Genomic DNA, 56835 nt, shown 5'->3' on the forward strand with positions numbered 1-56835 from the left:
TGGAAACGGCCATCGATTATGAACATCTGGCGCAATATACCGGCGGAGACGCCGCGCTGGAGGCCGAGATTTTCTCACTTTTCCAGAATCAAATCGAAAGCTGGCTTCGCGTTCTGGAGCCTGATTCGGCGGATGAGGACTGGGCCGCCGCATCGCATTCCCTGAAGGGATCGGCGAAGGGCGTGGGTGCCAATCACCTCGCCGAGGTCTGCGCGCGCGCCGAAAAACTGGTGGGAGAGGCCGGCGACCCGGCGGGCCGCGAGGTTGCCCGCAACCGCATTCTGGACGCGGTCAATACCGTCAATGACGAGATTGCGCGGCAGGATTACCGGCGCACCGTGTCGGACTTGCGCAGCGCGTCATAAGCCTCGAACTCGTGCGCGATGCACGCTTCCATCATGGCGCGCCAGACAGGCTCGGCGATTTCCGCCGACAGACCGTGTTTTGCGGCTTCGGCCAGAACCTTCTCCAGAACATCCCGGATACGCGCCTCGTCCCGCACCACGCTGCGGTCAGGCTTGATGCGCGCCGCGGCCTCCATATAGGTCTGCCGTTCGGCGATCAGCCGGACCAGCAGGCGGTCCAGACGGTCGACCTCGTGGCGGACCTCCGGCATGGACTGGCATTCATTGGCGGTGTTCTGGCGCGGGTCGGATTTATATTCGGTCACGATATGGCGGAGCTTTGATGGAAGATGCGTTTCAGGGCACCCTTATATGCCCCGCGCATCGAAACAAGACCCGTGGCGCGCAGCCGCGCCGCAGTTTGCGCAATGGCGCGGAATACGCGCTTTTCATAAGCTGATCAGAGTCCATCCCGGGCAGGATTCGCCCGGACCGGGCCTTGATCTTCAGGAGGCGGTTACTTGCCCGATTCCAGAGACCGGAAAGCAAGAAAACGCGATCTAACGCCGGAACAGCGCGAAAAGCGTCAGGCGCGGCGGCGTGAAAAGCGCCACGCCTCGCCAGAAGTGCGCTTCATTCTGGATAATAATACGCGCGTTCCGGTCGATCTGCGGCCCTATTCGCTTAACTGGGATGCCGCGCGCATCGGCGACCCGTCCTATTATGTGATCGGTCTTGCCAAGGGCGGCAGCACGCTGATGCATGAGCTGGTCCGGGCGCTCTGCGAGGCGGCCGGGCGGACCTATATCGACGTGCCGGCCGCGCTGTTCGATCAGGGGGTGGAGCCGGCGCGGGCCGTTCTGGACCCGGACTGGCTGCGCAGCCGGGACGGATCGGTGTTCGGCGGGTTTCGCTGGCTGCATCCCTGGATGGATAATCTCGCCCTGCATGAGCGCCGCAAGATCGTGATGGTCCGCGATCCGCGCGATATCCTCACCTCACTGTATTTTTCCCACGCTTATAGCCACGTTGTGCCGGAGACCGGGCGGCTTGCTGACACATTTGACGAACAGCGGACCCAGGCGCGCGCGCAGTCGATTGACGACTATGTCGCCGGGCCCGTCTCGCTGCGCGTTTTCCGCAATTACTGCCACCTTCTGGCGCTCACCCGGATGCCGGATTTCCGGAGCTATCGCTATGAGGACGTGATTTTCGAAAAGCGGCAATGGATCCGCGATCTTGCCGCCGATCTGGATATCAAGTGTCCGGAGGACCGGCTGGATGCGATTGCCGACGCGCATGACCGGCAGCCGGAGGCGGAAGACGCCTCAAACCATGTCCGGCAGGTGGCGCCGGGGGACCATGTCCGGAAGCTCAAGCCAGAGACGATAGATCTGCTCAATCGCCGCTTCGCGCCCGTCCTGGCCGAGTTTGGTTATGGGACAGCAAGTTGAGCGACGCGCCGGAACACCAGTTCGGGACGCCCCGCGAAGGGTTGCGCTACAAGCCGCGGCAGTGCGCCTATGGCCTTGTTTGTTCTGACGGAAAGATTGCCGTTGCCCGCATAAAAAAGGGACCGCTCGGCCATAACTACGACCTGCCCGGCGGCGCGTTGGACGGCGATGAAAGCGAAGCCGAAGCCATGGTGCGCGAGGTGAGGGAGGAGACGGGCCTTGAAGTGCGCGCCGGAATGAAGCTGGGCGTTGCCGGGCAGTACTGGCGCAAGCGCTCGCTGGGGCCGACGAATAATATCTGCCACTTCTACCGTGCTGAATGGACCGGGGAGGCGGGGCGCCCGGAGGAGCCCGATCATGAACTGGTCTGGATGACGCCCGGGGAAGCGGAAAAGAAAATGCGCCACGGGGCGCACGTCTGGGCGATCCACAACTGGGCCATCGCCCGCAAGGACGTCTAGCGCGTCAGCGTCTTCATGGCGTTGTCGAGACCCGGCAGGGTCAGCGGGAACATGCGGTCTTCACCGATAATTTCCTGCACCATCCCGATGGATGCCGTGTAGTCCCAGTATCGCTCCGGCACGGGATTGAGCCAGACCAGCGAAGGCCAGGTTTCGGCCATCCGCTTGAGCCAGATTGCACCGGCCTCCTCATTATAATGTTCGACCGAACCGCCCGGCATCGCGATCTCGTACGGGCTCATGGAGGCGTCGCCTACCAGCACCAGCTTGTAGTCGGACGGGAAGCGGCGAAGCACGTCCCATGTGTCGACGCTTTCGGTTCGCCGCCTCAGATTATTCTGCCACAGACCCTCATAGGGGCAGTTGTGGAAGTAATAATATTCCAGGTGCTTGAACTCGGCCCGCGCAGCGGAAAACAGCGCCTCGACCTGTGAAATATGCGGATCCATTGATCCGCCGACATCGAACAGGGTCAGAACCTTCACCGCGTTGCGCCGTTCGGGGCGCATTTGCAGATCCAGATAGCCCTGTTTGGCGGTGCCGCGGATCGTGCCGTCCAGATCCAGCTCGTCCCGCGCGCCTTCGCGGGCGAATTTCCGCAGGCGGCGCAGCGCAACCTTCATGTTGCGCGTGCCCAGTTCGCGCTCGCCGTCGAGGTTCTTGTACTGGCGTTTTTCCCAGACCTTCACAGCCTTTTTGTGCCGCGACTGGCCGCCAATCCGGACGCCTTCGGGGTTGTAGCCGGAATTTCCGAACGGGCTGGTGCCGCCCGTGCCGATCATCTTGTTGCCGCCCTCGTGGCGTTTTTCCTGTTCCTTCAGGCGCTCGGCGAGGGTTTCCATCAGCTTGTCCCAGCCGCCGAGAGATTCGATCTCCGCCATCTCTTCGGGCGAAAGATTCTTTTCGGCAAAGGCTTTCAGCCAGTCTTCCGGAATGTCGGTCAGGTCCAGATCGCCAAAAGCGTCTTCGACGCCCTTGAAAACGTGTGAGAAGACGCGATCGAATTTATCGAGATTACGCTCGTCCTTCACCAGCGTGGCGCGGGACAGGTAGTAGAAATCCTCGATATTCCGCTCCGCCGCGCCTTTCTCCAACCCTTCCAGAAGGGTCAGATATTCGCGGATGGAGGCCGGAATGCGGGCCTGTCTCAATTCGGTGAAGAAGCGGTGGAAGATCGGCGCGGTCACGCTTGCGGTTCTGCCTGCTCGTAGCCTCGTATGGGAAAGTCGACCATGACCGTCAGGCCGCCGCCTTCGGCTTCCTTCGCGGTCATTTCCCCATGTATGCGCCGCACGGAGCTTTGCAGCAACCGCATGCCCAGTGAATCGTGGCTGGACATGTTGTCGGCAAATTCCTGATTGCCGACCCCGTCATCCGAAACGCTGATACAGGCGCGCTCGCCGTCCACCGTTCCGCCGAGCGTGATCTTGCCGCTCTCGCCGCCGGGGAAGGCGTGCTTGATCGCGTTGGTCACCAGCTCGTTCACGACAAGGCCGATATTCAGCGCCATGTCCTGCCCCAGCGTGGTGTCGCCTGTGACCGCGCAATCGATCTTGATCGATTGGCCGGGGGAGACGAAAGCCGCCTCCAGCGAACCGCAAAGCGACGACAGGAATTCCCGGAAACTCACCCGGGTAATATCCTCGAACCGGTAGAGCTGCTCATGCGCAAGGCCCAGCGCGCGAATACGCATGGCCAGCGATTCCAGCAGAACTTTCGCTTCCTGCCCGTGCGCGCGCCCGGCCTGCAGCCGGGCGAGGCTGGAGATGAGCTGGAAGTTATTCTTCACCCGATGGTGGATCTCGCGGATCAGAAAATCCTGCTCGCTGAGGCTCTCCATAAGGGCGAGGTTCTGGTTCACCATTTCCTCGTGCGGATCGTCCGCCACGGTCTGGGTGACGGCGTCCATCGCCCGGCTGGCGAGCGTTTCCATGGTCTCGCCGTCTTCCAGCGCCGGCAGGTTCATGCTCAGGCGGATGACCAGTTCATTCGGGTCGCCCTCCATCTCGAAGTCATGCACCAGCCGCCGCGCGGTGGACCGTTCCAGATTGCCGAGGATTTCGTCGCCGTGGATTTCGCCCTGTCCGTCTGTGCGAAGCGTGGCCAGCAGCGAATAGCCGTCGCCGTTTTCCCGTATGTGGAAGTCGGTCAGCGCGCCGCCGCCCGCCTGGACGTAGTTACGGGCCACTTCGCTGACCGCAGTCACCAGACGCGTCTGGTCGGGCGCGCTGAGATTGACGGTTTCCGCGATCACGCGTGCGCTGTGGCGCAGACGCATGATGTCTGCGCCGGACTCCAGCGTCAGGCGGGTAACAGGAAGCCTCATGGAATAATTCTTCTAAACAATGACAACCATAGCGTATTTCTGCGTCCCCTGCGGCGACAACCGTCTTTCGCCGAAAATCCTGGCGAGCTAGCCTTGATGAAACACAAAAGGTCTCTAAGGGTTCTCCATGCACCGGGTTTTAATTGCAGTCGTTCTGGGACTGGCCGCGCCGGCGGTCGCTCAGGAGGGCGATACTTACGACATTGATGCTCCGATTCGCGATCAGGCGCGCGCCGCGGCCGATTCCGCGCTGGACAGTGATCTTGCCTATGAGATCACCCGCTCCCTGACAACGGAAGTCGGGCCGCGGCTTGGCGGATCGCCCGCGGAAGCGCGGGCGCGCGAATGGGCGGTGGAAAAAATGCAGGCTCTGGGCTTCGAGAATGTCCGCATTGAGCCTTTTGAAATCGATTACTGGACCCGCGGCGATATCGAAGTCGATGTGGTCTCGCCCTATCCCCAGCCGTTGATCGCAACGGCGCTGGGCGGTTCTGTCGCCACGGAAGACGAGGGCGTGACCGGCGAGATCGCTTATTTTGAGAGCGTGACTGCGCTTCGCCGCGCCCCCGAAGGCGGCCTGAACGGCAAGATCGTCTTTATCGATCAGGAAATGACGCGGACGCAGGACGGATCAGGCTACGGCGCGGCCGTGCAAATGCGCTATGCCGGCGCGATCGAGGCCGGCAAACGCGGCGCCAGCGCGGTGCTTATCCGTTCGGTCGGGACGGATTCGCACCGTTTCCCGCACGCGGGCGGCATGGCCTATGAGGAAAACATCCCGAAAATCCCTGGCGCGGCCCTGTCTTCGCCCGATGCCGACCAGTTAAGACGGCTGATGGAGGGGGGCGAAGCGATCACGGTGCGGCTGAAAATGACGCCTGAAGATCGCGGAAAATCGGAATCCGGCAATGTGATCGGGGAGATTGTCGGCTCCGAACGCCCTGAAGAGATCGTGCTTCTTGGCGCTCATCTGGACTCCTGGGACCTTGGAACAGGGGCGGTGGATGACGGCGCGGGCGTCGGCATCGTCACTGCGGCGGCCAAACATCTCATGGATCTTTACGGCGCGCCGGAAAGAACGATCCGCGTCGTGCTGTTCGGGTCTGAGGAAGTGGGCCTGTTTGGCGCGAAAGCTTATGCCGAACAGCATCAGGATACGCTGGAAAACCACGTCATTGCCGCCGAATCTGATTTCGGCGCAGGCCGGATCTGGCGCATTTCGCCCGGAATCGCGGAAGAAAAACTGCCCATAACGGACGCAATCGCGAAGGAACTGGTCGTCTTTGGAGTCGGGCCGGGCCCCAATAACGGCAGCGGCGGACCGGATCTCAGCTATATCCGGCGCGATGGCGTGCCGGTGGTGTCTCTGAACCAGGACGGCAGCGACTATTTCGATCTGCATCACACGCCCGACGATACGTTCGACAAGATCGATCCGGACGCCATGGCGCAAAACGTGGCGGTTTATGCGTCGTTTGCGTGGATTGCAGCGAATATCGGTGAGACGTTCCGTGCGGAACCCGCGGAAGAAAGCCCCGCCACGCCATAAGGAAACAGGCCAGGCGCGGTTCGGTTTCAGCTAAACCGGATAAGGATGCGGCGACGAACCGCGCCGCCAGGAACAGGTCCGCCGCCGCTCTTACCGGACGCAATGCCGGCAAGCTGTGGCGCGCCGGGCGGAAACTCGTCTCCGCCAGCGCGTCTGCTCAGCTTGCTAGGAGGAAGCCGCGGGCCTGTCGTTAACATCCATCAATGCCGCGCCGCTCATGCGCAGACCAAAAAAAACGCCGCAGGTCCAATACCCTGCGGCGTTTTTTGCGATTTAATCCGGCTGTGGGTGTCAGGCGGCTTTGCCGTCAGTGAGCGAAAGCGCCTTCATGAAGACCTCGGCGGCGTCGTCGCGCGCCTCGTCGGTTTCCGCCGGATATACTTCGCCATTCACGGCGACGGCTGCGCGCGCATCGCGGATGGCGTCGGGCGTGCGGGAAAAGGCGGCCAGAAAACGCGCCGCATCGGCCCAGGCCAGTACAGGCTTCTTGGCGTCGATGAAGCTGCGGACGGCTTTTTCCACGTTTTCGTTGTCGTCCAGCGTACTCAGATGGCGTTGTCCGCCAGGAATGACCAGGCCGAAATAATTCGCCGGATCAATGTCCGCCAGGCCGCTATCGACCACGAAAGAGAGGGTGTCGCCCTTATCGCCTTCGCCTTCGACCAGGCTTTCGACCGTGCTGGCTATTTTCACGGCAAATCCGTTCTTCTGCACCCGCCCGGTGGCGGAATGCAGGTCGCCGGCCTTAAAGCCCGGCGCAACGATTGCCAGTATGCTGCCGGCGTCTCCGACCTGATTTACGTCAACTCGCGATTGTCTGGGCGTCACGTGGCCTCCTTATAAATTTAAAATGTTCGGGTTCGCCCCTGACCTAGGGGGCGATCAACACTGTTTCAATACGTGTTAACCGCCAAAGGTTCCGGCGTTTCAGGCCACGCGTATGTTTTCGCCGTCGGTATCGCGTGCTTTTGCGCGGGCGATAGCGGCCAGCAAGCTGTCCGGTTCGATGGGCTTGGCGACGAAATCATCCATGCCGGCATCCAGATAGGCCTCCCGGTCGCCGCGCATCGCGTTGGCGGTCAGGGCAATGACGGGAAGGCGGCTGGCGCGGCCCGTCTGACGCCGCAAATGTTTGACCGCCTCGACGCCGTCCATTTCGGGCATCTGGATGTCCATCAGAACCACGTCATAGGGCGTATTCTTGATCATCTGCAGGGCCTCTGCGCCATTCGACGCAAAATCCGGGGCGCAGCCATAATTTTCCAGGATCGCCCCCAGCACGCGCTGATTGATGGGGTTATCCTCCGCGGCCAGAATCCGCAGGCCGCTCAGGTCGGCGGACTGGGGCTCGCGTTCCTCACGGTCGTCCTGACGGCGGTCCCGGCAATACTGGAACGGCGCCTCGAACCAGAAGACCGATCCCTTGCCGGGTTCGGAGCTGCAGCCGACCGAACCGCCCATAAGCTGGGCAAATTCCTGACAGATCGCCAATCCGAGCCCGGTTCCGCTGGCCTGTCTGCTGGAATCGCGAACCTGATGAAACTTGTCGAATACCTGATGGCATTGTGTTTCGGGCATTCCCGCGCCGGTATCGGCGACCTCGAACCGGAGACGCGCGCAGCCGCCGTCCGGGCGCGCCTTTAAGCGGAGCGTGATCGAGCCCTGATCGGTGAACTTCAGAGCGTTGGACAGATAGTTCCACAAAATCTGACGAATCCGCCGTCCGTCGCCGCGCAGGAGAGGGGGCAAATTCTCTCCCAGCTCTATGTTCAGATCGACCGCGCTATCGCTGACCATCGGCCGCCAGTGAACCAGGGCCTCTTCGACAAGGCGCTGCGGCTCGAAAGGTTCGATTTCCAGCTCCAGCCGTCCGGCCTCGACTTTGGCCAGGTCGAGAATGTCGTTGAGAATAGCCAGCAGGCCTTCTCCCGACTTCACGATCAAGCTGGAGAGTTCGCGCTCCTTGTCGCGCTGGGCTGCGCGGTTCAGGGCGTGCGCGGCCCCGATAACGCCGTTCAGCGGCGTGCGCAGCTCATGACTCATTGCGGCCAGAAAATCGGATTTCAGGCGGTTGGCTTCGTCGGCCTCGTGAGCCTTGCGGCGCAGCGAGTCGGCTTCGCGCCGCGCCGTAATGTCCTCTATCGTGCCCTCGAAATAGGCGACCTCGCCTGTTTCATCCCTGATCACGCGCCCGCTTTCGGATATCCACCGCGTGCCCAGCCCATCCTCGCTATTGCAGAAAATTCTGGATTCGAAACCGGTGACCTCGCCCGTATCCAGAAGTTTGCGGACGAAGGCGTCCCGTTGACGCGGATCAACATAGAGCCGGGTTGCGTGGAATGACCGCTTCAGGTCCGCTTCATCCTGATAGCCGAGCAGCTTGAGCAAAGCCGTGTTTGCGCTGACCGGCTCACCGTCAGGGCGGGTCCGGTAAATGCCGATCGTCGCATTTTCGTAGATGTCCCGATAATGCGTTTCGGCCAGGCGCGCTTTTTCCTTGGCCTCGACCAGTTCAGTCACATCGGCCATCGAGCCGACGTAAAGAATTGTCCCGTCAGATTCGCTGATGCGGCGGCAGGTTTCGGAGACCCAGACGGCTTCGCCGTTTCTGCGCCGCAGCATATGGACGAACTGTTTTATTTCGCCGTCCCGCTCCAGAATCTGGCTCAGGCGTTCGCGATCGCCCGGGTCGAAATAGACGTCACGGGCATCGGTCAAACCATCCTGAAGATCCTCTACGCTCTCATAGCCCAGTATGCGGGCCAGAGCCGGATTCGCGCGACGCACTTCGCCCGCGTCGGACGTTTCAAAAAGCCCGACGTCGGATTGTTCAAAAATGCGTTCCAGGGTTTGGCGTTCAGATGACATGGCTCAAGCTTTCTCGCCCACACCCTATTCGCCCTTCGCTTACAAAAGGTTTCGCGGCTACCCGGAACCTCGCAGCCGGGCGTGTATGGACTCGGCCGTCAGATGGGACGGCGCCGCGGGAAGATCGCTGACAGGGGCAATGGCCTCGCCCGAGAGATAGCGATAGCCGGATTGAGCCAGCAGAAAGAAATCGTCCGCCCGCTCAACCCCGGTGGCGAGTGCATGCGCTTTGCCCCGGCGCGCCGCAGTAAGGAGGTGCTCAAAGTCGCGCTTACGGGCCGAGCCGGAGGCGGGCAGAGTTCTGACATCGACGCAAAAACCATCAGCCTCGCATTCGCCATATCGTTCCCACGGAAAACCCGGTCCGCTGGCGCTGAGCGTGATCATTTTCACGTAGGGACGAAAGACGTGGACGGTTTCGTAAAGGTGAGAAACCGGAACGCCCGCCTTCAGCCCCTCAAACATGATCAGAAGATACTGTCGGAGCTCGGAAGGAATTTCGCTGATGCGCGAGACGATCTGGGAGCGATGCCAGGGATCCTCAAGGCTGAGGAATTGCAACGGAAGCGTCAGGGAGAAAGGCCCTGATTTAAACGCGTCGGTGCGAAAGGGCGCGAGGCCGTCTCCGGTGAGATCGTTATTAAGCCGTACGCTTAGCGATTTGCGGCTGTCCTCCGGGAGCAGCAGGACGCCTTCCTGCCGCTCGCCATCATTCCCGGGCGCGGATTGGGCGCAGCACTTGTTACTGACAAGCGCTTCGGACCGTGCATCCCACACCGGGCGATAGACAATACGCTCCCACGGGGCCGGCGACGTATCCCCGGACGGGGCTGCGTGTTCATCGTCTTTGCTCCGCTCCGCAATGGACTGAACGCCGCTGGCCTCGGCCAGCTTGCGCAACTGACTGGCGTCGATCGTGTCGTGGGAAATTGTGATCTGGACTTCGCGCAGCTCTTCGCGTCCCAGAAAGAACGTGTTCATTTCCTTGCTGATGCTGGCGCATTTTTTCTTCGCGGCGCTAGCGGTCAGTTCCGCGAACACGATTATAAATCCGTCCCGGCAACGGATAATCAGGTCCTCAGGATTGGTCCGTTTTTCTATGAAGAACTGACCGGTCTGGAAAATCTTCTCCTGAAAACTCTCCCATCGTTCGCCTGTCCGGCGTTTGACCGCGCCCAGATTGATGAACTGAAGCTGCCCGATATCCAGACCGCCTGTCCGGTTGAACAGCTCCTGAAGCTCCGGGATGGTCTCGCCATTGTCATCAGCCCACATGACGTGTCTTTCCTGCGACGCGGCCATTGTGGCCGTGCCTCTTGCTCCCAATTCCCATGCGCGGCGCTAAGGATCGGTTACCGCCGTATGTGACGCCAATCGTGGCCTGTGCGCCACACACCGCAACAAATACGTCATCAAAACGGGGAAATCGGCCGGGAGTTCTTTGGTTGCAGCGCGGCATGCTGCATTTTGAGCATAGCTGCTATGCGCGAGATTCGACCGTGAAAAGAGTCGACAGGCGCATGGTCCCGGCCTTGGCCGATCTTTGGGAGGAATTAATGACCAATCGCTTCTATCGCGCGAGCCTGCTCGCCGCCGCTTCGACTATTGTTATCTCTTCAGCCGCATACGCGCAGGGACAGGCCGACGACGCCCCGGTCCAGACGCGGCGCGGCGTTGATGAGATTACCGTTACCGCACAAAAGCGCGAACAGAGCCTTCAGGACGTGCCGCTGGCCGTCGCCGCCTATGACGAGGACCTGCTTGAGAAAGCCAGCGTTCGCGACATCAAGGACCTGATCATCCTGTCGCCGAGCCTGAACGTGACCTCCACGTCCAACGAGACCGTTACCACGGCCCGTATCCGCGGCGTCGGCACGGTGGGGGACAATCCGGGTCTGGAATCCTCGGTCGGCATCGTGATCGACGGCGTCATCCGTAACCGCAACGGCGTCGGTTTTGGCGATCTGGGCGAAATCGAGCGGATTGAAGTTCTGCGCGGCCCGCAAGGCACGCTGTTCGGCAAGAATACCTCCGCCGGCCTTATCAATGTCGTGACCAAGAAGCCGGAATTTGAATTCTCCGGCTATGGCGAGGTCGAATACGGCAATTACGACAATATCGGCGTGGCGGGCAGCGTAACCGGCCCGCTGGGTGAAAACGTCGCCGGACGCCTCTATGTGGCGCATCGCGAACGCGACGGCTTCTATGATGTCGATACCGGCGCGGGGCCGCGCACGGCGGGTTCTGACTATGACCGCGACTACACCACGGTTCGCGGACAGCTGCTGTTCGAGCCGAGCGAAACGTTCAGCGTGCGCCTTGTCGGCGATTACACCGACCGGGACGAAAATTGCTGCCTTGGCGTCACTATCAACAGCCAGGGCACGGCGGGAATCGTCAACGCGCTTGGCGCCAGCATCCCGACCAACGGGAACGAGGATCCGTTCTCCTTTGACGCCAACGCCAACCGCAGCACCGACCAGCTGGTCGAAGAGTGGGGCGTTTCTGCGGAAGCGAACTGGGATCTCGGTTTCGGGACCCTGACCTCGATCACGTCATGGCGGGACTGGGACGCGCAAACGGCTCAGGATACCGACTTCACCGGAGCCGATATTTTCTATCGGACCACGGATGCCGGTTACACGTTCGAAACGTTCACGCAGGAATTCAGGCTGGCTGGTCAAGCCGGCGCTGTGGACTGGCTGATCGGCGGTTTCTACGCCAACGAGGATTTGCAGCGCCGCGACCAGCTGATCAATGGCGCCGCGTATGAGACCTATATCAGCCTGCTGCTTTCCGGCGGAACGGATCCGCTGTTCGTCGCCAATCTGACCAACGGGTTCGGAACGGGGGCTTTCGCGCCGTTCGGTTTCCCGGCGCTGCCCGGCTTCACGCCGGTCGCTCCGGGGCAGGCCCTGCCAGCCGGCGGCGCCAATGCCGCGGGCGATGTTTACGAGCAGAACTCGGAAAGCTTCGCGGTTTTCACGCATAATGTGTGGAGCGTGACCGATCGCCTGGATCTTACGGGCGGCCTGCGCTTCACCATGGAAGACAAGTCCGCGGAAGCCGATTTCGTTACGCCGGTTTCGCCGGCCTGTAGCGTGCTGGAGCAACAGTTCGGATCGGCGCTGGCCTATACCGCGCCGCAGAATATCAGCCGCATCGTGCCGCTGGCCGGCGCGCTTGGCGTGACGCCGACAGACGCAATCACCGCGTTCAGCGTGATGTGCCTGGGCGCGCAACGCTCGGTGTTCAACGAGATCGGCTTTGATCAGGATCGTGAGGAAGATGAAGTGACCGGCGTTGTCGCCGCGAACTATCGCTTCAGCGACGACCTGATGGGCTATGCCAGCTACTCTCGCGGTTACAAGGCGGGCGGCTTCAATCTTGACCGCTTTAACCAGGCCGGCGCGAACGCAGTCGATTTCCAGGCGATCCTGGACGGCAACGCTGAATATCCCGCGCAGTTCGAGGAAGAGGTGGTCGACGCCTATGAGGCGGGCGTGAAGTCCGAATGGTTCGACAACGCCCTTCGCCTGAACCTGTCGCTCTTCTATCAGGATTTCAGCGACTTCCAGCTGAACACCTTCAATGGTCTGGCCTTCTTCGTGACCTCGGTCGACGAAGTGACGTCCAAGGGTTTCGAACTTGAAGCCCTGTTCCTGCCGCCGGATATCGAAGGCCTGACGCTGCAAGGCTCCGTTGCCTATAACGACGCCCGCTATGGCGACTTTGCGCCGACCGGAACGGCCGACGTGGACGCGCTGAGCGGCAAGCAGCTTTCGCTGGCGCCGAACTGGTATGTCAACTCGTCCATCGACTACGAGACGCCGGTCAGCGCGAACCTGATGGCGCTGTTCCATCTCGATGGCCGCTGGGTGTCCGAGTACAATACCGGCTCCGACCTCGACCAGCCGAAGCAGCAGGAGGGCTTCTTCCTGTTCAATGCGCGCGTTGGCGTGCAGACGGCGGACGAGCGCTGGTCTCTCGAAGGCTGGGTGCAGAACCTGGCGGACGAGGAATATTACCAGGTCGGCTTTGACGCTCCGCTTCAGCCGGGCTCGCAGAACGCCTTCCTTGGCGCGCCGCGCACCTATGGCGTGACGCTGCGTAGCCGCTTCTAGAAACGCCGGGGGGCGCAGGGGGCGGACAGAGAGGCCGGGCGGCAACGCCCGGCCTCATGTCTTTTGGGGTATCCACCGGCCGATTCCGGCGCCGCTTTATTGTCAAATTTCGCGCTGGAACTTCCCGCAAGGCGCTCCCGTTGGCTCGCGTTGAGCAATCTGGAGGCAAGAGCCATGAAGAAACTGGCCTTTATCACTGCGGCAGGCGTTGCGGCGTTCGCACTCGCCGCCTGTCAGAATGGGCGTTTGAGCCAGGAAGACGTTGAAGACACCGCCGTTGGCGCGGGCGTTGGCGCCGCGGTCGGCGCGGCGGGCGCTGCGGCCGCGGGTGAAGACGCCGCCACAGGCGCGGCTGTCGGCGCCGGCGTTGGCGCGGCGGCTGGCGCGGCCGAAGGCGAATATTACGACGTGGGCGACAATGATGACCGCTACGACCCCGATGACCGGGGCGAGAAGGACGACTGATCCCTGATCACTCAGTCTGAAAGCAAAGGGCCGGAGCGGATGCTCCGGCCCTTTTCATGTCCGGACGGCTCAATCCAGGCGCGGATAGGCGGGCAGGGTGAGGAATTCCTCGAACGTATCGCTGAAGACCAGATCCTTGAAGATCGCGGCCGCTTCCTCAATTCGCGCGGAGGCGTATGTCTCTTCGCCCAGTTCTTCGCGCAGGTCTGAAAGGACGCTGGCGAACCAGTCCTCCAGAAGCGGCGTGTCGATGACCCGGCCATCCTCGAGCCACACCTTGTGAACGCGCCATTGCCATAGCTGCGCGCGGGAAATTTCGGCCGTTGCGGCGTCCTCCATCAAGTTGTGGATTGGCGCGGCGCCCCGGCCAGACAGCCAGGCGCTGAGATAGCGGATCGCGACATCAATATTTCCGCGCGCGCCGTCCTCTGTAACCGCGCCGGGGGCGGGCCGCGTCAGCTCTGCGGCGCTCGTCTCGTATCCGTTGAGCTTGTCCAGCTGGTTGGGGCCGGGCATCCGGGCGTCGAATGCCTCTTCCGCGGCGGCGACCAGCGCCGGGTGTGCGACCCAGGTGCCGTCATGCCCATCCTCGGCCTCGCGCTCCTTGTCCGCTTTCACCTGCTCGAATGCGCGGGCATTGGCGGCTTCGTCATTCTTGACCGGGATGAAGGCGCTCATGCCGCCCATGGCGTGCGCGCCGCGGCGGTGACAGACCTCGATCACGCGCAAGGAGTAGGCGCGCATGAAGGGCGCGGTCATCGTGACCATGGCGCGGTCGGGCAGCACTTTGTCGGCGCGCGCCTTGAACCGCTTGATATAGCTGAAGATGTAGTCCCAGCGGCCGCAGTTCAGGCCGACAATCCAGTCCCGCAGAACATACAGGATTTCGTCCAGTTCAAACGCGGCGGTGATGGTTTCGATCAGGACCGTGACGCGCACCGTGCCGGTTTCAAGGCCCAGCGCCTTCTCCGCGTGCCCGATGACCAGCGCCCAGAGCCGGGCCTCCTCCATGCTCTCCAGCTTGGGCAGATAGTAGTAAGGGCCCGTGCCATTCGCCTTGAGGGCCTGATGGTTGTGGAACAGATAAAGACCGAAATCGAACAGGCCGCCGGACACCGGCGCGCCATCCACTTTCAGGTGCGCTTCAGGAAGGTGCCAGCCGCGCGGCCGCACGATCAGCGTCGCGATCCTGTCGTTGAGCGAATAGGACTTGCCGTTCGTCTCATCCGTAAAATCAATCTGGCGGGCATTGGCGTCGCGCAGATTGATCTGCCCTTCCACCATGTTCGCCCATGTCGGGGAGGAGGCGTCCTCGAAATCGGCCATGAAGCAGCGCGCACCGCTGTTCAGCGCGTTGATGACCATCTTGCGGTCCACGGGCCCGGTAATCTCCACCCGCCGGTCCTGAAGGTCCTGCGGCGCCGGGCGCACCTTCCAGTCAGCCTTGCGGATTTCTGCGGTATCTGCGCGGAAATCCAGGTCCTCCCCGCCGTCCAGGGACGCCTGGCGGGTCTGGCGGGCGGCCAGAAGGCGCTGACGCGCGCCGTCAAAACGGCGATGCAGATCCGCGACAAATTCCAGCGCCTCGCCGGTCAGGATGGTCTCATAGCCGGGCGCGAAGTCACCGTTGATCTCAATTCCCTTTGATTTCAGATCATCAGTTATCGGGGCGTGCTGGTTCATGTCGGGCCTGTTGAATTGCGAAAAAGAAAAATGGGCCGCGCGCGTGTTTCAGCGACGCGGCCCCAGTCGAGCGCGAGGGTGCGCCTATTCAGCCGCGTTCGCGGCAGCCTGGAATTGCGCGGTCTCGGTGGATTCCGACATCGCCGTGGTGGAGGACAGGCCCCCCGTCACGGCCTGGCTGACCATGTCGAAATAGCCCGTGCCGACTTCACGCTGGTGACGCGTGGCGGTGTAGCCGTTCTTCTCGGCGCTAAATTCGGCTTGCTGAAGCTCCGAATAGGCCGCCATGCCACGGTCGCGGTAACCGCGCGCGAGCTCGAACATGCCGTAATTCAGGGCATGGAAACCGGCCAGCGTGACGAACTGGAACTTGTAGCCCATCGCGCCCAGCTCTTTCTGGTATTTCGCGATGGTTTCCTGATCCAGATTGGCCTCCCAGTTGAAGCTGGGCGAGCAGTTATAGGCCATCATCTTGCCCGGATAGGCTTTCTGGATCGCCTCGGCGAAGCGGCGCGCCTCGTCCAGATTCGGCTTGGAGGTCTCCCACCACAGCAGATCGGCGTGCTTGGCATAGGCGAGACCGCGCGCGATGCAGTGATCGACCCCGACGCCGTCTTTCAGGCGATAGAAGCCTTCCGGCGTACGGCCCGCATCATAGTCAATGAATTCATGGTCGCGCGGGTCGGCGTCCGAAGTGATGAGCCTGGCGCTCTCCGCATCCGTGCGCGCCACCAGAACCGTGGAGGTTCCGCAGACATCGGCCGCCAGACGCGCCGAGTTCAGGTTACGCTCATGCGCGGAGGTCGGGATCAGCACCTTGCCGCCCAGATGGCCGCATTTCTTTTCGGAAGCCAGCTGGTCCTCGAAATGCACGCCGGAGGCGCCGGCCTCGATATAGGCCTTCATGATCTCGAAGCAGTTCAGCGGGCCGCCAAAGCCGGCTTCGGCGTCGGCCACGATGGGGGCGAACCAGTCATGCTGGACATTGCCTTCTGCGGCCTCGACCTGATCGGCGCGCTGCAGGGCGCGATTGATCTTCTTGCACAGCTCCGGCCCGGAATTGGCCGGATAGAGCGACTGGTCCGGATACATGGCCCCGGCGATATTGGCGTCCGCCGCCACCTGCCAGCCGGACAGGTAGATGGCTTTCAGGCCGGCGCGCACCTGTTGCATGGCCTGGTTGCCGCTCATCGCGCCGAGCGCATTGATGTAGGGTTTTTCCTTGAGAAGCTTCCAGAGCTTCTTGGCGCCTTCCTCGGCCAGCGTGTGGCGAACTTGAAGCGAACCGCGAAGCCGCTTTACGTCCTCGACGCCATAGGGCCGCTCGATGCCGTCAAAGCGGCCGTTTCCGCCGCCACCCACGAGGCTGTTGATATCCTGAGCCATAAGAATTCCCCTTCAAGGCAATGTGCGCCGATAACCACCGGCTGTTGTTGCAGACAGAGTTGACAGGCTCGGCGTAAAAGTCACGAAACCTAGACATTAAAAAGGGTTTTGACGTATGTGTATGTTGTGAAAATATTTGTCAGTTTGTAATGATTGTAAATCATGAGCGACCGAAAACTGTTTGCCGGCCCCAAGCTGAGACGCCTCCGGAAATCCATGTCGCTGCCGCAGGCGCGCATGGCGGAGGAGCTGGGCATTTCGGCCAGCTATCTGAACCTTATGGAGCGCAACCAGCGGCCGATCACGGCACAGGTTCTCCTCAAGCTTGCCGAAACCTATGACGTTGACCTCAAGGAGCTGGGGCAGGAGCCGGACGGGCGCCTGGTCGTCAATCTGCGGGAGGCGGCGGGCGATCCCCTGCTGGATACGCTGGCGCTGGACCGGCAGGATCTGAACGAGTTGCTGGAGGGCCATCCGCGCGCCGCCGAGGCGTTGATCCGGATGCATGGTGCCTACCGGGATTCGGTCCGGCACGCTGCGGACCTGGCCGAACAGATCACCGAACGGGGCGGCGCAATCGAGACCGCGATTGCTGCATCCCCGATGGAGGAAGTGCGCGAGACGCTCCATAAGCGGAACAATCATTTTCCGGCTCTGGAAGATGCAGCTGATGCGTTAGTGAAATCCCTTAAAGCCGACTCGCGGGAGCTTGAGGGGCCGCTGCGGGAACGGCTGTCCAGACAGCACAAGGTTGCGACCAAGATATTGCCGCTGGAGGTCATGCGCGGCGCGCTGGCGCGGTTCGACCGTCACTCGCGGCGCCTGTTCCTCAACGAGGCGCTGACGCCTTCCACACGTGTTTTCCAGCTTGCCTATCAACTGGCCCTGCTGGAGCTTTCCGGCGTGCTCGACACTGTGGAGGAAGAAGCGCAGCTTTCGTCGAAAGAGGCGCGCAAGCTCTACCGCATCAGTCTGGCAAACTATATCGCCGGCGCGGTGATGATGCCCTACGCGCCTTTCCTGAAAGCGGCGGAGGAAAACCGCTATGACCTGGAAATTCTTGGCCGGCGTTTCGGGGCGGGGTTCGAGCAGGTCTGTCATCGCCTCACCACGCTGAACCGGCCCGGCCATCGCGGCGTGCCGTTTTTCATGATCCGCGTGGACCACGCCGGGAATGTCTCGAAACGCTTTGGCGGGCGGGTCTTCCATTTCGCGCGCAGCGGCGGCGCGTGCCCGCGCTGGCGGCTGTACGAGGCGTTCCGGCAACCGGGACGCGTTCTGGCCCAGCCGGTCGAACTGCCGGACGGCGCGCGTTATTTCACCATGTCCCGAACCGTGGAGCGCCCGGGCGGCGGCTGGCGCAATCCGGGCCAGATGCTGGCGATCGGTCTGGGCTGCGAAGCGTCCCAGGCGCAGCGGCTGGTCTATGGCGACGGGCTGGATCTGGAGCAGGCGGAGGCGTTCACGCCCATCGGGGTCAATTGCCGGCTTTGCGAACGGGCCGATTGTAACCAGCGCGCGTTTCCGCCCGTGCAGCGTCAACTGTTCGTGGATGAACATTACCGCGGCGCATCGCCCTTCAGCTTCCGCGAGGATTGACGGGCGCGCTTCGAGCCCTCACCAAGACGCGTCTTTCAAATTCCGGTGAGACCGTTTCAGGACAGGTGATCAATGGGTGAGTTCGGAGCGTATTTTGGCGGGGTGGTCTTTCTGCTCGCCATCGTGACGGTTCTGGTGGGCTGGTGGCTGTTCGCGCGCCAGGGCGATACGTTCGAATACAAGCCTAATCGCGGCGACTATCCGCTCAAAACCTCGCCGACGCTGGGCGATGCCGTTGAACCGGACGAAGCTGGCGCCGGAAACGAAGAGGTCGCCGAAAATGAAGGCGACCGGCCCATGCTGTACGAGTCTCCAATGGAAGGGCCGCCTGACGACCTCAAGAAGCTTAAAGGCGTGGGGCCGAAGCTGGAGGCTCAACTCCACGCGCTGGGCGTTTATTATTTCGATCAAATCGCCGGCTGGTCTGACAGCGAAGCCGACTGGGCCGACGCGCAAATCAAGGGCCGCGGCCGCATCCGGCGCGATGACTGGGTCGGTCAGGCGCGCGCTCTGGAAAGGGACCCGTCATGAAACTCTATCACGCCCGCTTTGCGCCCAATCCGGAACGCGTGCTGATGTTCCTGAAAGAGAAGGGCAAGGCCGACCAGCTCGACATGGAAGAGCTGAACATCATCGAGAACGAACACAAGACGGACGCTTTCCGTGAAGTCAGCCCGCTCTCGCAACTTCCCGCGTTAAAGCTGGATGACGGCCGTTGCCTCACTGAAAGCCGCGCCATCTGCCGCTATCTTGAAGGCCTGTACCCGGATCCGAACCTGATGGGCGCGGATGACGAAGAGGCGGCCTTTATCGAGATGTGGGACCGCCGGGTGGAGATGATGTGGTTGTTGCCCATGGCCTGGTGGGCGCGGCACGGCCATCCGGCCTTCACCGCCATCGAGAGCCAGATTCCAGACCTCTCCGCGCGGGGCGAGAAGGGTTTTCTCAAGACGGCCAAATGGCTGGATGGCGAACTGGCCGGGCGCGACTGGGTCGCGGGCGAAAGGTTCACCATCGCCGACATCACAGCATTCGCGACACTGGGCTTTGCGCGCGTGATGAAATGGAAACCGGGCGAGGATCTGCCGAATCTGCGCGCCTGGCGGGACCGGGTGATGGAACGGCCCTGCGCGGCCTAGCCGCCGACCCGTTTCAGCACGGCTGAAAAGCTGCCCACCGTCTTGTCGCCGGCGCGGATAATGCCGCGCGTGAAGACCAGCGACTTTCCGGCCCGCGGGGTGTCGCCCGTACAGGTGACCAGGTCGCCCTCGCGGGCGGCGTCCAGAAAATCGATGTTCAATGAGGCGGTGACCGCGCCGGTTTCGACCGTTGGCCCGGCGATGCAGAAAGCCGCGAAATCGGCGAAGCTGGCCAGGCATCCGCCGTGCAGCGCGCCGAACCCGTTCATGTGGCGTTTCTCGGCGCGGAAGGCCGCGATCGGCTCTCCATCATCGCCGCGCTTGTAATAGAAGGGGCCGGCCGCGCCTTCATACGGATCCATGTTCTTCCACGTTTTCCAGCCGGCGAATTCGCCTTCGGTTTCCTTGTCGGGCGTCATAATCGTCCTTGTCTGTGGTCAGTCGTTCTGATTGGGGGCGAGCCTGACGCGAAGCCAGGAAAGAAGCGTATTGCCGGAGAGGCGGTCTTTCTGAAGACTAGTGAAATAGCGGTCCAGCGCCAGAGGGTCGGCGAGCAAATCCACCCGCGTGCGGCGCGGCGCGTCCGGATCCAGTGTCTTCACGACGCGCGCCGGATTGCCGACCGCAACCGCGCCTTCCGGAATATCGTTCACCACCACGGCACGCGCGCCGATCACCGCGTTCTCGCCAATGGTCACGCCCTTGCCGACAAAAGCGCCGTCGCCAATCCAGACATTATCGCCGATGGCGACCGGCGCGGCGCTGGGCGGACCGACGCGGTCATACAGGCCATGCCAGTCGGAATCGGTGATCGTCGTATTGGCGGCCAGCATGACGCCCGCGCCTATCGTGATCCGCTCCGCCGCCATCAGGCGCGTGCCGGCGATCAGAAGCACGGCGTCGCCCAGCGTGATCGCCGCTTCACTGTCCGGCGCTGGCCATGTGGTCAGCCGCACCGGCGCGGCGCGGTCCGCCAGAACATGCAGGGCCCGGCCCGCGCGAATATTGCGGCCCGTGACTTCCACGCGCCACGGATTCTCGATACGCGCGAAATCGCCCAGCGCATCGAAATGCGGGGCCAGGAAGCGGCGGGTCCACCAGCGGTCATAAGCCTTGCGGAGGCGGAACATCCAGTAAGGGCGGGGGTCTTTGCGGATGGCGGCGCTCCTTGACGAAGCGACGAACGCTACCGAGTTTCACCGAACCTGCAAGCGGCGCCCCGCGTTGGCTTGGCGGAGACCGGATTTCTTGGACGAAACGCTTGATCAACTTCTGACCCGGATACGGGCGTGCCGCATTTGCGCGGACAAGCTGGGGCATCAGCCCCGGCCAGTCGTGCGGGCGCGCGAGACCGCGCGCATCGCCATTGTGGGGCAGGCGCCGGGCACGCGGGTTCATGCTTCCGGCGCGCCCTTTACCGATCCCTCGGGAAACCGCCTCAGGGACTGGATGGGCGTATCCTCCGAAGAATTTTATGACGAGTCGCGCATCGCCATCGCGCCGATGGGGTTCTGTTTTCCCGGTCTGGACGCGAAGGGCGGCGACAAGCCGCCGCGAAAGGAATGCGCGCCGGAGTGGCAGGCGCAGTTGTTCGGCAAATTGCCGCACATACGGACCACGCTGCTGGTCGGCGCCCACGCGCAGCGATTTCATCTGGGCGCCCGGGCGGCGCGCAACATGACCGAAACGGTGCGCAACTGGCGGGAATACTGGCCGGAATTCGTGCCGACCCCGCACCCGTCCTGGCGCAATAATGCATGGCTGAAACGCAACCCGTGGTTCGCCGATGAGGTGCTGCCAGCATTGCGTTTACGCGTGCGTGAACTTCTCGGCTGACATTGAGCGGTTGCAGCATGTTTCGCTGCTTGAGATTGGCGCAGCGACAGAGTAGCAGGGGCCACGGAAACGCCCGACGCGGCCATCTATAAGAACAATCCGCCGCAACCGCTAAAACAAAAGAGACGTCATGAGCGCCTTCGAACATCCTTCATTCGATGAGCACGAATATGTGCTTTTCGCCACCGATCCCGAAACCCAGCTGAAAGCCCTCATCGCCGTTCATTCAACGGCCCGCGGCCCGGCGACCGGCGGTTGCCGCCTGTGGAAATATCCCGACTCCACGGCCGCCATGGAAGATGTGCTGCGTCTGTCCAAGGGCATGAGCTACAAGAACGCCATGGCGGACCTGCCGCTGGGCGGCGGCAAGTCGGTAATCATGCGCCCCGAGGGGGACTGGGACCGCGACGCCTTGTTCCAGGCGTTCGGACGCGCGATCGAGGCGCTCAACGGCCTCTACATCACGGCCGAGGATGTGGGCGTCAGCCCGGACGACATGATGAACATCCACAAAGAGACCGATTACGTGGTCGGCTTGCCCGAGGGCGAGGCCGCCAGCGGCGATCCGTCCCCGCTGACCGCCGAGGGCGTCTTCAAGGGCATTGGCGTTTGCGTGAAGCACGCCTATGGCCGTGACGACCTTGAAGGCGTGCGCGTCGCCGTGCAGGGCGTCGGCCATGTCGGAGAATATACTTGCGGCCACCTGCACAAGGCGGGCGCCGAACTGATCATCACGGACGTCAATGAAGAGGCGCTGGAGCGCGTGTCTTCCAAATATGGCGCGAAGGTCGTGAAGCCGGACGCCATCTATGACCAGGATGTCGATGTCTTCGCGCCGTGCGCGCTGGGCGGCGTCGTCAACCCGGATACGATCGACCGCCTGAAGGGCAAGGTTGTCGCGGGCGCGGCCAATAATGTGCTGGCGACCCCGGATATGGGCGAAGCCCTGCGCAAGCGCGGCATCCTCTACGCGCCCGATTACGTCATCAATGCCGGCGGCATCATCAATGTCGCGGGCGAGGTGAAGGGCGCCTATGACCTGAACTGGGTGCGCGGCAAGCTGGAAACGCTGGCTGAAACCGTCGCCGAAGTGATCCGCCGCTCCGAGAGCGAGGATCGCCCGACCAACCAGGTCGCAGACGATATGGCGCGCGAAATTCTCGCCGCCGCGGCTGCGAAGAAAAAAGGCTAGAGGGAGACGACCCGGGCCAGCGCCGGGTCGATCCCGACCTTCACGGTCTCACCTTTGGCGAGGGCGTGGGCCAGCGGTGCCCGCGCCCGCCATTTGCCGCCTTCAGGGTCCTCGACCAGCATCAGCGCCTCCGCGCCTGACGCCCGCCGGCGGATAACGCGGCATGGTCCGTTTTCCGCACGGGAAAGCTGTAGCCCTTCAGGCCGCACCAGCGCCACGGCGTGGCGGCCCTCCAGCGACTCGTGAGCCGCGATTTCACCGATTGGCGTTGCCAGGCGGCCGCCTGAAACCACGCCGGTCCACTCATTCACTTCGCCCAGCAAGCGCGCGGCGGCGGGCGAAACGGGGTTAAGATAGACCTCGTCCGGTGGACCGCTCTGTATGATGCGGCCATTGGTCATCAAGGCCAGATCGTCCGCCATGAACATGGCTTCTTCAGCGTCGTGCGTAACGATCAGCACCGCCGCGCCGGAATCCTTCAGGGCGTTCAGCGTCGTCTCGCGCATGTCGTCGCGAAGGCGCGCGTCCAGACCGGAAAACGCCTCGTCCATCAGCACCAGCTTGGGATTGGGGGCCAGTGCGCGCGCCAGCGCCACGCGCTGTTGCTCGCCGCCCGACAGTGCATGCGGATAGGATTTCGCCTTGTGTCCCAGCCGCGCGGTCTCCAACAGCGCCTGAGCGCGCTCCTGACGGCGCTGGGATTTCATGCCGCGCAGGCCGAACATCACATTCTGCAGGGCGGTCAGGTGCGGAAACAGCGCGTAATCCTGAAACACCAGCCCGATGCCGCGTTCCTCCGGCGGCACATGAACCATGGCGGAGGACAAGGTCTGGTCGCCGGCCTGTATCAGGCCGCGATCAATCTTCTCCAGGCCCGCAATTGCGCGAAGCAAGGTGCTTTTGCCTGCGCCGGACGGCCCCAGAATGGCGGTAACCCGGCCGAGCTTCAGCGACAGGTTCGCCTTGTCCAGAACCCTGTGGTCCTTCCAGGCCTTCTCCACGTCGCGCGCATAAAGAACCGTCTCACTCACCGGGCGGTTCTCCGCTTGCGGTTATGGGTGGCCAGCCAGGACACGGCGATCATGGCGGGCAGGCCCAGCCCGATCAGCATCAGCGAGGGCAGGGCGGCCTGAGCCAGCCTTTCATCGGCGGCATAGTTGTGCGCCATGATGGCCAGTGTCTCGAAATCAAAGGGGCGAAGAATCATGGTGGCGGGCAATTCCTTCATCACCTCCACGAACACGATCAGGCCCGCGGCGCCAAGACCCCCGGATATCAGCGGCAGGTGAATCCGGCGGATTATGCGCCCCGGACCCGCGCCCAGCGTCTGGGCGGCGGCGTCCAGGCTGGCCGAGACATTGGTCAGCGCCGCTTCGGCCGGGCCAATAGCCGCCGCGGCAAAGCGGGACTGATAGGCGAACAACAGGGCGATCAGACTGCCGCCCGTAACCACCGGCGCCGCAGAGCCGAGGCCGCCATCCAGCACCCTTTGCAAAAACCCCAGCAAGGCCAGCACGCCGACGGCGGCCACGGCGCCGGGAATGGCGTATCCGGTCTGCGCTGCGCGCGCGGCGGTTACCGACAGCCAGCCCCCGGTGCGAATGGCGTAGGCCGAGCCAAGGCCGATCAGGACGGCGATCACCGCCGACATGCTGGCGAGCTGGATTGTGTTGAGCAGAGCCGGTACGGGCGAGCGCACGCCCGGTGTGTCGAAAGCCAGCCAGATCAGCCGCCCGGCTGGTACGATCAGGGCCAGCCCCAGAAGCAGGGAACAGAACAGGATTGCGATGCCCGCGCCGCGCAGCGAAAGCGGCACGCGTTCATTCGGGCGATCCCGGCCGCTGCTTTGTGCAAAGCCGCGCCCCTGCCTCACGCCTCGCTCGAACGCAAAGGCAAAACAGGTCGCCAGCAACAGGATCAGGGACAGGCGCGCCGCAGTTTCGGCTTCGCCAAAGGATGTCCAGGCACGGATAATTCCTGCGGTCAGGGTCGGGGCGCCCAGAAACTCGACCGCGCCGTAATCGGCCAGCGTTTCCATGACGGCCAGCGCAACCCCCGCCGCGATGGCCGGCCGGGCAAGAGGCAGGCCGATGCGCCAGAAACTCTCCATGGGGCCCGCGCCCAGCGTCCGCGCCGCGTCAAAGGCGTGCGCAGCCTGCGAGACAAAAGCCTGCCGGGCCAGAAGATAGACATATGGATAGAGGGCGAGGGTGAAAATAAAGGCCGCGCCGCCCATCCCGCGCACGGCGGGCACAAGGCCGTTACTCGCCTCATAGACTGGCCCGCCCGCCGTGGTCAGGGAGGCATATGCGTATGCGGTGACATAGGCCGGTGCGGCCAGTGGAAGGGCCAGCGCCCAGGAAAAGAAAGCCCGGCCGGGAAAACGGTAACGCGCCGTCAGCCATGCGGCGGGAACGGCGGTCAGACAGGTCCCGGCGGTCACAAGAACGCCCAGCGTGACCGAGTTGCGGACATAGGCCAGCAAACGCGTATCGGCGAGATGGCGCAGATAAGCGAAATCGCCGCTGCCGGCCAGAACGACCAAAGCGGCGATGGGCAGAATGATGATGATCGCAGCGGCCAGCGCGACCGGGCGGGGCCCGGCCGCGGTTACGCGTCTGGCGCTGCGGCCAAGTCTGGATGAAACGGCTGCGCTCAAGGCCAGCCGACGCGGTCGAACATGCGCTGCGCTTCCGCCTGGTTTTCACCCAGCGTGTTCACATTGACGGGGTCGGCCTCGAATTCCCCGAACCCGTCGAGAACATCATTCTCGTAAGGCGCGGAGGCCACGACCGGATATTCATTGGTCAGCTCGGCAAACATGCGCTGGGCCTCGTCCGACAGCAGGAACTCCAGGAATTGGTGGGCTGCATCGACATTGTCCGCGTTGGCGGCAACCCCGGCGCCCGAAATATTCACGTGAACGCCCCCATTGTCTTCCGGGAAATTGAGCGCCACGGCGTCGGCGACTTCCTGATCCGCGGCGTCCTCGGAATTGGCGATCCGCGCATAGTAATAATGGTTCACCAGCGCCAGGTCGCATTCGCCTGCGGCGATGGCCCGGATCTGCTCGATGTCGCCGCCAGAAGGGACGCGCGCGAAATTGCGCACCACGCCCTGCGCCCAGTCCTGGGCCACATTATCGCCCCAGCGCTCGATCAGCGCGGCCAGCAGCGAGATATTATAGATATTGCCCGAAGAGCGGACGCAGACCCGATTGTCCCACTTGGGGTCGGCCAGTGTTTCGTAGCCCGTGATTTCATCGGGCGACACGCGCTCTTGGGAATAGGCGATCACACGCGCGCGCTTGGCGAAACCGAACCATTTGCCTTCCGGATGCCGAAGGCTCTCCGGCACGCGTTCTTCGATGATTTCGGAATCATAGGGCTGGAACAGGCCGTCCTGTTCCGCGCGCCAGAGCCGGCCTGCGTCTACCGTAATCACGACATCGGCGCCGCTGCGCTCGCCATCGGCTTTCATGCGTTCGATAAGCAGATCGCCGCCAGCCTCGATCGTTTCGATCTGGATGCCCGTCTGGTCCTCGAACGCCTGATAGACGGCGCGATCGGAATCGTAATGCCGCGCCGAATAGATGGTCAGCGTTTCTGTGGAGTCCTCGTCCACGGACTGCCCGCACGCCGCCGCTGCAAGGCAGGCTCCCGCCGCCGCCAACGATTTAATGGAAATTCTCATCGCACCCTCAATCCTTTTCGATATCTCGAAGGGAAGGGCTACTCTCATTGAGAATGGTTCGCAAGTGCAGCGTTCCGACGCAGGGTGAAGAGATGGTGGGCGATACTGGGATTGAACCAGTGACCTCCTCGGTGTGAACGAGGCGCTCTCCCGCTGAGCTAATCGCCCATCTCCGCGAACGGAAGGCCGCTTCACTATGTCCGCCCGTCCGACCCGTCAAGCGCGCGGGGCCGCCGATTACAGCGGGCGCACGTTGAAGATGGCGCGTCCGAAGCTCTTGGGCGTCTCTTCCACGAAGACAGTGTCATAGTCGCCATTGACCGCGGCCGATTGAAGGCGTTGCGGCGAGGAACGATAGCGCCGCAGGCAATATTTCCCGTCAATGTTGAACAGGTGGAAATCGCCGTCCGCCAGCTGCCCCGGCGTTGCGTCCAGAATTGCGATGGACCCTTCCGGAAATACAGACGATACGGCGGGGTCGTGAACGGTGAGGGCGTAGCAATCCTCGGCGCGCGTCGACACGGCGAAATAGTCCCGCGGTTCCTGGCGGGTCGGCTCGAACCCGTTATCGGCCGCCGGCCAGTCGAAAAGCGGCGCGTGGCGGATGGGCAGCGAGAGGAAAGAGCCGGCGGAATGGCCATTGCGTCCGCCGCCGCCATTCATCAGCCAGAATGGCTCTACGCCCAGGATTTTGGCGACCCGATCCAGCGTTGCGGTGCGCGGCGCGTGGCTGTCCTGTTCCCAGTTCGCGATGGTCGGCTGGCTTACCTTTACGCGGGTGGCCAGTTCGGATTGGGAAAGGCCCTGACGCATGCGCGCGCGCCTTATCCTTTGCCCGATTGTTTCGCTCTGTATCATGGTCCCGTCCCGATTTCTCAGGATCGAATATCAAAATATTTCCTATATCGCAAATATTGGCCACATATTTGCCTTATTCTGATTGCCGGACCCGCCTTCCCGTTTTGGTTGAAGGCTCGATGGCTTGAAACTGCCAAACCCGGTCTGAAATCAGGAAAAGAGAGACTTTCATAAGGGGTAGAGAGTGCGTCCGCTTGTCGCAGTCGGGCTCTGTTACGCTTTCGTTTTATAAGATCATCCTATATAGGAAACTCAATCACGGAACGTCGGGGGCCGAGGGGCGTTGATAGAACACGCTCTAAACGGCCCTTTTTTTACGCAGAAAGATGCAGGAGAAGGTCATGAACGATCATTGCACGGAAGAAGGCGCACGCCGTCTCAAGCAACGTATTGAACAATATTGGGAAGAACGCGGCTACGATGTCTCTATCGACCTCGTGGAAGCGGGCTTCATGCCGGCCATGCGCTCGGCCCGCACCGATGTGCGCTCGAACATGGTGAACGGTCTGCCCCGCAAGGCCGCGAACAATAACGAGGACCCGCGCGGCGTCATCCGCCGGTCCGCGTAAAGCTTACAGAAGCGACTCGATCGCTTCGGGCAGGGCGTCGAAACGGTCCAGCACCCGATCGGCTCCCAGCTTTTCTGGCTCGGTATCGGTATATCCGTAAGACATGACGATAGCGGCGGCCCCCGCATTGCGCGCCGCTTCGACGTCAACGCTACTGTCGCCGACCATGATCATATTTGACGCATCTGGCCCGGCCGCCGCTCTTAGATGAGCGGGGTCGGGCTTTTTGTTTGGAACAGCATCTGCCCCGACGATCCGGTCAAAGCGGTCCGCCAGCGCCAGCCGCTCCAACAGCAACACCGCCAGAGCATTTGGCTTGTTCGTAGCGACGGAAAGCCTCGCGCCGCGCCGCGCCAGCAGGTCCAGGGTCGGCTCCACCCCCTCAAAAGGGCGGCTGAACCGGTCGATATTCTCGCCGTAAATTTCGATGAATTTCGCCGTGAGGGGTTCCAGCGCCTCGTGAGGCAGGGTGAATCCCTGTTCCTCGTGCGCGCGGACAATCAATCGCCGGGCGCCGTGCCCGACCATGTGCCGGACCGTTTCCAGCGGAACCGGCGCCAGTCCTTCCGGCTCGATGGTCCGGTTCAACGCGGCCACCAGGTCCGGCGCAGTGTCGACCAGCGTCCCGTCCAGATCGAAGATCAGGCTCGTCTTGTGCAAAAGGTCTGTCATCTGCGGCGGATTTCTCCTCATTGCCCCGTGCGCGGTTCCACGCTTTTGGCTAAGAACGGCGTTGATTCCTAGCCCTTCGCCGGAGGATTCATGAGCCGATCCCGCGCTGCCGTCATACTCGCTGCTGGTCACGGGACCCGTATGCGGTCCGAAACCTCCAAGGTGCTTCATTCCGTCGGCGGCCGGCCGATGCTGGACTGGGCGATTGATCTGGCCCGTTCCAGCGGATGCGAACGCATCGCGGTGGTCTATGGCGCGCACGCCCCGCAAGTCGGCGAACGCGCCCTGAAACTTGGCTGCGTCACGGCGGTTCAGGACCCGCCGCAGGGCACGGGGCACGCCGTCCTTTGCGCGAAGGATGCGATGGCCGGTTTCGATGGCGATATCGCTGTCCTCTATGCCGATACCCCGCTGATCAACGCCGAAACCGTGGAACGCGCCTATGAGGCGATCACCGGCGAAGCCGATATCGTTGCGCTGGGATTTGAACCGGATGATCCCGGGGCCTATGGCCGGTTGATCCTGAACGAGACCGGAGGGCTGGAGCGGATCGTCGAAGCCAAGGACGCCAGCACGGACGAACTTTCGGTCCGTCTCTGCAATTCCGGCGTGATGGCCGCGGACGCCAGCCTGATGTTCGATCTTCTGGGCGAGGTCGGCAATGACAACGCCAAGGGCGAATATTATCTCACCGATATTGTCGGCATCGCCCGTGAGCGCGGCCTCAAGGCGGCGGCGGTCAGCGGCGCGGCCGATGAATTTCTCGGCGTCAATTCACGTATCGATCTGGCGGCGGCGGAGGCGGCGTTCCAATCCCGCATGCGGCTGGACGCCATGACGCGCGGCGTCACCCTGACCGCCCCGGAAACCGTTTTCTTTTCCCATGACACGCAGATCGAGAACGACGTGACGGTGGAGCCGCATGTCGTTTTCGGCCCTGGCGTTCAAATCGGCCGCGGCGCCGCCATTCGCGCGTTCTCTCATCTGGAGGACGCGCGCGTGGGCGAGGGCGCTCAAATCGGCCCCTATGCGCGTTTGCGGCCGGGGGCCGACATCGGAGCCGGGGCGCGCGTGGGCAATTTTGTCGAGGTGAAGAAGGCCACCCTTGGCGACGGCGCCAAGGTGAACCATCTGACCTATATCGGAGACGCCGATATCGGCGCCGGCGCGAATATCGGGGCTGGAACCATCACCTGCAATTATGACGGTTTCGGCAAATATAGAACGGTGATAGGCGAGAACGCCTTTATCGGCTCGAACAGCGCCCTGGTGGCGCCAATCAATATCGGATCTGGCTCTTATGTCGGATCGGGATCCGTGGTGACGAAGGACGTGCCGGAAGACGCCCTGGCGGTCGGCCGGGCGCGGCAATCGAACAAGGAAGGCTGGGCAAAGCGCTTCCGCGACAAGAAGACGAGGGACAAGGAATGAGCTTGGCGGATCGCATCAAGGACAAGAGCCTGTTTCGGGAAGAGGCGCTGATCGGCGGTGAATGGGTCGGCGGCGAGGGCGGCAAGACCTTCGCGGTAACCAACCCGGCCAATGGCCAGACCATCGCCAATATCGCCGACGTCGGAGAGAAGGGCGCGTTGGAGGCCGTTAGCGCGGCGACAGAGGCGTTTGAACGCTGGAAGAAAACGCGCGCCAATGACCGCGCCGCGATCCTGCGCAAATGGTATGATTTGATCCTCGCCAATCAGGATGATCTGGCGAGCCTCATCACCGCCGAAATGGGCAAGCCGTTCGCGCAGGCGAAAGGCGAGGTGGTCTATGCGGCGGATTTTGTCGAATGGTATGCCGAGGAAGCCAAGCGCAGCCACGGTGAAACCCTGTCTTCCCCGTGGCCGGACGCGCGCGTCATGACGCTGCAGCAGCCGATCGGCGTTGTCGCGGCGATTACGCCGTGGAATTTCCCCGCCGGCATGATCACCCGCAAGGTTGCGCCGGCTCTGGCGGCGGGCTGTTGCGCCGTGGTGAAGCCGGCGCCGGAAACACCGCTGACCGCGCTGGCGCTCGCCAAGCTGGCCGAAGACGCCGGTCTGCCGCCGGGCGTGATGAACGTGGTGACGGGCGAAGCGGCCAATATCGGCCCGGTGCTGACGGGCGATCCGCGGATCCGCATGCTCGGCTTCACCGGTTCGACGGAGATCGGCAAACTGCTGATGCGTCAGTCCGCCGACACGGTGAAAAAGGTGGCGCTGGAGCTGGGTGGAAACGCCCCCTTCATCGTGATGGACGACGCCGATCTGGAATCGGCCGCCGCCGGCGCCATTCTGGCCAAGTATCGCGTATCCGGTCAGGTCTGCGTGGCCGCAAACCGCCTGCTGGTGCAGCGCGGCGTCGCCGACAAGTTTGTCGAGGTCCTGAAAGCGAAGGTCGAGGCCATCAAGGTCGGCGACGGGTTCGAGGACGGCATCGATATGGGCCCGCTGGTGCATGAGGAAGCGGTTGGCCGCGTCGAAGGCCTGGTCCGCGAAGCCTCTGACGCCGGAGCCAGCATCGCGGCGGGCGGCGCGCGGCTGGACCGGGAAGGGGCCTTTTTCGCGCCGACCCTGATCGACAACGCCACGCCTGACATGTCCATCGTGAAGAACGAGATTTTCGGCCCCGTGCTCAGCGTCATGCGCTTCGATGACGAGGAAGAGGCGATTCGCATCGCCAACGACACCCCCTACGGACTGGCGGGCTATATCTATACGCGCGATGTCGGGCGGGTTCACCGTCTGGCCGAGGCGCTGGAATATGGCATGGTCGGCGTGAATGTGCCGCTTGTCGGGTCTTCCTCCACCCCGTTCGGCGGCGTGAAACAATCCGGCATCGGCCGCGAAGGCGGGCGCTGGGGCATGGAAGAGTTTCAGGAAACCAAGCTGATAGTACTGGGCGGGATTGGTTCGTGAGCCGCGATCAACAGAAACATAACGCCGCGCTGGCGGCTCTGGATTTCGTCGACGACAACATGATCATCGGCCTGGGCTCCGGCTCGACCGCCGAGATCCTGATTGATCTGATTGGCGAGCGCGTCGCGGAAGGCCTGCATATCGCCGGCATCCCGACATCCGAGCGGACCCGCCGCTGCGCGGAGCGCGCCGGCATCGACATCATCCCGGTCGAGCATGCCGACCGCGTCGACCTCACCATTGACGGCGCGGACGAGGTCGACCCGAATTTTCGCCTGATGAAGGGCGGCGGCGGCTGCCTGTTGCGCGAGAAGATCGTCGCGCACGCCTCCGACGTGATGGTGGTGATTATCGACGAGTCGAAAATGGTCGAGCAGCTGGGCGCGTTTCCGCTGCCTGTGGAGGTCGACCGGTTCGGGTTCACCATTACGGCGAAGAAAGTGTTCGACGCTCTGCGCGATTCCGGCTGCAAGGGCGCCGATGTGTCTTTGCGCGAGCGGTCCGGTCCGCGCGATCCGTTCGTTTCCGACGGCGGACATTTCATTCTGGACTGTCAGTGCAAATCGATTCCCGATCCGGAATTGACCGCCCGGATGCTCACCTCGATTCCGGGCGTGGTCGAGCACGGCATGTTCCTCGACATCGCGCGCTTCATTGTCGTTGGCGGCGATGAATCGGCGGAGATCATCGAGCGGCAATAGCTAGCCGCAACGCTCCAGCACGGTTTTTGCCCGGAAATCGACCTCCATCCGGTCTTCGCCCAGCGGCGTCAGCGTGAAGCCGTAATCGGGCTGCGCCGCGCCTTCCGCCATGCAGTTTTCCGTCAGCAGATTGATCTGACCCGGGCCGTTGCGGATTTCGGCAATGTCACAGGCCATCTCTCCGGCCGTATAGACATGGTCCACGGCGAACTCCCATGTCATCGGCGTTCCGCAATCGCCCGCCGCCGCCCATTCCCCGGTGTAGTCGGCGGCATAGTCGGTGAATTCCGGCGCGTCAGCCGGCGGCGTTTCAACCGTGTCAGGGGCGTCGCCTCGCAGATCGCCTGAAGCGGGAGCCTCGGCGCTTTCCTGATCTCCCGCCTCCATCTGACAGGCGGCAAGGACAAAAACAGTCAGCAGAGCGAATGACTTGGTCATCATGGCGTGTCTCCAGGGTTGGATAGGTCGGGGCGCGGGGTTATCTCCCGTCTGGCGATTTTTCCGGTCTGGCCGGGACAGACATAGAGCAAGGGCGGACATTTCATGAGTGACTATGATTACGATCTTTTTGTGATCGGGGCCGGTTCCGGCGGCGTCCGCGCCGCGCGCGTCGCCGCCATGGCGGGCGGCCGCGTGGCGATTGCGGAGGAGGACCGGATCGGCGGCACCTGCGTGATCCGCGGCTGCGTGCCCAAGAAATTCATGGTCTATGCCAGCGAATTCAAACAGCATTTCGAAGACGCCAAGGGCTATGGCTGGTCTTTCCCCGAGCCCCCGAAATTCGAGATGACGCCCTTCATGAACGCCCTCCATGCCGAGGTGGACCGTCTATCCGGCATCTATCGCCGCAATCTGGATAATTCGGGCGTGGACGTGATCGAGGACCGGGCGGAGTTGAAGGACCGGCACACAATCCATCTCGTGAACGAAGATCGCACCGTCACCGCGGAGAAGATTCTTGTCGCCGTCGGCGGATGGCCCGTGAGGCCGGATATTGAGGGCGCGGATCTCGGCATCGTCTCCAATGACGTTTTCCATCTGGACAAGGTCCCCGAGCATATCGTGATCGTCGGGGGCGGGTATATCGCCTGTGAATTTGCCGATATCTTCCGCGGCCTGGGTTCCGAGGTTTGTCTGGTCTATCGCCGCGACGTGGTCCTGCGCGGTTTCGATGACGATATTCGCACCCATGTCACCGAAGGCATGAAGCGGAACGGCGTCCGGATCATCACCCACGCCAACGTGGATTCCCTCAAGAAAACCGGCGATGGCCGCATTCGGGTCAATGTGTCGGACGATTCGGAAATCGAGGCCGATCAGGTTCTGTTCGCTATCGGACGCAAGCCGAAAACGGAAACGCTGGGGCTGGAGAGCGCAGGCGTGGATCTGGATGAAACGGGCGCGATCAAGGTCGACGAATATGCAAAATCCAATGTCGATAATATCTGGGCCGTGGGCGACGTGACCAACCGGATGAATTTGACGCCGGTCGCGATTCGCGAAGGCCAGGCCTTCGCGGAAACCGAATTCAATGAAAGCCCGATGACCTTCGATCACGACAAGATCGCGACGGGCGTTTTCACGCAACCGCCCGTGGGCACTGTAGGGCTGAGCGAGGCGGAGGCCCGCAAGCAGTTCAAGGTCGATGTTTACAAGGCGCGCTTCTTCCCGATGAAGGAGATGCTGACTGGCGATTCTCACCGCATGATGATGAAGCTGATCGTGCGGCAAGAGGACCAGGTGGTGGTCGGTTGTCATATCGTGGGGCCGGACGCGCCGGAAGTTATTCAGGCTGTGGGTATTGCCGTGAAAGCGGGCCTTACGAAGAAAGACTTCGACAGGACGTGCGCTGTCCATCCGACTGCTGCTGAAGAGCTGGTTACAATGAAAGAAAAATTCAACCCGGTCGGCATTAATACAAGTTGATATTTAGTTTAATTACACGCGTTTTCCAAAATCAGGAATTTGCTATTCCCGACGACTGCTATTGACCGTCAAGATGCTGCATCCGATGGTGGCGGCTATGGTTGTTAGGGAGTTAGTAAGGCCAACAGCATAAACCTGAATCATACCTCACCTTGCGCATTAAGGCGTGAGCAAATTTGAACGAAAAGTCGCGGACGGCGCGCCGAAAAGAATGTCCACGGGTTGGAATGGGTAAAACAGACCGGAACCTCCGAGTTCTCGTTGTCGAGGATAATCTGATTAACCAGATCGTGATGGAGGGGCTCCTGAAGACCTTCGGTCATGACGCTGTGCTGGTCGATAACGGCCGTGAGGCTGTACAGCTTTCCTCCGATAGCGCTTTCGACCTGATTCTGATGGACCTCCACATGCCCGAAATGGACGGGTATGAGACCACCGAGGAAATCCGTAACCGCGAATCGAACGGTCAGACGCCGATCATCGCCGTCACCGCGGACGCGCTGTCCGGCACCAAGGAACGTTGTTTCGAGGCCGGCATGGACGGTTATGTCACAAAGCCTGTGGACCCGGACCGGCTGGTCGCTGAAATCCTTCGTCTCACATCGGCCTGATCGTGAGGCTTCACAAGCGCGCGGGGAGTTGCTAACTCCCCCGCTCTTCGCAACGAAATGTGCGGTCGTGGCGGAACTGGTAGACGCGCAGCGTTGAGGGCGCTGTGGCCGAGAGGCCGTGGAGGTTCGATTCCTCTCGACCGCACCATTCTTTCTCAGACATAGCCGTGAATCACGCTGAACCGGCGCTCGCCAAGCGGGCGTCGAGGTTTTAAATCTGGTCTCGACCGGACAGACCCTGGAAGAGCGGAGATACGGCGTGAGCGACACCCTGATTGAGCCCGAAGACGAATCCGCCGAGCTCTCCCAGGCGGATGTCGATGCGGACGATGTGGCCCGCATCGCCCAGGCTGTCGATCTCAGTGATCCTGACCTTCTGACGTCCATTCTGCGCGAACGGCACCCCGCCGATATTGCCGACCTGTTCGAGCAGCTGGCGAACGAACAGCTGCGCGCGGTCGTGCGCCTGATCCCGCGCGAAATTACCGGCGACATCCTCACGGAGCTGGAAGACGACAGCCGGGAGCTGGTTCTGGACGAACTTCATCCGGTTGAAGTTGCGCGGGCCATTCTCGACCTCGAGACCGATGACGCCATCGAAGTTGTCGAGGACATGGAGGAGGAGGCCCGGGCCGAGGTTCTGGCGGCTGTCCCCGCGCGGGACCGCAAAATCCTCGAGCAAAGCCTGGCCTTTGACGAAGAGACCGCCGGCCGCCTTATGCAGCGGGAATTCGTGGCGGCGCCGGAATTCTGGACCGTCGGGGACGCAATCGATCACATGCGCGCGGCGGGTGATGATCTGCCGGAGCTGTTCTTCGAGATCTATGTTGTCTCGCCGGATTTCAAGCCGGTGGGGGAAGTCCCGGTCTCGCACCTCATGCGTTCGCCCCGCGACACCAGTCTCAGCGACATCATGCTTGCGCCGCGCGCCCTGATCCGCCCCGAAATGGATCAGGAAGAGGCCGCCTATCTTTTCGAGAAATACCACCTCATTTCCGCGCCGGTGGTCGATGAATCCGGCCGTCTATCCGGGATGATCACGGTCGATGACATGGTCGATGTCATCCAGGAGGAGAACAAGGAAGACATGCTGGCCCTGGCCGGCGTGACCGAAGCCGGCCTTTCCGACACGGTCCTGTCCTCTGTCCGCGCGCGGGCGCCCTGGCTGTTCGTGAACCTCCTGACGGCGGTCGCCGCCTCCGCCGTGATCGCGCTGTTCGAGGCGGCGATTGCGCAGCTGGTCGCGCTGGCCGTGCTGATGCCGATTGTCGCCTCGATGGGCGGCAACGCCGGCACCCAGTCTCTGGCCGTGGCCGTGCGCGCCCTGGCTTCCCGCGACCTGACCTCCGCCAATGCCCGCCGCATCATCGTGCGGGAGATGCTGACCGGCGTCGTCAATGGTCTCATTTTCGCCGTCGTCATGGCCATCGTGGCCGCGGTCTGGTTTGGCCGCGCCGATCTGGGCCTTGTCATCGCCATTGCGATGGTCGTGAATTTGGCCAGCGCCGGCCTGTCGGGCATTGTCATACCGCTGGCCCTGAAACGGTTTGGCGCCGACCCGGCCGTCGCATCGTCGGTTTTCGTGACCACGGTGACCGACATGGTCGGCTTTTTCGTGTTTCTTGGACTCGCAGCCTGGATGCTCCTGTAATGATTTCGACTCTTGTCTCGCTTGGCGCTGTCGTGATGGCGCAATCGCCTGATGCGGCCGCGGCCAGCGACTGGCGCGCCGCCGCTTCGCTGGAATCGCCGCGGGCGGGCGTCGCCGCCACCGTCTCCGACGATCTGATCTATGCCGCGGGCGGCTCGGGCCTTCTCGCGCCGATCGAAGACTTCGATGAATACGACCCCGCCGCCGATTCCTGGCGCGGGCTGCAGCCCCTGCCCATGGCTCTGGAGCGCATGGGTCTGGCGGCGCTGGACGGCCGAATCTATGTGGCTGGCGGCTACACCAAGGATTCTCCGACCGACCCCATCGACGATGTCTGGATCTATGATCCGTCCGAAGAAACATGGACGGATTCCCCGGCCATGCCCGCGGCGCGCGCCAATTTCACGCTGGTGGAAACCGGCGGCAAGCTCTACGCGGTCGGCGGCTCGGGCGCGGGCGCGGGCGTGGTCAGCGTTTACGACCCGGCGAAGAATGGCTGGCGCGAAGCCGGGGAGGAGCCCGTCGCCGATCGCCGCGGCGCGGCCGCCGTGGCCCTCAACGGCGACATCTATGTCATTGGCGGCGTCGGTGAGCCCGGCGGCCTGTCGCGTGTCGACATTTTCGACACGGAAAGCGAGACATGGCGCGAAGGCCCAGCCCTTCCGGGAGCGCGCTATGGACACGCCGCGGCGATTGTCGGCGGCCGTATTCATGTCGCCGGCGGGCGCGCGTCCTCGGACGCCACGCTGAGGGATCATCTCATCCTGGACGCTGCGACGGGACAGTGGGCGGAAGGCGCGCCGCTTCCCACGCCCCGCTCCGCGGCGGCCGGGGCGGCGCATGACGGCGAGTTCTATGTCATTGGTGGCGGCGCTGGCGGCGGATTCTTCGCGCCGTTCACCGCCATCGACTCCGTGGACGTGTTCAAAAGCGGCGACTGATACGCCTCGCGGCGCGTGAGTTGCAGAGACCGGTTCGAACAAGAAACCGAACCGTGCCGTTTTAGGACATGCAATGACGCCGCGTTTGCGCACATCACCTAAGGGCCGCCAGCTTATCATGGCCTTCGAAGGCTTCCGCGAGGTCGCCGCGCCGCTGGATGAAGGCGGCTGGGTGGTCGGCTATGGCCACGTCAAAAGCGCCCGTGAGGGCGCCCGCGTCACCCGGGACGATGCGCAAAAGCTGCTGATCTACGATCTTCAGCCGGTCGAGGACGCCATCACCGAACACGTCTTCGCGCCCCTGACCCAGAATGAGTTCGATGCGCTCGCCTCGCTGGCCTTCAATATCGGCCCGGAGCGGTTCCTGCGCTCCGACGTGCTGCTCAATATCAATGAAGGACGCCCCATCGACGCCGCCGAGGCGTTCGACGACTGGCGCATGACGGAGTTCGACGGCCGGGTCGTCGTGGTGGATGCGCTGGCGCGCCGCCGCGCTGCGGAGAAGGCGCTCTTCCTGACACCTGAAGAGGGTTATGTCGTCGCGCCGACGCCCCAGGTCCGCGTGGCCAGCGCCAATCCCGGCGGCTCGCGCGGCAGCGAAGCGGTCAGCGTCAGCGTCGATCTGCAAAGCGGCTCCAGCGCCCCGGAATTTGCGCCGCTGTCGCCCGCGCTTGAACAGCCGGAGGCCGCGCCTGAACCCGCGCCGGCCATGAAAGAGGGCGGAACCCAGCCGCTTGAGGTGCATGTGGGGACCTTCGCGGACATGCCCGCCCCGGCCGCCGCTTCGCCTGAACCTGTAGAAGCCGAAGCCGCGCCGGACCAGGATGCCGAAGAGCCGGAAATGCTCGAATTCGATATCGCCATGCCTGAGCCGCAGGCGGCGCCCGAAGACGAGGCCGAGGCGCCGGACAGGGTTGAAGACGCCGCTGCGGAGCCAGAGGCGGACAAGCCCGCCGGCCCGCCCTCGCCGGAACCGGTCGAGGACGTGATAGCTCGCATCGCCCGGGGCATGGACGAGGAAGCCGAAGAAGATATCGCCAGCTTCGACGATGACGGCGAAGACGACGAGCACACAGAGAATTTCAGACCTTACGGAACGGCGAAAGCCACGGCCCTATCGGGGGATAACGGGCCTGTGGCTTCAGCCGGGCCGGTGACGGGCGACGCGCCCGAGCCGCCCAGCGAGGAAGAACTCTGGATATCCGAGGAGAAATCGGAGATCGAGAGATGGCGGGACCTCGCTGCGACGACGGAATCGGATGACGAGGGATCCAGCGCGCTCTGGTATGCGCTGTTCCTTGTCATTGGCGTCGGCCTCACCGGCTTCGGGCTTTTCGACTCCTATCTGCGCTGGAGCGGCGGGCGGGAGACTGCGCTCTACGGCCCGCTGATTGCCGCGGTGGGGGCAGTCGTGATGATCGGGTCGATGTGGTTTCTGGTGCGGCAGCTCGTCCGCGAGCGAACGTAGCTGGCGGCTAGGCAGGACTTCAAAGCGCGTGGTAAGACCCGCGCATGATTTCAAATTCCTATCCCGTTCTGAACTTCGACCTCGGCGACACCGCCGAGATGATTCGCGACACCGTGCAGAGCTTCGCCTCTGACAAGATCGCGCCCATCGCCGCAGAGATCGACGAAACCAACAAGTTTCCCAAGCATCTCTGGCCTCAGCTGGGCGAGCTGGGCCTTCTTGGCATCACCGTGGAGGAGGAGCTGGGCGGCACCGGCCTTGGCTATCTCGAACACGTGATCGCGATGGAGGAAATCTCCCGCGCCTCGGCGTCGGTGGGCCTCTCCTACGGCGCGCACTCCAATCTCTGCGTCAACCAGATCCGCCGCTGGGGCAATGACGAGCAGAAGCAGAAATACCTGCCGGGCCTCATCTCGGGCGAGCATGTCGGCTCCCTGGCGATGAGCGAGCCGGGCGCCGGGTCCGATGTCGTCTCCATGAAGACGCGCGCGGTGAAGAAGGGCGATCATTACGTCCTGAACGGCAACAAGATGTGGATCACCAACGCCCCGGAAGCCGAGACGCTGGTCGTCTACGCCAAGACCGACCCCGAGGGCGGATCGAAGGGCATGACGGCCTTCCTGATCGAGAAGGGCATGAAGGGGTTCTCCGTCGCCCAGAAGCTGGACAAGCTGGGCATGCGCGGCTCCGACACCGCCGAGCTGGTGTTCGAGGATTGCGAAGTGCCCGAAGAGAACGTCATGGGCCCGGTGGGCGGCGGCGCTCAGGTGCTGATGTCGGGCCTGGATTATGAGCGCGCGGTTCTGGCCGCCGGCCCCATCGGCATCATGCAGGCCTGCCTCGACGTGGTGATCCCGTATGTTCACGAGCGCAAGCAGTTCGGCAAATCCATCGGCGAGTTCCAGCTGATGCAGGGCAAGCTGGCGGACATGTATGTCACGCTGGGCGCGGCGCGGTCCTATATCTACGCCGTGGCGCAGGCCTGCGACCGGGGCGAGACCACCCGCAAGGACGCCGCGGGCGCGATCCTGTTCGCCTCGGAAAAGGCCACGTGGATGGCCTTGGAAGCGATCCAGTGTCTGGGCGGCAACGGCTATATCAACGAATACCCGACGGGCCGCCTGCTGCGCGACGCCAAGCTCTATGAGATCGGCGCCGGCACGCAGGAAATCCGCCGCTGGCTGATCGGCCGGGAGCTGTTCGGCGAGACCGGGTAGGGCGCCGGCGAGGGGGCCGTAAATGATCGGTATCGTTACAGCCGCCCTGGCAATGTATGCCGGCCAGGCGCAATCCCTCCAGGCTAGGCCTGATTGCTCCCACGACCGCGCCGCCATGCTGGCGATGGATCTGGACGCTTTCGACCAGACTTATGAGTCCGGATGGCGAACGCTGGCCAATATCAAGGGCTGCGAAGCCGCCGCGGCCGACCTGATCGCTGACTGGCGCGCCAGAAATGCGCCGGACAATCCATCCTTGATGCGCTGGCATGAAGGCCAGCTGCGCGCCGCGGCGGGCGATGCCGAAGGCGCTATCCAGTCGATGCGCCTCTCCGCCGCGGAGGAGGAGGCCGCGGGAGACATGGCGGACCTGGCCTATAAGCAGGCGACAATTGCTTTTCTGGAGCGGGACTGGGATTCCCTGATCCAATGGCGCGACAGACTGGCGAAAACGCCCAGGCCTGAAGGGTTCGATGAGGCCGCCGACAAGTTTGAGGCGGAATATGGCTGGCGGCCTGTCTGGCCGTCCAATCTGAATGTTGTCGATGGTTTGATCGCCTGCTTCGACCAGCCCTACGCGGTCGCATACACGACAGAATGTCAGCCGGGTTCTGGGCCTTCCGTCGCGGAAGAATAGGCATCCAATTCAAAGGAATGACCCGACGGGTCAGGCGTTGATTCTCTCGCCGTTTTCCTGTCCGGCCAGCGGCGTGTGAGCGATCCGGAAACGGCTGACAGCGCGGCTGTTGGTCCACTCAACGATATCCTCGATCCGGATGGCAGTATCCGGCCACCCTGTCCGCGGATCGACGATGAAAGCCACCCCGACATTGCGTCCGGCGGACTGGTACAGCGCCTGCCAGACCGTATCGCTTTCCTTGACCGGGAAGGCCAGCAGGGGGGCGCAAGCTTGCGTTTCTTCCTGTCGGTACAGGCTGCGGTCCACATAATCGCGGAAGAAATCATTGCCGTGTTTCATCTGGGCATAGAGTCGGCGCTTGTCCTCATCCGGCAGCTCGCGCCAATAGGTCAGGAACGTCTTCCGCGGGGCATAGGCAAACAGCCCGATATAATCGCGGCTCTCACGCACGAAGAATATCAGATCGGGTTTGTCTCCCTCGATATGCTCCGCCTCCAGAAAGCGCGTGAACCGGTCTTCAATCGGCAGGCTGGTCATATCGAGGACCAGCACTTTACGCCGGTAAAATTCACTTTCCCGGATCTCGCGCAGCGCCTTCTCCAGCTTGCTCAGCTCGGCCTGGTCGGCGGCCGGTTTGATCAAAACTTCGTCATGCGTCCAGGCGGGCAGGGTCTTCAGCACCGGTTTGCTTTTCTTGCTGATGGCGTCGCTCAGCCCGGTCGAGGCGACGCTGGAATAATAGCGTATGCCCTCGAGATCGCTCGTCGCGACCCTTTGCAAAACCTCGATTTGCCGTCCGGTGGACTCCAGCAGGACCTGCAGGGTCCGGCCCAGCAGAACCACGATCACGCCGCTGCCAAAGATCAGGCCGAAACCGGCCAGAATCGCAGAAGCGGAAATCAGGTATGGCGCGGCGTCTCCCGCCGTATCCAGCAGGCCGGAAAAGACCGGCACGCGGCTTCCATTCCGTATGCTGATTGTGATCAGCATGTGCGCGAAGGGGGCAAGGATCGCCGCCGTCGCCACGCCAATCAGAAGATAGACTTTCCACAGCACGGGCTTCGAATAGGCGTATTCCTGACCCAGAACGCGCCGCTCCTTCTCCCAGATCGCCAGCCAGGCCGCGATGAAGACAAGTATGATGATGATTACGGCTCCGATCCCGACGCGCAGGAGACTGGATTGCGCGTGCAGCAACGCTGCGGCCGCCAGCGCGAACACGCTGAAAATCGCGCCCCCCAGCATGCTCACAGCTACCCGGCCCCAGACGCGGGCGTCGGTTTTGAAGCGTTTTTTCATCCCACCACCCCGGCGAACCGGTTTATGGTTAATTCAGTGATGCGTAGTTTCCAAGAAAGATGAGTTTAATGCCGTTTTGCAGGCTGTGGATGCATTTACAGGGACTTGGTCCAAATGATTGAAATACTGGCGCTTGTTCTTCTGATCGGCGGGGAAAGTCAGAGCGGTTACGACACGCTCAAAACCCCTTCCGGGGCTGACCGCGCCGCGCTTGCCGACTGCCTGTCTGCGGCCAGGGAGGAGGGCGATGCCTGGCAATCCTGCGCCGGCGTCGTCAGCGATCCCTGTATGGACAAGCCGGAAGGCTACACCACGGTCGGCATGGTTGCGTGTCAGGCGCGGGAGACCGCGTTGTGGGACGGCTATCTCAACGCCTGGTACCGGGACGCCCGCGCCGCCTTGCCGGGAAAGGCGGCCGATGATTTGCGGGATGTGCAGCGCTACTGGATCGAATACCGGGACGCCAAATGCGCGCTCCCCTACGCGGTTTTCGAGGGCGGAACCATGGCGCAACCGGTCGCCGCCGGGTGCATGCTGGAAGAGACCGCCAGCCGCGCTCTGGACCTCGCCGGGATTATCGAAATGGCTGGCGGAGACGTTGAATTTTAATACGCGAAGAACTCTGGCGAGGCTGATGCGTTAGGTTGGTAACGCCAATTGCGGAGCCATCATGAAAACCAGGTCAATTTGCGCCGCCATAATGCTGGCTTCCGCGTCGTTTCTGGCCGCTTGCGGAAACGACAGTCCTGTCGTCGACGCAGACACGACAGAAGCCGACACGGCTGAACCGGGCGATCCGCGGACAGGCGGCCGCGATGCGCCGGAGCCGGAGTCAGGCGCGGAGTCCGGAAACGGGGAAGGCTAAAAAATTCGATTTCCGGCTTTGCCTCGGCGTTTCACCGCCTATGTTAAAAATACGGATGGCTGACCGCGCTGCGCCATCCATTCCATGCCGGAACGGATCAGGCCCGCGCACTCGACGCATCCGCTGGAAACGGAAGGCCTGATCATGACTTTCAAGACTCTTCTTGGCGCCGGCGCCGCAACCGTCTTTGTCGCCGCGGCCGCATTTGCGCAGGACGACGCCCGTTCTGCCGGCGAACAGACCGCTGAAACAGTTGAATCCGCCGATGAAACCACGGACGAAGTGGTGGTGCGCGGCATCCGGATAGAACCGGTTTACTGGGAACGCTACAAACCGGTCCCGCTGGAATATCAGGGTCCGGCCATGCGGTCCGATGGCGAAGTTGAACGCGCCTCGACTGAGGTCGGCGGCGCCTCCTTTGGTCTGGTCGCCGATTACGGCGCACAGCCCGCGGACGCCGCGTCTCCTTCAGACACGATGAGCGTGCTGGATGAAGACAACACCGCGCTTAACGTAACGGTTCGGCCCGCGCCGGAAGGCCAATAGGCTCAAGGCCCGATAATATCGGACATCGGCGATTGCGTGGCGGTCAGGGCTTCCGGCCCTCCGTCCAGATCCCCCAGTACCGCCTTGGCGGTGTCATATCCTTCCTGGACGGCCTGGTCGTAGGACCGCCAGTTGCGGATATCGATATTCTGCAGACCCGGATGGATCAGGACATCCGCCTCGTCGCGGCGAATCATCATCTCGCCTTCCCTTCCGGCCGTGGCGGACCGCAGCAGCAGCGAGGCGATGGGCGGCGTATCCCTGAATCCGTGCTGTAACACCCAGGAGAAGAAATTCGGCGCGTCGACGAAATCGTCAGCGTCGATGGCGTTGGTCCGGCCCACATCCAGCCCGACAATCGGCCCGCGGTGAAAGTTTCGCATCTCGTCGGCCGGGAAATTCTTCATCACCGCGCCATCGACCAGAAGCTGATCGTCCTGAACCACGGGCGGCAACAGGCCGGGAATGGCGATGGACGCGCGCAGAGCTTCACGCAGCATGCCCTGCTTGTGCACCATGGGTTCGCCCTTGGTCAGGTTGGTGGAGATACAGAAGAAAGGATGCTGCAGATCGGTGATATCGACGTCGCCGAAATGCCGTTTCAGGCGGGCGTCGACTTTCTTGCCCCGTGTCAGGGACACAACCGGAAGAACGTAATCGTCCAGCGGATTGGTCTCCACGAAGGCCTGTCTTAGGCGGCGGTCCAGCTCCTCGTCGTCCCAGCCCATGGCAACGCCTGCAGCGATGATCGCGCCCATGCTGGTGCCGCCCAGAAAGTCAAAATGAAAGCCGGCCTCCCGCAGCGCCCGAATCGCCCCGACATGGGCATAGGCGCGCGCCCCGCCGCCGGACAGGACCAGCCCGATCGACTTGCCGCAGGCGGTGCGGGCCAGCGCGTCGACATCGTGGTCATTGCCGATGCGCCAGTGGAAAATCCGCGTCGCCCGCGCCGCATTCATCCATTCTCTCGGCGCGGCCTGTGGCGGCGCGCCCTGCGGGTGGATCAGAACCATGTCGACCAGCCGCAGCCGCGCCAGCGGCGTCATTTCACCCGGCAACAGCGGATCGCTTGGACGCGCGTCAGAGCGCCCCAGCAGCCAGATCCGGTCGGCCTGCCGCAGCACGGCGCGGGTCCATGATCCCTCCCGCAGCGGCGCGGCCAGAAGCACCTGATCGTATTTGTCTTCCAGCTGGGCGAGGCGGTCCATATCGCCCGCTTCCTCCCCGTCCATATACGCGACCTTCGACCCGGTGCGCTCCATCGCTTCGGCCAGTTGCAGCCCGTATGCGCGCAGGTCGATGGAAGGGGAGGAGGAAATAAGGGCGAAAACGCGCGGCGCGGAGCTGCGCGGATTGGCGCGCCGCATCCGGGTAATCATCATGCGCGCCAGATCGCCCATAAACTCCGGACGCCGCCCGACAATTTCCAGAAATTCGTCTTTCGGCAGCGCAATCAGCTCTGAGTCGCGCAAAGCATAAACGGAAGCGGAATGCGGCTGGTCGGCAAACAGTGCGATTTCGCCGGCCGGTTCTCCGGGCCGGATATGGCCCAGCAGCTCCAGTTGACCGTCGCGTTCCCGGAATGCGCCCACGGAGCCGGAAACCACGAAATACAGGGCATCCGCCGGGTCGCCCTTGTGGAATAGCGGTTGCCCTCCGGGCAGGCTGAACCATCTCGCCTCGCGCCGCACGGCGCGTCGCGCCAGGAAGCCCAGCTTGTCGAGGATCGGAAGGTCGATTGTATCCTTGGGGACCATGTATCCAGAGTGTCCGGCCTTGAACCTTGCCGTCAATCAGTGATCTTGAAGGCTGCGGCGGCTTGCCCAACCGGCCCGGATCGGTGAGGGTCGCCGCAAATTGGATTTCTACGGGTTGAAGACGGTTTTTCCTGACATGTTCAAGTCTCTTCTGATCGCGAACCGGGGCGAAATCGCCCGCCGTATCGCGCGCACCGCGCGCAGCATGGGGGTGCGCGTTATCGCGGTTTATTCCGATGAGGACGCCGATGCGCCGCACGTGCTGGAGGCCGACGAGGCCGTGCGGATCGGCCCCGCCGCGCCGCGCGAAAGCTATCTGAACGTGGAGGTCATTCTGGACGCCGCCCGCCAGACAGGCGCGGAGGCCATCCATCCGGGATACGGGTTCCTGTCGGAAAACGCCGAATTTGCGGAAGCTTGCCAGAAGGCCGGGATCGTCTTCGTGGGGCCGCCGCCCTCCGCTATCCGCGCCATGGGGCGGAAAGACGAAGCCAAGAAAATCATGGACGAGGCCGGGGTGCCGATCACGCCCGGCTATATGGGCGATGACCAGTCCGATGACCGTCTGGCGAAGGAAGCGGAATCAATCGGTTATCCGCTGCTGATCAAGGCGGTCTCCGGCGGCGGCGGCAAGGGGATGCGCCGGGTCAATGAAACGTCGGAATTCCAGCCTGCGCTGGAAGCGGCGCGGCGCGAAGCCTCGTCCGCCTTTGGCGATGACCGCGTGCTGCTGGAGAAATTCATCGAGAATCCGCGCCATGTGGAAGTGCAGATTTTCGGCGACGGACAAGGCAATGCGATCCATCTGTTCGAGCGCGATTGCTCCCTGCAGCGCCGCCATCAGAAAGTGATCGAGGAAGCGCCGGCGCCGGCCATGCCGCCGCATGTGCGCACGGCCATCTGCGCGGCCGCCGTCGATGCCGCCAAGGCGGTGGGTTACGAAAACGCCGGAACCGTTGAATTCATTGCCGATGGCTCCGGCGATCTGCGCGAAGACGGCTTCTGGTTCATGGAGATGAATACCCGGCTGCAAGTGGAGCATCCGGTGACCGAAATGGTCACGGGAATGGACCTTGTAGAGCTGCAATTGCAGGTCGCGGCCGGCGGCTCAGTGGCCCCGCAGGATGAAATCCGCCTGAACGGCCACGCCATGGAAGCGCGGCTTTATGCCGAGGATCCGTCCACCGGATTCCTGCCCTCCACGGGCGATCTGGACTGGCTGCGCCTGCCGGAAGCCGGCGACGTGCGTGTTGATAGCGGGGTCGAAGAGGGCGGCAAGGTCTCCATCCATTACGATCCGATGATCGCTAAAATCATCGTCCACGGGCCCAATCGCGAGGCGGCCGTTGCCCGTCTGACCGAGGCGGTCGAGGCCGTGGAAGTCCTTGGCGTCAAGACAAATGCGGGCTTCCTGGCGCGCACGTTGCGGCGGCCCGAGTTCATGCGCGGGGCGGTGGATACCGGCTTCATCGCCCAGCATATCGACGCGCTATCCGACACCGCGCGCCAAGTCGAGGCGGCGGCCCCCATCGCCGCGGCGCTATCGCTGGATATCCGTGAGGAGAAGGCGCTGGGCCGCGCCGTCGCGGCGGGGGAGGATAACTCCCCCTGGTCCAGAATGGACGGTTTCCGGGTCAATCTCCGCCCCCGTCTGGGCGTGTCTTTCCTTATCGATGGCGAACGCCGGGAAATCCCTGTCACGGCGAGCGAAGACGGGTATTTCTGGCGTCACGGAGAGGACGAAACCCCGATCTGGATCGACCGTGACGAGGAGTGGTTCGAGGGGCAGGTCGGCGACGAGCCCGTGCAGGGCCGTGTTCTGGAGACCGAGGAAGGCCTGATCCTGCTTTATCGCGGCGAATCCCTGCGCTTTGTATCGCCGCGCGCGAAGGTGGAAGACGCCGCCGAAGCGGAAGGCCAGATCGAGGCGCCGATGCCCGGAAAAGTTCTGGAAGTTCGGGTGAAAGAGGGCGATTCCGTCACCAAGGGGCAAACCCTGGTGATCCTGGAAGCCATGAAGATGGAGCAATCCCTGACCGCGCCGCGCGACGGAGTGGTGGAATCGGTCTCGGCGGAGGCCGGAGAACAGGTTTCCGAGGGGCAGATCCTGGTTGCCCTGGCGGAGGAAACGGAAGAAGCCGCGTAGCGCGCGAACTGGCCCGGCTTTTGCTCTCCTGACAGGCGAAACCTATCAGGAGCTGCTCATGACCGGGTCTTTGTTTCAAACTGCGACGGCGGATTTCTCCGAAACCTTCTCCCGCGCCCCGATTCGGGCCCGGCACAGCCTGCATGAGACACCGCTTTTTGACGACGAGGCGCTGGCCCGGCTGATCGAATCCCACCCGCGGGAGCTGACCGACATCCATGCGCCGCGCGGCGAAAGCCGGGATGCGAAGGATTTTCCGGTTATTGACGTGGAACAAACGTCCGGCGCCGCCTTGCTAAACGAAGTGCGCAACGGCCGTATCTGGATCAATCTGCGCCGGGCGATGAATGAAACGCCCGAATACAAGGCCGTTCTGGACACGATTGTCGCTGAATTGAAGGCCGCCTCGACCAATTTTCAGCCCCGCCAGGTCAGCGCGGGGATACTGATCTCATCGCCCACGGCCAGCGTTCCCTATCATTGTGACAAGACAGACGTGCTGTTGTGGCATGTCCGGGGCCGTAAACGGCTGTTCCTTTACCCGCCGGAAGCGCCGTATCTGGACCCGGTCGAGTATGAAGACCGCATTGTCGATCTGACAAATGACGACCTGCCGTATGATTCCCGGTTCGAAAACGGCGTTCTGACGTTCGATATGGAGCCGGGAGACATGGTGAGCTGGCCGCTCCACAGTCCGCACCGGGTCGAGAATCTGGAAGGCCTGAACGTGTCGGTGACGATGGAATATTCCAGTTGGCGGTCAGCGATCATCAACGGCGCCTATGCCGCAAACGGCGTTTTGCGGCGCCGTTTCGGCCTCAGCCCGTTGAACCCGCAAGAGGCGCCGCGCGCCCTGAACATGGCAAAACTGCTTCTGGCGCGCGCTTTCAGGGCCGCCGGAATGGCCGGAAAGCGGCCCTTGAAGGCCGCGTGAGAGCGTTGACCGGGACGCCGGATTGAATAAACCGGACTCCATGAAAGCGCTTTACAGCCTGTGCCTGCTTTTGCTGGTCCCGCAAGCCGCCCATTCCAACGATATTGCCGCCCTGGAAGCAGCAATTTCCGATGCGGAAGCGCGGCTGGAAGGCCATGAATCCACCCGTTTTTCGTTCCGTAAAACCATAGAACAGCCCGATGTTCGGGTGGTTTTGCGTTACGATCCGTCCCAGAAACCGCCCTGGAGCGTGATCGGAGAGGAGACTGACGCAGCCGAAGCCGCGGCCCGGTCCCAGAATGAATCGCTTGCCGGCGCGGAAGAACCGCCGGACCGGGACGCGCTGATCACCGATCCGCGCCGCCTCCTGACCGCAGGCGAAACGGACTTTCTTCGGGAGGAAGACGGCGCATGGGTCTATAATTTTGACCTGAAAGAGGGCGTTGAAATGGCCGGCGGAGGCGAGAGAGCGGACATTACGCGCTATCTGAATGGCGAAGTTTTCGTCGACAAGAAGAGCGGCCGGTTGAGCGGCATGCGCTTTTTTGCTCCCGAACCCTTCAAGCCGGCCCCGGTGGCGAAAGTGAAAGAGATGAATGTGCGCATCGATTTCGCGCCGGTTGATGGCGGGGAGGGACCTCTGGTTTCTGTCCGGGAGGAAACGAAAGTGTCCGGAAGCGCCATGTTCCAGAGCTTCTCCGAGCAGAGCACCACGACCTATAGCGGCTTTGAAAAGGTTGAAACGGCGCCCGAGTAACGGTTGCAACGCTTTGCATAGGGCGGCCGCGCGCCATATTTTAACGGTGAATCATGGCGCTTCACCTCATCAAACTCTGCGTCGGCGTGGATACGCCGGACCAGCTTGAGCAAATTCGCAAGCGGCGCATGGCCGGTTCCGATGCGCCGCCGGTTCACGTCACGCGCCAGCGGCCGCGCCGGGCGGCTGAAATTCTGGATGGCGGGTCGCTTTACTGGGTCATGAAGGGCGTCGTCATGGCGCGTTCGCCCATCACGGCGCTGGAAGAGGCGGAGCGAAACGGCAAATCCGCTTGCCGTATCGTATTCGCGCCGGAGCTGATCCGTACCGAGCCCATGCTGAAACGCCCGTTCCAGGGCTGGCGATATTTGCGTGACGAAGACGCGCCCCGGGATCTGGAAAGCGCGTCAGGCGGCGATGATCTGCCGCCGGAACTTCGCCGCAAACTGATGGAAATGGGCGCCTGGTGAGTTTTTGACGCCTTGCGGAGCGGTTTGTGGCCCGCCAGAGTGCCGCCCATGAAAAAATCACTCCGCACCGTTTCCGCCTCCGCCCTTTCCGTATTCCTTCTCTGCGCCGCACCGGCCGCGTTCGCCGTTCAGGATGACGCCACGCCCGCCGCCGAAGCGCAGGAGAAAAGCGAACTGGTCAGTTTTCTGGACCAGGCTTTCGAGGAACAGCTGGCGCTAAGCCCGCAGAGCCAGACCTATCTGGGCCGCACGACAAACTATGGACAGCTGGATGACTATACGGCGGAAGCCGACGCCCGCTCCCTCGCGCTGGCCGAGCAGCAGCTGGCCGAGATGCGGGAGCGTTTTGATCCGGAATCTCTGAGCGAAAGCGACCGTATCTCCTTCGAATTGTTCGAGGACGATGTGCGCCGCCAGCGTATTGGCCAGGAGTGGCGCGACCACGGATTCATCTTCCGCGCCAATGGCGGGCCGACCGGCAGCCTGCCGGTCTTCATGATCAATGCCCATCGCGTGGGGTCGGTTGAGGATGCCGAAGCCTATGTCTCCCGCCTGCGCGAGGTGGAGCGCGTGGGGAACGAGATCGCGTCGGATTTCCGCGCCCGCGCCGAGGCGGGCGTCGTGCCGCCGGCCTTCGTGTTCGAGCCAACCATTGCCGACGCCCGCGCCGTTATCACCGGCGCCCCGTTTGGAGAGGGCGAGGACACTCCGCTCTGGGCCGATATCAAGGAAAAGGTCGCCGGGCTGGACGCGGATGAAGAGACGAAACAGCGCCTGCTGGACGAGGCGAAAACCGCGCTGACCGGAGAATTCCAGGCCGGCTATGACGCCATGATTGCGGCGCTGGAAGAGGTTCAGCCGATGGCCGACAGCAATGACGGCGTCTGGCGGCTGCCGGACGGGAAGGCCTATTACGACGCGCGGGTGGCGCTCTCCACCACGACCGAGCTGACAGCGGACGAGATCCACCAGATCGGACTGGAACAGATCGACCGCCTGCGCGGCGAGATGGATGCGATCCGGCAGGAAGTCGGCTTTGAGGGCACGCTGAATGAATTCATTCAGCACGTGAAGACCGATGAGAGCTTCAATTACCCGAACACCGAAGCGGGCCGGGAAGAGTATCTGGAGGATGCGCGCGCCTATATCGACCAGATGATGGAAGCTGCGCCGGACTGGTTCGGCCGCCTGCCGAAAGCGCCGCTGGAAGTGCGCGCGGTGGAGGAATGGCGCGAGGCGACGGCTTCTGTCGCTTTCTATAACCGGGCCACGCCGGACGGCTCCCGCCCCGGCATCTTCTATGTGAATCTGGCCGACATGACCGAGGTGCTGAAGCCGCAGGTCGAAGGCATCGCCTATCACGAGGGCGCGCCGGGCCATCATTTCCAGGTCTCCATCGCGCAGGAGCAGGACGGTCTGCCCATGTTCCGCCGGTTCGGCGGATACGGCGCCTATTCCGAAGGCTGGGGCCTTTATTCGGAGCGCCTGGGCAAGGAGATGGGTTTTTATGAAGATCCGTATTCCGATTTCGGGCGGCTGGGCCTGGAAATCTGGCGCGCGGCGCGGCTGGTGACCGATACGGGTCTGCACGCCAAGGAATGGAGCCGCGAAGAGGCCATCGATTATTTCAAGGAAAACACGCTGGTTGCGGACCTTGATATCGTCAAGGAGGTCGAGCGCTACATCACCAATCCCGGGCAGGCGACCAGCTATATGATCGGCCAGCGCAAAATCCTGGATCTTCGCGAGGAAGCGCGGAACGAACTGGGCGATGACTTCGATATCGCCCAGTTCCACGACACGATCCTGAGCCAGGGCGGCCTGCCGCTGAGCGTGCTGGAAGAACAGGTTCGCGGCTGGATTGCGGAAGAGAAAGCCGAAGGCGAGGGGGCGGAATAACCCCCTAGCCCACCGGCCAGTTGTCGATCAGCCGGGTCTTGCCAAGGAACGCCGCGGCGAAAACGCGGGAAGGCTCCGTGACAGGGCCGGGGCCTTGCAGGGCAAGACCTTCGCTGCTGCGCGCCTCCAGATAATCGATACGGTCGAATCCGGCCCCGGCCAGCGCCTGTCTGGCCGCATCCAGCGTCTCGTCCGCGCGCGCGCCGCGTGAAAGCGCGCCTGCGGCATTGTTCAGGATGACGTTCAGTTTTCCGGCGGAAAGGCGTTGCGCCTCCGACAAATAGGCGTTGCGGGAGGACATGGCGAGGCCGTCTTCCTCCCGCACGGTGGGGGCGCCGATGATGCGCGCGCCAAGGTCCAGATCGGCGTTCACGCGTTTGATGACCTGAAGCTGCTGGTAGTCCTTCTCGCCGAACACGGCGATGTCCGGGCGGGCCTGCCCCAGAAGCTTGGACACCACCGTCGCCACGCCGTCGAAATGACCGGGACGGCTGGCCCCGCACAGGCAGTCTGTGAGGCCGGATACCCGGACGGAGGTGGCGAAGCCGTCCGGATACATTTCCCCGACAGCGGGCGCGAAAAGAAGATCGCATCCGGCGCCGGCCAGTTTTGCCGCGTCGCCCGCCTCGTCGCGGGGATAGGCATCCAGATCCTCGCCGGGGCCGAACTGGGTCGGGTTGACGAACACCGAGGCGATTACCCGGTCGGCTTCGGCTTTTGCCCGCTTCACCAGCGACAAATGGCCTTCATGCAGCGCGCCCATGGTCGGCGTGAAGCCAACGGTCAGGCTGTCGCCGCGCCAGCGTGCGACCTGACGGCGTAAATCTGTGACGGTGCGGACCATGGGAAGTTCTGACATGGCCGCAGACTTAGAGAGGACGCAGCGATTTCGGAAGCTTTTTACGGACAAAAACCGCCGAATCCCGGCATGCTGCGCGAATGAATCGCTTTCACTGGATTATAGCGGGGGCGGCCATTGTTCTTGCCGGCTGTGAATCGGCCCCGGAACAGATGGCCATGGCCAGCGGCCCGGTATCGGATGCGGAACTGGCGCGGCTGGCCGGAGACGTCGGCGACAAGCTGTCGGGCATCGACGAATCTGAAGCCGCGCGGCTGCGGCCTTACGAGCTTGAATTGCGGCGCTTGTCCGACCTGCTGGGCGTGCCCGCGACGCGTTCAGGACCCATGGACGCTTCCACAGATGTGGCGGCCGGCGAGCCGGAGCCCGCGCCGTTCAACCCGCCCGCGCCGCCGGCGCTGGAAGGCGGGCGCAGCGTATTCCATGCGGTGCGGCTGGGCGTTTACCCGAGCCGTCAGGCCGCCGAGGCTGGCTGGCTGGCGCTGGCCATGATTCACGGTCAGGCGCTGTCCGGACGGACGGCGCGGATCGAGGAACAGGAAGACGGATTTATCCTGAAGGCCGGCCCCTTCGCCGACAGCGCCGCCGCGACCGCGGTGTGTGATGAATTGAAAGCGACAGACATGCGCTGCGCGGTCAGCGACTTCACCGGAGAGGATTTCTAGGCATGGAAGACGGGGGCTGGGGCGGCCGCGATACGGCTGACGATGGCGGGTCTGCCCGGACAGAGCGCGCCGGTTCGCCGGACGGGCCGCATCTGCTGGTGGTGGGCAATGAGAAGGGCGGGGCGGGCAAATCCACCCTGGCCGTGCATCTTGCTTTTGCGCTGATGAAGATGGGTCTGACGGTCGGCGTGCTGGATCTGGACGTGCGCCAGCGCTCCACGGACCGGTATCTGGATAACCGCGCGCGCTGGGCGGATCGCTGCGGCGAACCGCTGCCCATGCCGCAGCGCTTTACGCTGTCGGCTTCCAGCGCCCGAAATCTCGACACCGCGGACGCGGAAGAGGCCGAGGCCTGGCAGGGTTTCCGGGACTCCGTGAAGGGGCTGGACATTGTTGTGATCGATACGCCGGGCGGGGTGACGCATTTGTCGAACCTGGCGCATGGCTCGGCCGATACCGTGGTCACGCCGATCAATGATTCCTTTGTCGATTTCGACCTGCTGGGCACGATCAATCCCGCCACCATGAAGGTGGAGCGGCCCAGCCTTTACGGCGAAATGATCTGGGATGCCCGCAAGCGCCGCGCTGCGCGCGACAAGAAGCCCATCGACTGGGTGGTGGTGCGCAACCGCATGTCCATGCTGGACGCGCGCAACAAGCGCCGCGTGGGCGAGGGGCTGAAGGAACTGTCCCAGCGTATCGGGTTCCGCATTGCGCCGGGCGTCTGCGAGCGCGTGATCTATCGCGAGCTGTTTCCGCGCGGCCTGACCCTGCTGGATATGGGGCAATTCCCCGATGACACCCCGGCCTCTATGAGCCATGTCGCCGCGCGGCAGGAGCTGCGGGATCTGCTGATCGTGCTGAAGCTGCCGGCGCTGGCCGGCGAGGCTTTGCGCTTCTAGCGCGTCAGCTCGCTTACGACTTCGGAGAAATCGGGAAGCAGCCGTCGCCGCGCTTGGTCAGATCGGCGCACAGGCTGGCTGCGGCGATCTGCGACAGGCCGGTAAAGCGCGCGCGATACATCGGCTTGTCGCCCGGCGTCGTCTCGACCCGCGTGCTGGCCGCGGTCAGGGCCGCAAAACTCAGCCCCTCGATTTCCTTCAGCCGCTCGGCCGCCTTGGTTTCAGAGCCGAAGGCGCCGACCTGGATTTCCCATTCGCCCTGGAAGACCGGCGAAGCCTTGCGTGCAGCAACGGCAATGTCCGCAACTTCCTTGGGCTCGGCGTCGGCCACAGGCGTGGCTTCAACCGGCGCGGGAGCGGCCGTGACGCCTTGAGGCTGCTTGTCGAAGACCAGCTTGGCCATCTGGACGGCCGCGGGCTTTTCGTCTTCCGCGGCTTCGTCGGTTTGGGTTTCCACGGGCGTTTCGGCGGCCAGCTGAACCGGACCGTCCGTCTGTTCCGGCATCGCCACCACAACAGGTTCGGGGCGCGCGGGCGCAGGCTCAGGCTTTTCCTCGACCGGGGCCGGGGCGGCCTCTTCCTCTGTCGGTTCCCCGGCGTCGTCGGCAAAGACGATCTTGACGCCGCGGCGCTCGGAAGAGCCTTGCGCGGCGGGCTTGCTGAGCTCCAGCGAGGCCAGCGCCAGTTCCTGTTCGTCCTTCTCGACGGCCGGCGCGGTGGCGACCTGCGGGCCGCGCGGCGCGGCCGTGACAAAGCCGGAGCTGGGCGCGGTGCCGCTGTCGTTCAGAGCCACGAAGGTCGGATTGACCACGCCTTCGTCGATCGCCTCATAGGAGCGCTCGATCAGGTCTTCCATGTGGGCGTCGCGGATGCGGCTGGTGGAGCCGCCCAGGACAACGGCGATCAGGCGATGGCCGTCGCGCTCGACGCTGGCGGCCAGGTTGTAGCCGGAGGCGCGCGTATAGCCGGTCTTGATGCCGTTCACGCCGGTGACGCGGCCCAGAAGATTATTGTGGTTGCCGTAGCCGCGGCCTTTGAACTCGAAGCGCTCGGTATTGAAATAGCCAAAATAGCCGGGATGGTTTTCCATCAGGGCGCGGGACAGCAGATACATGTCCGTGGCCGTGGTGACCTGTTCCTCGTCCGGCAGGCCGGAGGCGTTGCGGAAGCGCGTGCGGGTCATCCCCAGTTCCTTGGCCTTGGCCGTCATCATGCGGGCAAAGCGCCATTCGGAACCGCCGATGCGCTCGCCAAGAGCAGCGGCGACGTCATTGGCGCTCTTGGTGACGAGAGCGTAGATCGCTTCCTCGACGGTCAGGCTGTCGCCGGGTTTGATGTAAAGCTTCGAGGGCGGCTGGCCGGCGGAGTGCTTGGACATCACAACCTTGTCGGTCAGGCCCAGCTCGCCCGCTTCCAGGGCGTCGAACGCCATGTAGAGCGTCATCATCTTGGTGAGGGACGCCGGATATCGCAATTCATCGGCGTTGCGCGCATGAATGATTGTGTCGCTTTCCAGATCCACCACCAGAGAGGCATAGCGCTCTGTTTCCGCATGGGCTGCGGTTGCGGTGATAATGATCGTCAGAAAGGTCGCCAGAGCCGTTGCAATAGCCTGCATGCGCGGCATGTGTTCCCCCATCCTGTGTCGGGTTGCCGGATTCGTATCCGTGCACCCTACCCGTCCCATCGTTTATCTATCGTAAACCGAAATGACAGGCGACGGCTATGGCGTTTCGTGCGATTCACCTGACAGGCGAACATAAATTGTGCGGTGCACAATAAAACTTGACGCACCTGCGAACTGTCCCTATATCACAGCCTGTGAGGAAAAGGGCTTCGGGCCCGGCCTCGGCGCCGAACAGGCGCGCTGCGTGACGCCAACACGAACAGATGCTTGCAGGGCCTGGATTTCCCGCGTTCCGGCCCCGCCAAATTACCGGACCCACGAAAGGAATTACAGATGGCTACGACCAAAACCACGACCGCCAAGAAAACCGCTGAAAAAGCCACGGAAACCGCCGAGCGCAACGCCGAGGCGTTTGCCGAAGCCGGCCAGCAGGCTTTCCGCGAAGGCATCGAGCGCACGACCGCTACGATTGGCGATTTCTCCGCCTATGGCAAAGAGAACATGGACGCCATGATCGAGTCGCTGACGATCACGACCAAAGGCGTCGAAGATCTGAACACGAGCGCCGCAGCCTACGCCAAGGACTCTGTCGAAGGCAGCGTCGAAGCGGCGAAGAGCATGGCCTCCGCGAAGAGCGTTCAGGAAGTGATCGAGATCCAGAGCGAGTACGCCAAGTCCTCCATGGACCGCTATGTTTCCGAAATGACCAAGACGACCGATCTGTTGACCGGCCTGGTCAAGAACGCCTGGCGTCCGCTGAACGACCGCGCCGCCAAAACGATGGAACAGGTTCAGGCCCAGCGCTAGCCGCAGCCAGCCTGACTGCTTCAAAAAGGCCCGGCGGAGACGCCGGGCCTTTTCATTTTTATGCAAGTCGCAGGCGTTACGCCTTTTCAAGTGCGCGACTCGTCATATTTAATTCAGTCTGAGCAGGCAGAGTCGAATTCGACCAAGATGACAGAGCCGAACAAAAACAAGCCCGGGCAGGGGGATGACGGCCAGACCGGAGTCGTCACGGAGACGCGCGTCAAAACCAAACGTCCGTCCATGTACCGGGTCTTGCTGCTCAATGACGACTACACGCCGATGGAATTTGTCATCGCCGTCCTGCAGCAGATTTTCAACAAGTCCTCAGACGAGGCGACGACGATCATGCTGCACGTTCACCAGAACGGCGTCGGCGTATGCGGCGTGTTCACGTACGAGGTTGCTGAGACGAAAGTTGTCCAGGTAGTGGACGCGGCCCGTCGCGCGCAGCATCCTCTTCAATGCACGATGGAGAAAGTTTAGGACCCAAATGCCCTCATTCTCGTCAGGTCTGGAAGAAACCCTGCACCGCGCCATCGCCTATGCGAATGAACGCGATCATGAATATGCCACGCTCGAGCATCTTCTTCTGGCGCTAATTGACGACGCGGACGCCGCAGCCGTTATGCGGGCCTGCGAAGTGGATATGAGCGAACTTCGCGACGATCTGGCCGGCTACGTCGATAACGAGCTGAGCAACCTTTCCATCGACAGCGAGGAAGACGCCAAGCCGACGACGGGTTTCCAGCGCGTCGTGCAGAGGGCGGTCATTCATGTGCAGTCCTCGGGCCGCGAGGAGGTGACTGGAGCCAATGTGCTGGTCGCCCTGTTCGCCGAGCGCGAGAGCCACGCCGTCTATTTCCTCCAGGAACAGGAAATGAGCCGCTATGACGCGGTGAATTATATTTCCCACGGCATCGCCAAGAGCGCGGCCGAAAGCGAGGCGCGCCCGGTGCGCGGCGCCGCCGAGGGCGAGGACGAGCCGGTGAAATCCGGCGCCGAGGCGCTGGACGCCTATTGCGTGAACCTGAA

At 62.8% G+C, this 56835-nt stretch carries 54 protein-coding genes and 2 tRNA genes (2 of these 56 cut by a window edge); 35 read left to right on the forward strand and 21 right to left on the reverse strand.

What is annotated here, in order from left to right:
• On the forward strand, positions 1-365 hold the 3' portion of the coding sequence (locus L338_RS16140) for an Hpt domain-containing protein (RefSeq protein ID WP_022696564.1). 1 nt of this gene lie to the left of the window's left edge; the window shows 365 of its 366 coding nt (coding positions 2-366); only part of the start codon is in view: it crosses the left edge, with 2 bases visible at positions 1-2; the stop codon is at positions 363-365.
• Here L338_RS16140 and L338_RS01365 read toward each other — a convergent pair.
• Positions 326-670, reverse strand: coding sequence for a chorismate mutase (locus tag L338_RS01365; RefSeq protein WP_022696565.1), 345 nt, complete (start codon positions 668-670; stop codon positions 326-328). The genes L338_RS16140 and L338_RS01365 overlap by 40 nt on opposite strands.
• Before the next feature lie 195 nt (positions 671-865).
• On the opposite strand from L338_RS01365, the gene L338_RS01370 reads away from it, so the two are divergent.
• Both L338_RS01370 and L338_RS01375 read left to right on the forward strand, forming a co-directional pair.
• The gene (locus L338_RS01370; RefSeq protein ID WP_022696566.1) at positions 866-1798 is read left to right on the forward strand and encodes a sulfotransferase domain-containing protein; all 933 of its coding nucleotides are present in this window, start codon (positions 866-868) and stop codon (positions 1796-1798) included.
• Positions 1795-2259: an NUDIX domain-containing protein gene (locus tag L338_RS01375; RefSeq protein ID WP_022696567.1), complete on the forward strand. Its 465-nt coding sequence runs from the start codon at positions 1795-1797 to the stop codon at positions 2257-2259. The genes L338_RS01370 and L338_RS01375 overlap by 4 nt, the downstream gene beginning before the upstream one ends.
• On the opposite strand, the gene L338_RS01380 is transcribed toward L338_RS01375, so the two are convergent.
• A complete protein-coding gene (locus L338_RS01380) occupies positions 2256-3434 on the reverse strand; it encodes a VWA domain-containing protein (protein WP_027068172.1) in 1179 nt (392 codons plus the stop codon). The two genes, L338_RS01375 and L338_RS01380, sit on opposite strands and share 4 nt — an antisense overlap.
• 8 nt (positions 3435-3442) lie before the next feature.
• Complete coding sequence (locus L338_RS16145) at positions 3443-4585, reverse strand: sensor histidine kinase (protein WP_022696569.1); 1143 nt, start codon at positions 4583-4585, stop codon at positions 3443-3445.
• A gap of 127 nt (positions 4586-4712) precedes the next feature.
• Here L338_RS16145 and L338_RS01390 point away from each other — a divergent pair, with 127 nt between their 5' ends.
• Entirely contained in the window at positions 4713-6134 is a 1422-nt protein-coding gene (locus L338_RS01390; RefSeq protein WP_022696570.1) for a M20/M25/M40 family metallo-hydrolase, read from the forward strand.
• A 291-nt stretch (positions 6135-6425) separates the two neighbouring features.
• Here the strand turns inward: L338_RS01390 and L338_RS16150 are convergent, their stop codons facing one another.
• From L338_RS16150 to L338_RS01405, 3 genes are all read right to left on the reverse strand, one after another.
• Positions 6426-6962 (reverse strand): DJ-1/PfpI family protein, encoded by a 537-nt coding sequence (locus tag L338_RS16150; protein WP_022696571.1) that lies wholly within the window; start codon positions 6960-6962, stop codon positions 6426-6428.
• 99 nt (positions 6963-7061) lie between these two features.
• The gene (locus L338_RS16155; protein WP_022696572.1) at positions 7062-9002 is read right to left on the reverse strand and encodes a PAS domain-containing hybrid sensor histidine kinase/response regulator; all 1941 of its coding nucleotides are present in this window, start codon (positions 9000-9002) and stop codon (positions 7062-7064) included.
• Between the two features lie 57 nt (positions 9003-9059).
• Positions 9060-10304, reverse strand: a complete 1245-nt coding sequence (locus L338_RS01405) for a hypothetical protein (protein ID WP_022696573.1) — start codon at positions 10302-10304, stop codon at positions 9060-9062.
• Positions 10305-10558: 254 nt separating this feature from the next.
• Here L338_RS01405 and L338_RS01410 point away from each other — a divergent pair, with 254 nt between their 5' ends.
• Together L338_RS01410 and L338_RS01415 are read left to right on the forward strand one after the other, a co-directional pair.
• Complete coding sequence (locus L338_RS01410; protein WP_027068173.1) at positions 10559-13126, forward strand: TonB-dependent receptor; 2568 nt, start codon at positions 10559-10561, stop codon at positions 13124-13126.
• Between the two features lie 174 nt (positions 13127-13300).
• Complete coding sequence (locus L338_RS01415; protein WP_022696575.1) at positions 13301-13591, forward strand: glycine zipper domain-containing protein; 291 nt, start codon at positions 13301-13303, stop codon at positions 13589-13591.
• Positions 13592-13660: 69 nt separating this feature from the next.
• Here the strand turns inward: L338_RS01415 and aceB are convergent, their stop codons facing one another.
• On the reverse strand, positions 13661-15274 hold the full coding sequence (aceB, locus tag L338_RS01420) for a malate synthase A (RefSeq protein ID WP_022696576.1): 1614 nt from the start codon (positions 15272-15274) through the stop codon (positions 13661-13663).
• A gap of 84 nt (positions 15275-15358) precedes the next feature.
• The gene (aceA, locus tag L338_RS01425; RefSeq protein ID WP_022696577.1) at positions 15359-16660 is read right to left on the reverse strand and encodes an isocitrate lyase; all 1302 of its coding nucleotides are present in this window, start codon (positions 16658-16660) and stop codon (positions 15359-15361) included.
• A 162-nt stretch (positions 16661-16822) separates the two neighbouring features.
• On the opposite strand from aceA, the gene L338_RS01430 reads away from it, so the two are divergent.
• From L338_RS01430 to L338_RS01440, 3 genes are all read left to right on the forward strand, one after another.
• The gene (locus L338_RS01430) at positions 16823-18259 is read left to right on the forward strand and encodes a helix-turn-helix domain-containing protein (RefSeq protein ID WP_022696578.1); all 1437 of its coding nucleotides are present in this window, start codon (positions 16823-16825) and stop codon (positions 18257-18259) included.
• 72 nt (positions 18260-18331) lie between these two features.
• Positions 18332-18790, forward strand: a complete 459-nt coding sequence (locus tag L338_RS16160; protein ID WP_022696579.1) for a hypothetical protein — start codon at positions 18332-18334, stop codon at positions 18788-18790.
• Positions 18787-19398: a glutathione S-transferase family protein gene (locus L338_RS01440; RefSeq protein WP_022696580.1), complete on the forward strand. Its 612-nt coding sequence runs from the start codon at positions 18787-18789 to the stop codon at positions 19396-19398. Before L338_RS16160 ends, L338_RS01440 begins: the two co-directional genes overlap by 4 nt.
• On the opposite strand, the gene L338_RS01445 is transcribed toward L338_RS01440, so the two are convergent.
• Positions 19395-19817, reverse strand: a complete 423-nt coding sequence (locus L338_RS01445; protein WP_022696581.1) for a PaaI family thioesterase — start codon at positions 19815-19817, stop codon at positions 19395-19397. The two genes, L338_RS01440 and L338_RS01445, sit on opposite strands and share 4 nt — an antisense overlap.
• Positions 19818-19835: 18 nt before the next feature.
• The gene (locus L338_RS01450) at positions 19836-20528 is read right to left on the reverse strand and encodes an acyltransferase (protein WP_022696582.1); all 693 of its coding nucleotides are present in this window, start codon (positions 20526-20528) and stop codon (positions 19836-19838) included.
• Positions 20529-20646: 118 nt separating this feature from the next.
• On the opposite strand from L338_RS01450, the gene L338_RS01455 reads away from it, so the two are divergent.
• Positions 20647-21234, forward strand: a complete 588-nt coding sequence (locus tag L338_RS01455; RefSeq protein WP_022696583.1) for a uracil-DNA glycosylase family protein — start codon at positions 20647-20649, stop codon at positions 21232-21234.
• 130 nt (positions 21235-21364) lie between these two features.
• Positions 21365-22426 (forward strand): Leu/Phe/Val dehydrogenase, encoded by a 1062-nt coding sequence (locus tag L338_RS01460; protein ID WP_022696584.1) that lies wholly within the window; start codon positions 21365-21367, stop codon positions 22424-22426.
• Here L338_RS01460 and L338_RS01465 read toward each other — a convergent pair.
• The 5 genes from L338_RS01465 to L338_RS16165 form a co-directional block, all read right to left on the reverse strand.
• Positions 22423-23457: an ABC transporter ATP-binding protein gene (locus tag L338_RS01465; protein ID WP_022696585.1), complete on the reverse strand. Its 1035-nt coding sequence runs from the start codon at positions 23455-23457 to the stop codon at positions 22423-22425. The genes L338_RS01460 and L338_RS01465 overlap by 4 nt on opposite strands.
• Positions 23454-25085: an ABC transporter permease gene (locus L338_RS01470; RefSeq protein WP_022696586.1), complete on the reverse strand. Its 1632-nt coding sequence runs from the start codon at positions 25083-25085 to the stop codon at positions 23454-23456. The genes L338_RS01465 and L338_RS01470 overlap by 4 nt, the downstream gene beginning before the upstream one ends.
• A complete protein-coding gene (locus L338_RS01475) occupies positions 25082-26119 on the reverse strand; it encodes a Fe(3+) ABC transporter substrate-binding protein (protein WP_027068178.1) in 1038 nt (345 codons plus the stop codon). Before L338_RS01475 ends, L338_RS01470 begins: the two co-directional genes overlap by 4 nt.
• 93 nt (positions 26120-26212) lie before the next feature.
• Positions 26213-26287 (reverse strand) — tRNA-Val (locus L338_RS01480).
• Between the two features lie 69 nt (positions 26288-26356).
• A complete protein-coding gene (locus L338_RS16165) occupies positions 26357-26977 on the reverse strand; it encodes an XRE family transcriptional regulator (protein ID WP_022696588.1) in 621 nt (206 codons plus the stop codon).
• A 341-nt stretch (positions 26978-27318) separates the two neighbouring features.
• Between L338_RS16165 and L338_RS01490 the strand changes: the two genes are divergently transcribed.
• Entirely contained in the window at positions 27319-27546 is a 228-nt protein-coding gene (locus L338_RS01490) for a hypothetical protein (protein WP_033310294.1), read from the forward strand.
• Between the two features lie 3 nt (positions 27547-27549).
• Here the strand turns inward: L338_RS01490 and gph are convergent, their stop codons facing one another.
• Positions 27550-28218 (reverse strand): phosphoglycolate phosphatase, encoded by a 669-nt coding sequence (gene gph, locus L338_RS01495; RefSeq protein ID WP_022696590.1) that lies wholly within the window; start codon positions 28216-28218, stop codon positions 27550-27552.
• A gap of 90 nt (positions 28219-28308) precedes the next feature.
• Between gph and glmU the strand changes: the two genes are divergently transcribed.
• From glmU to rpiA, 3 genes are read left to right on the forward strand one after another with little or no spacing between them, the layout of a single operon-like run.
• Complete coding sequence (gene glmU / locus L338_RS01500; protein ID WP_022696591.1) at positions 28309-29649, forward strand: bifunctional UDP-N-acetylglucosamine diphosphorylase/glucosamine-1-phosphate N-acetyltransferase GlmU; 1341 nt, start codon at positions 28309-28311, stop codon at positions 29647-29649.
• Positions 29646-31115 carry an NAD-dependent succinate-semialdehyde dehydrogenase gene (locus L338_RS01505; RefSeq protein ID WP_022696592.1) on the forward strand — a complete coding sequence of 490 codons (1470 nt, stop codon included), beginning with the start codon at positions 29646-29648 and terminating at the stop codon, positions 31113-31115. The genes glmU and L338_RS01505 overlap by 4 nt, the downstream gene beginning before the upstream one ends.
• Positions 31112-31816 carry a ribose-5-phosphate isomerase RpiA gene (rpiA, locus tag L338_RS01510; protein WP_022696593.1) on the forward strand — a complete coding sequence of 235 codons (705 nt, stop codon included), beginning with the start codon at positions 31112-31114 and terminating at the stop codon, positions 31814-31816. Before L338_RS01505 ends, rpiA begins: the two co-directional genes overlap by 4 nt.
• Here the strand turns inward: rpiA and L338_RS01515 are convergent, their stop codons facing one another.
• Positions 31817-32257 carry a hypothetical protein gene (locus L338_RS01515; protein ID WP_022696594.1) on the reverse strand — a complete coding sequence of 147 codons (441 nt, stop codon included), beginning with the start codon at positions 32255-32257 and terminating at the stop codon, positions 31817-31819.
• Positions 32258-32359: 102 nt separating this feature from the next.
• Here L338_RS01515 and gor point away from each other — a divergent pair, with 102 nt between their 5' ends.
• From gor to L338_RS01555, 8 genes are all read left to right on the forward strand, one after another.
• Positions 32360-33742: a glutathione-disulfide reductase gene (gor, locus tag L338_RS01520; protein WP_022696595.1), complete on the forward strand. Its 1383-nt coding sequence runs from the start codon at positions 32360-32362 to the stop codon at positions 33740-33742.
• 227 nt (positions 33743-33969) lie between these two features.
• Positions 33970-34353, forward strand: a complete 384-nt coding sequence (locus L338_RS01525; protein ID WP_022696596.1) for a response regulator — start codon at positions 33970-33972, stop codon at positions 34351-34353.
• 61 nt (positions 34354-34414) lie between these two features.
• Positions 34415-34501, forward strand: a tRNA-Leu gene (locus L338_RS01530).
• Between the two features lie 111 nt (positions 34502-34612).
• On the forward strand, positions 34613-36004 hold the full coding sequence (gene mgtE / locus L338_RS01535; protein ID WP_022696597.1) for a magnesium transporter: 1392 nt from the start codon (positions 34613-34615) through the stop codon (positions 36002-36004).
• Positions 36004-36945, forward strand: a complete 942-nt coding sequence (locus L338_RS16170) for a Kelch repeat-containing protein (protein ID WP_022696598.1) — start codon at positions 36004-36006, stop codon at positions 36943-36945. Before mgtE ends, L338_RS16170 begins: the two co-directional genes overlap by 1 nt.
• A gap of 73 nt (positions 36946-37018) precedes the next feature.
• Positions 37019-38413 carry a lysozyme gene (locus tag L338_RS16175; protein ID WP_081639416.1) on the forward strand — a complete coding sequence of 465 codons (1395 nt, stop codon included), beginning with the start codon at positions 37019-37021 and terminating at the stop codon, positions 38411-38413.
• A 44-nt stretch (positions 38414-38457) separates the two neighbouring features.
• Entirely contained in the window at positions 38458-39630 is a 1173-nt protein-coding gene (locus tag L338_RS01550; RefSeq protein ID WP_022696600.1) for an isovaleryl-CoA dehydrogenase, read from the forward strand.
• Positions 39631-39652: 22 nt separating this feature from the next.
• On the forward strand, positions 39653-40267 hold the full coding sequence (locus L338_RS01555; RefSeq protein ID WP_022696601.1) for a hypothetical protein: 615 nt from the start codon (positions 39653-39655) through the stop codon (positions 40265-40267).
• 30 nt (positions 40268-40297) lie between these two features.
• Here the strand turns inward: L338_RS01555 and L338_RS01560 are convergent, their stop codons facing one another.
• Positions 40298-41569 (reverse strand): hypothetical protein, encoded by a 1272-nt coding sequence (locus L338_RS01560; RefSeq protein WP_022696602.1) that lies wholly within the window; start codon positions 41567-41569, stop codon positions 40298-40300.
• 114 nt (positions 41570-41683) lie between these two features.
• On the opposite strand from L338_RS01560, the gene L338_RS16180 reads away from it, so the two are divergent.
• Positions 41684-42178, forward strand: coding sequence for a lysozyme inhibitor LprI family protein (locus L338_RS16180; RefSeq protein WP_022696603.1), 495 nt, complete (start codon positions 41684-41686; stop codon positions 42176-42178).
• A 400-nt stretch (positions 42179-42578) separates the two neighbouring features.
• Entirely contained in the window at positions 42579-42980 is a 402-nt protein-coding gene (locus L338_RS01570) for a hypothetical protein (protein ID WP_152485779.1), read from the forward strand.
• A 2-nt stretch (positions 42981-42982) separates the two neighbouring features.
• Here the strand turns inward: L338_RS01570 and L338_RS01575 are convergent, their stop codons facing one another.
• The gene (locus tag L338_RS01575; RefSeq protein ID WP_022696606.1) at positions 42983-44737 is read right to left on the reverse strand and encodes a patatin-like phospholipase family protein; all 1755 of its coding nucleotides are present in this window, start codon (positions 44735-44737) and stop codon (positions 42983-42985) included.
• A gap of 136 nt (positions 44738-44873) precedes the next feature.
• Between L338_RS01575 and L338_RS01580 the strand changes: the two genes are divergently transcribed.
• Genes L338_RS01580 through L338_RS01600 form a run of 5 tightly spaced genes read left to right on the forward strand, consistent with a single transcriptional unit; the run spans position 44874 to position 50943 of the window.
• Positions 44874-46883: an acetyl/propionyl/methylcrotonyl-CoA carboxylase subunit alpha gene (locus L338_RS01580; RefSeq protein WP_027068181.1), complete on the forward strand. Its 2010-nt coding sequence runs from the start codon at positions 44874-44876 to the stop codon at positions 46881-46883.
• Positions 46884-46941: 58 nt separating this feature from the next.
• Complete coding sequence (locus L338_RS01585; protein ID WP_022696608.1) at positions 46942-47817, forward strand: cupin-like domain-containing protein; 876 nt, start codon at positions 46942-46944, stop codon at positions 47815-47817.
• A gap of 40 nt (positions 47818-47857) precedes the next feature.
• Entirely contained in the window at positions 47858-48574 is a 717-nt protein-coding gene (locus tag L338_RS01590) for a hypothetical protein (RefSeq protein ID WP_022696609.1), read from the forward strand.
• Positions 48575-48627: 53 nt separating this feature from the next.
• Entirely contained in the window at positions 48628-49044 is a 417-nt protein-coding gene (locus tag L338_RS01595; RefSeq protein WP_022696610.1) for a DUF1489 family protein, read from the forward strand.
• 48 nt (positions 49045-49092) lie between these two features.
• Positions 49093-50943, forward strand: coding sequence for a DUF885 domain-containing protein (locus tag L338_RS01600; protein ID WP_022696611.1), 1851 nt, complete (start codon positions 49093-49095; stop codon positions 50941-50943).
• Positions 50944-50947: 4 nt separating this feature from the next.
• Here L338_RS01600 and panC read toward each other — a convergent pair whose 3' ends face one another.
• Positions 50948-51802 (reverse strand): pantoate--beta-alanine ligase, encoded by an 855-nt coding sequence (gene panC, locus L338_RS01605; protein WP_027068182.1) that lies wholly within the window; start codon positions 51800-51802, stop codon positions 50948-50950.
• A gap of 80 nt (positions 51803-51882) precedes the next feature.
• Here panC and L338_RS01610 point away from each other — a divergent pair, with 80 nt between their 5' ends.
• Complete coding sequence (locus tag L338_RS01610) at positions 51883-52467, forward strand: SPOR domain-containing protein (protein ID WP_022696613.1); 585 nt, start codon at positions 51883-51885, stop codon at positions 52465-52467.
• A gap of 2 nt (positions 52468-52469) precedes the next feature.
• Positions 52470-53369, forward strand: coding sequence for a division plane positioning ATPase MipZ (locus tag L338_RS01615; protein WP_022696614.1), 900 nt, complete (start codon positions 52470-52472; stop codon positions 53367-53369).
• Between the two features lie 13 nt (positions 53370-53382).
• On the opposite strand, the gene L338_RS16185 is transcribed toward L338_RS01615, so the two are convergent.
• Positions 53383-54996: a serine hydrolase gene (locus L338_RS16185; RefSeq protein WP_022696615.1), complete on the reverse strand. Its 1614-nt coding sequence runs from the start codon at positions 54994-54996 to the stop codon at positions 53383-53385.
• 333 nt (positions 54997-55329) lie between these two features.
• On the opposite strand from L338_RS16185, the gene L338_RS01625 reads away from it, so the two are divergent.
• The 3 genes from L338_RS01625 to clpA form a co-directional block, all read left to right on the forward strand.
• Positions 55330-55803 (forward strand): phasin family protein, encoded by a 474-nt coding sequence (locus L338_RS01625; protein ID WP_022696616.1) that lies wholly within the window; start codon positions 55330-55332, stop codon positions 55801-55803.
• Positions 55804-55950: 147 nt separating this feature from the next.
• Positions 55951-56286 carry an ATP-dependent Clp protease adapter ClpS gene (gene clpS / locus L338_RS01630; RefSeq protein WP_027068183.1) on the forward strand — a complete coding sequence of 112 codons (336 nt, stop codon included), beginning with the start codon at positions 55951-55953 and terminating at the stop codon, positions 56284-56286.
• Positions 56287-56293: 7 nt separating this feature from the next.
• Positions 56294-56835, forward strand: the 5' end (the start) of a protein-coding gene (gene clpA / locus L338_RS01635) for an ATP-dependent Clp protease ATP-binding subunit ClpA (protein WP_022696618.1). The gene runs 1801 nt beyond the window's last position; 542 of the gene's 2343 nt are visible here — the first part of the coding sequence; its start codon is at positions 56294-56296; its stop codon lies off the right edge, out of view.

This window comes from Euryhalocaulis caribicus (assembly GCF_000412185.1).
Taxonomy (GTDB): Bacteria; Pseudomonadota; Alphaproteobacteria; order Caulobacterales; family Maricaulaceae; genus Euryhalocaulis; species Euryhalocaulis caribicus.

Bases quoted from the DNA above. Each gene is read 5' to 3' on its own strand.
- L338_RS16145 (WP_022696569.1), bottom strand. From the start codon at position 4,585: ATGAGGCTTCCTGTTACCCGCCTGACGCTGGAGTCCGGCGCAGACATC.
- L338_RS01390 (WP_022696570.1), top strand. From the start codon at position 4,713: ATGCACCGGGTTTTAATTGCAGTCGTTCTGGGACTGGCCGCGCCGGCG.
- L338_RS16155 (WP_022696572.1), bottom strand. From the start codon at position 9,002: ATGTCATCTGAACGCCAAACCCTGGAACGCATTTTTGAACAATCCGAC.
- L338_RS01405 (WP_022696573.1), bottom strand. From the start codon at position 10,304: ATGGCCGCGTCGCAGGAAAGACACGTCATGTGGGCTGATGACAATGGC.
- L338_RS01410 (WP_027068173.1), top strand. From the start codon at position 10,559: ATGACCAATCGCTTCTATCGCGCGAGCCTGCTCGCCGCCGCTTCGACT.
- L338_RS01415 (WP_022696575.1), top strand. From the start codon at position 13,301: ATGAAGAAACTGGCCTTTATCACTGCGGCAGGCGTTGCGGCGTTCGCA.
- aceB (WP_022696576.1), bottom strand. From the start codon at position 15,274: ATGAACCAGCACGCCCCGATAACTGATGATCTGAAATCAAAGGGAATT.
- aceA (WP_022696577.1), bottom strand. From the start codon at position 16,660: ATGGCTCAGGATATCAACAGCCTCGTGGGTGGCGGCGGAAACGGCCGC.
- L338_RS01430 (WP_022696578.1), top strand. From the start codon at position 16,823: ATGAGCGACCGAAAACTGTTTGCCGGCCCCAAGCTGAGACGCCTCCGG.
- L338_RS16160 (WP_022696579.1), top strand. From the start codon at position 18,332: ATGGGTGAGTTCGGAGCGTATTTTGGCGGGGTGGTCTTTCTGCTCGCC.
- L338_RS01440 (WP_022696580.1), top strand. From the start codon at position 18,787: ATGAAACTCTATCACGCCCGCTTTGCGCCCAATCCGGAACGCGTGCTG.
- L338_RS01445 (WP_022696581.1), bottom strand. From the start codon at position 19,817: ATGACGCCCGACAAGGAAACCGAAGGCGAATTCGCCGGCTGGAAAACG.
- L338_RS01450 (WP_022696582.1), bottom strand. From the start codon at position 20,528: ATGTTCCGCCTCCGCAAGGCTTATGACCGCTGGTGGACCCGCCGCTTC.
- L338_RS01460 (WP_022696584.1), top strand. From the start codon at position 21,365: ATGAGCGCCTTCGAACATCCTTCATTCGATGAGCACGAATATGTGCTT.
- L338_RS01475 (WP_027068178.1), bottom strand. From the start codon at position 26,119: ATGAGAATTTCCATTAAATCGTTGGCGGCGGCGGGAGCCTGCCTTGCA.
- L338_RS16165 (WP_022696588.1), bottom strand. From the start codon at position 26,977: ATGATACAGAGCGAAACAATCGGGCAAAGGATAAGGCGCGCGCGCATG.
- L338_RS01490 (WP_033310294.1), top strand. From the start codon at position 27,319: ATGAACGATCATTGCACGGAAGAAGGCGCACGCCGTCTCAAGCAACGT.
- gph (WP_022696590.1), bottom strand. From the start codon at position 28,218: ATGACAGACCTTTTGCACAAGACGAGCCTGATCTTCGATCTGGACGGG.
- glmU (WP_022696591.1), top strand. From the start codon at position 28,309: ATGAGCCGATCCCGCGCTGCCGTCATACTCGCTGCTGGTCACGGGACC.
- L338_RS01505 (WP_022696592.1), top strand. From the start codon at position 29,646: ATGAGCTTGGCGGATCGCATCAAGGACAAGAGCCTGTTTCGGGAAGAG.
- L338_RS01515 (WP_022696594.1), bottom strand. From the start codon at position 32,257: ATGATGACCAAGTCATTCGCTCTGCTGACTGTTTTTGTCCTTGCCGCC.
- gor (WP_022696595.1), top strand. From the start codon at position 32,360: ATGAGTGACTATGATTACGATCTTTTTGTGATCGGGGCCGGTTCCGGC.
- L338_RS01525 (WP_022696596.1), top strand. From the start codon at position 33,970: ATGGGTAAAACAGACCGGAACCTCCGAGTTCTCGTTGTCGAGGATAAT.
- L338_RS16170 (WP_022696598.1), top strand. From the start codon at position 36,004: ATGATTTCGACTCTTGTCTCGCTTGGCGCTGTCGTGATGGCGCAATCG.
- L338_RS16175 (WP_081639416.1), top strand. From the start codon at position 37,019: ATGACGCCGCGTTTGCGCACATCACCTAAGGGCCGCCAGCTTATCATG.
- L338_RS01550 (WP_022696600.1), top strand. From the start codon at position 38,458: ATGATTTCAAATTCCTATCCCGTTCTGAACTTCGACCTCGGCGACACC.
- L338_RS01555 (WP_022696601.1), top strand. From the start codon at position 39,653: ATGATCGGTATCGTTACAGCCGCCCTGGCAATGTATGCCGGCCAGGCG.
- L338_RS01560 (WP_022696602.1), bottom strand. From the start codon at position 41,569: ATGAAAAAACGCTTCAAAACCGACGCCCGCGTCTGGGGCCGGGTAGCT.
- L338_RS16180 (WP_022696603.1), top strand. From the start codon at position 41,684: ATGATTGAAATACTGGCGCTTGTTCTTCTGATCGGCGGGGAAAGTCAG.
- L338_RS01570 (WP_152485779.1), top strand. From the start codon at position 42,579: ATGACTTTCAAGACTCTTCTTGGCGCCGGCGCCGCAACCGTCTTTGTC.
- L338_RS01575 (WP_022696606.1), bottom strand. From the start codon at position 44,737: ATGGTCCCCAAGGATACAATCGACCTTCCGATCCTCGACAAGCTGGGC.
- L338_RS01580 (WP_027068181.1), top strand. From the start codon at position 44,874: ATGTTCAAGTCTCTTCTGATCGCGAACCGGGGCGAAATCGCCCGCCGT.
- L338_RS01585 (WP_022696608.1), top strand. From the start codon at position 46,942: ATGACCGGGTCTTTGTTTCAAACTGCGACGGCGGATTTCTCCGAAACC.
- L338_RS01590 (WP_022696609.1), top strand. From the start codon at position 47,858: ATGAAAGCGCTTTACAGCCTGTGCCTGCTTTTGCTGGTCCCGCAAGCC.
- L338_RS01595 (WP_022696610.1), top strand. From the start codon at position 48,628: ATGGCGCTTCACCTCATCAAACTCTGCGTCGGCGTGGATACGCCGGAC.
- L338_RS01600 (WP_022696611.1), top strand. From the start codon at position 49,093: ATGAAAAAATCACTCCGCACCGTTTCCGCCTCCGCCCTTTCCGTATTC.
- panC (WP_027068182.1), bottom strand. From the start codon at position 51,802: ATGTCAGAACTTCCCATGGTCCGCACCGTCACAGATTTACGCCGTCAG.
- L338_RS01610 (WP_022696613.1), top strand. From the start codon at position 51,883: ATGAATCGCTTTCACTGGATTATAGCGGGGGCGGCCATTGTTCTTGCC.
- L338_RS01615 (WP_022696614.1), top strand. From the start codon at position 52,470: ATGGAAGACGGGGGCTGGGGCGGCCGCGATACGGCTGACGATGGCGGG.
- L338_RS16185 (WP_022696615.1), bottom strand. From the start codon at position 54,996: ATGCCGCGCATGCAGGCTATTGCAACGGCTCTGGCGACCTTTCTGACG.
- L338_RS01625 (WP_022696616.1), top strand. From the start codon at position 55,330: ATGGCTACGACCAAAACCACGACCGCCAAGAAAACCGCTGAAAAAGCC.
- clpS (WP_027068183.1), top strand. From the start codon at position 55,951: ATGACAGAGCCGAACAAAAACAAGCCCGGGCAGGGGGATGACGGCCAG.